The 57,671-nt window shown below is 59.6% G+C and carries 52 protein-coding genes and 1 tRNA gene (2 of these 53 cut by a window edge); 32 read left to right on the forward strand and 21 right to left on the reverse strand.

The features are described from left to right. From ADJ70_RS02225 to argS, 5 genes are all read left to right on the forward strand, one after another. Positions 1-1,116 carry the 3' portion of a Sapep family Mn(2+)-dependent dipeptidase gene (locus tag ADJ70_RS02225; protein ID WP_050343114.1) on the forward strand. Its footprint begins 312 nt before the window's first position, so only the last 1,116 of its 1,428 coding nucleotides appear in the window; the start codon falls outside the window, past its left edge; its stop codon occupies positions 1,114-1,116. A gap of 23 nt (positions 1,117-1,139) precedes the next feature. Beyond that, on the forward strand, positions 1,140-2,123 hold the full coding sequence (locus tag ADJ70_RS02230) for a radical SAM protein (protein WP_050343115.1): 984 nt from the start codon (positions 1,140-1,142) through the stop codon (positions 2,121-2,123). Continuing rightward, on the forward strand, positions 2,116-2,418 hold the full coding sequence (locus tag ADJ70_RS02235; protein ID WP_050343117.1) for a hypothetical protein: 303 nt from the start codon (positions 2,116-2,118) through the stop codon (positions 2,416-2,418). The genes ADJ70_RS02230 and ADJ70_RS02235 overlap by 8 nt, the downstream gene beginning before the upstream one ends. A gap of 168 nt (positions 2,419-2,586) precedes the next feature. Beyond that, on the forward strand, positions 2,587-4,065 hold the full coding sequence (locus tag ADJ70_RS02240; protein ID WP_050343118.1) for a nicotinate phosphoribosyltransferase: 1,479 nt from the start codon (positions 2,587-2,589) through the stop codon (positions 4,063-4,065). Positions 4,066-4,229: 164 nt separating this feature from the next. Beyond that, positions 4,230-6,074, forward strand: a complete 1,845-nt coding sequence (gene argS, locus ADJ70_RS02245) for an arginine--tRNA ligase (protein WP_050343120.1) — start codon at positions 4,230-4,232, stop codon at positions 6,072-6,074. Between the two features lie 172 nt (positions 6,075-6,246). Here argS and ADJ70_RS02250 read toward each other — a convergent pair whose 3' ends face one another. The 7 genes from ADJ70_RS02250 to ADJ70_RS02265 all read right to left on the reverse strand — a co-directional run bounded on the left by ADJ70_RS02250 (position 6,247) and on the right by ADJ70_RS02265 (position 10,709). Beyond that, the gene (locus ADJ70_RS02250; protein WP_050343122.1) at positions 6,247-6,543 is read right to left on the reverse strand and encodes a hypothetical protein; all 297 of its coding nucleotides are present in this window, start codon (positions 6,541-6,543) and stop codon (positions 6,247-6,249) included. A gap of 33 nt (positions 6,544-6,576) precedes the next feature. Further along, the gene (locus ADJ70_RS15045) at positions 6,577-7,158 is read right to left on the reverse strand and encodes a recombinase zinc beta ribbon domain-containing protein (protein ID WP_083444075.1); all 582 of its coding nucleotides are present in this window, start codon (positions 7,156-7,158) and stop codon (positions 6,577-6,579) included. A gap of 44 nt (positions 7,159-7,202) precedes the next feature. Beyond that, a complete protein-coding gene (locus ADJ70_RS15050) occupies positions 7,203-7,643 on the reverse strand; it encodes a recombinase family protein (protein WP_216597327.1) in 441 nt (146 codons plus the stop codon). Positions 7,644-7,747: 104 nt separating this feature from the next. Next, a complete protein-coding gene (locus tag ADJ70_RS02260; protein ID WP_050343124.1) occupies positions 7,748-8,539 on the reverse strand; it encodes a hypothetical protein in 792 nt (263 codons plus the stop codon). A gap of 50 nt (positions 8,540-8,589) precedes the next feature. Continuing rightward, complete coding sequence (locus ADJ70_RS14440) at positions 8,590-9,459, reverse strand: hypothetical protein (RefSeq protein ID WP_157051361.1); 870 nt, start codon at positions 9,457-9,459, stop codon at positions 8,590-8,592. Then, complete coding sequence (locus ADJ70_RS13965; RefSeq protein WP_083443746.1) at positions 9,460-10,527, reverse strand: DNA methyltransferase; 1,068 nt, start codon at positions 10,525-10,527, stop codon at positions 9,460-9,462. Further along, entirely contained in the window at positions 10,527-10,709 is a 183-nt protein-coding gene (locus ADJ70_RS02265; protein ID WP_050343126.1) for a hypothetical protein, read from the reverse strand. Before ADJ70_RS02265 ends, ADJ70_RS13965 begins: the two co-directional genes overlap by 1 nt. Before the next feature lie 123 nt (positions 10,710-10,832). On the opposite strand from ADJ70_RS02265, the gene ADJ70_RS02270 reads away from it, so the two are divergent. Both ADJ70_RS02270 and ADJ70_RS02275 read left to right on the forward strand, forming a co-directional pair. Then, positions 10,833-11,189, forward strand: coding sequence for a hypothetical protein (locus tag ADJ70_RS02270; RefSeq protein ID WP_050343128.1), 357 nt, complete (start codon positions 10,833-10,835; stop codon positions 11,187-11,189). Between the two features lie 212 nt (positions 11,190-11,401). After that, on the forward strand, positions 11,402-12,673 hold the full coding sequence (locus ADJ70_RS02275; protein ID WP_050343130.1) for an ISL3 family transposase: 1,272 nt from the start codon (positions 11,402-11,404) through the stop codon (positions 12,671-12,673). 297 nt (positions 12,674-12,970) lie between these two features. On the opposite strand, the gene ADJ70_RS02285 is transcribed toward ADJ70_RS02275, so the two are convergent. Then, the gene (locus tag ADJ70_RS02285; RefSeq protein ID WP_157051362.1) at positions 12,971-13,273 is read right to left on the reverse strand and encodes a hypothetical protein; all 303 of its coding nucleotides are present in this window, start codon (positions 13,271-13,273) and stop codon (positions 12,971-12,973) included. Between the two features lie 138 nt (positions 13,274-13,411). Here ADJ70_RS02285 and ADJ70_RS15220 point away from each other — a divergent pair, with 138 nt between their 5' ends. Next, positions 13,412-13,561: a hypothetical protein gene (locus tag ADJ70_RS15220; RefSeq protein WP_253273211.1), complete on the forward strand. Its 150-nt coding sequence runs from the start codon at positions 13,412-13,414 to the stop codon at positions 13,559-13,561. An 868-nt stretch (positions 13,562-14,429) separates the two neighbouring features. Further along, positions 14,430-14,588 carry a hypothetical protein gene (locus tag ADJ70_RS14445; protein WP_157051363.1) on the forward strand — a complete coding sequence of 53 codons (159 nt, stop codon included), beginning with the start codon at positions 14,430-14,432 and terminating at the stop codon, positions 14,586-14,588. A 268-nt stretch (positions 14,589-14,856) separates the two neighbouring features. On the opposite strand, the gene ADJ70_RS02295 is transcribed toward ADJ70_RS14445, so the two are convergent. The 3 genes from ADJ70_RS02295 to ADJ70_RS02305 all read right to left on the reverse strand — a co-directional run bounded on the left by ADJ70_RS02295 (position 14,857) and on the right by ADJ70_RS02305 (position 16,552). Continuing rightward, positions 14,857-14,932, reverse strand: a tRNA-Ala gene (locus tag ADJ70_RS02295). A gap of 243 nt (positions 14,933-15,175) precedes the next feature. Beyond that, positions 15,176-15,430: a type II toxin-antitoxin system RelB/DinJ family antitoxin gene (locus ADJ70_RS02300; protein ID WP_050343139.1), complete on the reverse strand. Its 255-nt coding sequence runs from the start codon at positions 15,428-15,430 to the stop codon at positions 15,176-15,178. 429 nt (positions 15,431-15,859) lie between these two features. Continuing rightward, positions 15,860-16,552: an HAD family phosphatase gene (locus ADJ70_RS02305; protein WP_253273212.1), complete on the reverse strand. Its 693-nt coding sequence runs from the start codon at positions 16,550-16,552 to the stop codon at positions 15,860-15,862. A 178-nt stretch (positions 16,553-16,730) separates the two neighbouring features. On the opposite strand from ADJ70_RS02305, the gene ADJ70_RS02310 reads away from it, so the two are divergent. After that, positions 16,731-18,143: a Sapep family Mn(2+)-dependent dipeptidase gene (locus ADJ70_RS02310; protein WP_050343143.1), complete on the forward strand. Its 1,413-nt coding sequence runs from the start codon at positions 16,731-16,733 to the stop codon at positions 18,141-18,143. A gap of 232 nt (positions 18,144-18,375) precedes the next feature. Here the strand turns inward: ADJ70_RS02310 and ADJ70_RS02315 are convergent, their stop codons facing one another. The 3 genes from ADJ70_RS02315 to ADJ70_RS02325 form a co-directional block, all read right to left on the reverse strand. Then, on the reverse strand, positions 18,376-21,003 hold the full coding sequence (locus ADJ70_RS02315) for a bacterial transcriptional activator domain-containing protein (protein WP_050343145.1): 2,628 nt from the start codon (positions 21,001-21,003) through the stop codon (positions 18,376-18,378). 333 nt (positions 21,004-21,336) lie between these two features. After that, a complete protein-coding gene (locus ADJ70_RS02320) occupies positions 21,337-22,773 on the reverse strand; it encodes a polysaccharide deacetylase family protein (RefSeq protein ID WP_050343147.1) in 1,437 nt (478 codons plus the stop codon). Between the two features lie 300 nt (positions 22,774-23,073). Continuing rightward, positions 23,074-24,330: a DUF1015 domain-containing protein gene (locus ADJ70_RS02325; protein WP_050343149.1), complete on the reverse strand. Its 1,257-nt coding sequence runs from the start codon at positions 24,328-24,330 to the stop codon at positions 23,074-23,076. A gap of 162 nt (positions 24,331-24,492) precedes the next feature. Between ADJ70_RS02325 and ADJ70_RS02330 the strand changes: the two genes are divergently transcribed. The 3 genes from ADJ70_RS02330 to ADJ70_RS02340 all read left to right on the forward strand — a co-directional run bounded on the left by ADJ70_RS02330 (position 24,493) and on the right by ADJ70_RS02340 (position 26,974). Then, entirely contained in the window at positions 24,493-24,717 is a 225-nt protein-coding gene (locus tag ADJ70_RS02330) for an HAD family hydrolase (RefSeq protein WP_216597300.1), read from the forward strand. A gap of 111 nt (positions 24,718-24,828) precedes the next feature. After that, entirely contained in the window at positions 24,829-25,209 is a 381-nt protein-coding gene (locus ADJ70_RS02335) for a phasin family protein (protein WP_050343153.1), read from the forward strand. Between the two features lie 10 nt (positions 25,210-25,219). Beyond that, positions 25,220-26,974 carry an AarF/ABC1/UbiB kinase family protein gene (locus ADJ70_RS02340; protein WP_253273213.1) on the forward strand — a complete coding sequence of 585 codons (1,755 nt, stop codon included), beginning with the start codon at positions 25,220-25,222 and terminating at the stop codon, positions 26,972-26,974. An 8-nt stretch (positions 26,975-26,982) separates the two neighbouring features. Here the strand turns inward: ADJ70_RS02340 and ADJ70_RS02345 are convergent, their stop codons facing one another. From ADJ70_RS02345 to ADJ70_RS02370, 6 genes are all read right to left on the reverse strand, one after another. After that, a complete protein-coding gene (locus ADJ70_RS02345) occupies positions 26,983-28,140 on the reverse strand; it encodes an RlpA-like double-psi beta-barrel domain-containing protein (protein WP_050343155.1) in 1,158 nt (385 codons plus the stop codon). A gap of 224 nt (positions 28,141-28,364) precedes the next feature. Beyond that, entirely contained in the window at positions 28,365-29,060 is a 696-nt protein-coding gene (locus ADJ70_RS02350) for a peptidylprolyl isomerase (RefSeq protein ID WP_050343160.1), read from the reverse strand. Positions 29,061-29,221: 161 nt separating this feature from the next. Then, entirely contained in the window at positions 29,222-31,186 is a 1,965-nt protein-coding gene (locus ADJ70_RS02355) for an ABC transporter ATP-binding protein (RefSeq protein WP_083443749.1), read from the reverse strand. Next, a complete protein-coding gene (locus tag ADJ70_RS02360; protein WP_083444076.1) occupies positions 31,179-33,020 on the reverse strand; it encodes an ABC transporter ATP-binding protein in 1,842 nt (613 codons plus the stop codon). The genes ADJ70_RS02355 and ADJ70_RS02360 overlap by 8 nt, the downstream gene beginning before the upstream one ends. 420 nt (positions 33,021-33,440) lie before the next feature. Beyond that, the gene (locus ADJ70_RS02365) at positions 33,441-34,661 is read right to left on the reverse strand and encodes a hypothetical protein (RefSeq protein ID WP_050343162.1); all 1,221 of its coding nucleotides are present in this window, start codon (positions 34,659-34,661) and stop codon (positions 33,441-33,443) included. Between the two features lie 201 nt (positions 34,662-34,862). Then, the gene (locus ADJ70_RS02370) at positions 34,863-36,515 is read right to left on the reverse strand and encodes a DEAD/DEAH box helicase (RefSeq protein ID WP_083443750.1); all 1,653 of its coding nucleotides are present in this window, start codon (positions 36,513-36,515) and stop codon (positions 34,863-34,865) included. Between the two features lie 194 nt (positions 36,516-36,709). Here ADJ70_RS02370 and ADJ70_RS02375 point away from each other — a divergent pair, with 194 nt between their 5' ends. From ADJ70_RS02375 to ADJ70_RS02435, 13 genes are all read left to right on the forward strand, one after another. After that, entirely contained in the window at positions 36,710-37,369 is a 660-nt protein-coding gene (locus ADJ70_RS02375) for a YveK family protein (RefSeq protein WP_050343164.1), read from the forward strand. A 5-nt stretch (positions 37,370-37,374) separates the two neighbouring features. Continuing rightward, complete coding sequence (locus tag ADJ70_RS02380) at positions 37,375-38,319, forward strand: CpsD/CapB family tyrosine-protein kinase (RefSeq protein ID WP_083443751.1); 945 nt, start codon at positions 37,375-37,377, stop codon at positions 38,317-38,319. Positions 38,320-38,334: 15 nt separating this feature from the next. Next, positions 38,335-38,982, forward strand: a complete 648-nt coding sequence (locus ADJ70_RS02385) for a tyrosine-protein phosphatase (protein ID WP_050343166.1) — start codon at positions 38,335-38,337, stop codon at positions 38,980-38,982. A 316-nt stretch (positions 38,983-39,298) separates the two neighbouring features. Continuing rightward, positions 39,299-41,377 carry an NlpC/P60 family protein gene (locus ADJ70_RS02390; RefSeq protein ID WP_050343168.1) on the forward strand — a complete coding sequence of 693 codons (2,079 nt, stop codon included), beginning with the start codon at positions 39,299-39,301 and terminating at the stop codon, positions 41,375-41,377. A 161-nt stretch (positions 41,378-41,538) separates the two neighbouring features. Then, positions 41,539-42,339, forward strand: a complete 801-nt coding sequence (locus ADJ70_RS02395) for a YebC/PmpR family DNA-binding transcriptional regulator (protein ID WP_050343170.1) — start codon at positions 41,539-41,541, stop codon at positions 42,337-42,339. A 119-nt stretch (positions 42,340-42,458) separates the two neighbouring features. Next, positions 42,459-43,469, forward strand: a complete 1,011-nt coding sequence (locus ADJ70_RS02400) for a J domain-containing protein (protein WP_050343172.1) — start codon at positions 42,459-42,461, stop codon at positions 43,467-43,469. A gap of 157 nt (positions 43,470-43,626) precedes the next feature. Beyond that, on the forward strand, positions 43,627-44,487 hold the full coding sequence (gene amaP, locus ADJ70_RS02405; RefSeq protein ID WP_050343174.1) for an alkaline shock response membrane anchor protein AmaP: 861 nt from the start codon (positions 43,627-43,629) through the stop codon (positions 44,485-44,487). A gap of 2 nt (positions 44,488-44,489) precedes the next feature. Next, a complete protein-coding gene (locus ADJ70_RS02410; RefSeq protein WP_050343176.1) occupies positions 44,490-44,858 on the forward strand; it encodes a DUF2273 domain-containing protein in 369 nt (122 codons plus the stop codon). 59 nt (positions 44,859-44,917) lie between these two features. After that, a complete protein-coding gene (locus tag ADJ70_RS02415) occupies positions 44,918-45,532 on the forward strand; it encodes an Asp23/Gls24 family envelope stress response protein (RefSeq protein ID WP_083443753.1) in 615 nt (204 codons plus the stop codon). Positions 45,533-45,537: 5 nt separating this feature from the next. Next, positions 45,538-46,914 carry a Mur ligase family protein gene (locus ADJ70_RS02420; RefSeq protein WP_050343178.1) on the forward strand — a complete coding sequence of 459 codons (1,377 nt, stop codon included), beginning with the start codon at positions 45,538-45,540 and terminating at the stop codon, positions 46,912-46,914. Further along, positions 46,911-47,672: a type 1 glutamine amidotransferase gene (locus ADJ70_RS02425; protein ID WP_083443754.1), complete on the forward strand. Its 762-nt coding sequence runs from the start codon at positions 46,911-46,913 to the stop codon at positions 47,670-47,672. Before ADJ70_RS02420 ends, ADJ70_RS02425 begins: the two co-directional genes overlap by 4 nt. A gap of 39 nt (positions 47,673-47,711) precedes the next feature. Further along, positions 47,712-48,641 (forward strand): ribokinase, encoded by a 930-nt coding sequence (locus ADJ70_RS02430; protein ID WP_050343180.1) that lies wholly within the window; start codon positions 47,712-47,714, stop codon positions 48,639-48,641. Further along, on the forward strand, positions 48,634-49,752 hold the full coding sequence (locus tag ADJ70_RS02435; RefSeq protein ID WP_050343182.1) for an acyltransferase: 1,119 nt from the start codon (positions 48,634-48,636) through the stop codon (positions 49,750-49,752). Before ADJ70_RS02430 ends, ADJ70_RS02435 begins: the two co-directional genes overlap by 8 nt. Before the next feature lie 290 nt (positions 49,753-50,042). Here the strand turns inward: ADJ70_RS02435 and ADJ70_RS02440 are convergent, their stop codons facing one another. Continuing rightward, complete coding sequence (locus ADJ70_RS02440; RefSeq protein WP_050343184.1) at positions 50,043-50,927, reverse strand: AraC family transcriptional regulator; 885 nt, start codon at positions 50,925-50,927, stop codon at positions 50,043-50,045. Between the two features lie 126 nt (positions 50,928-51,053). On the opposite strand from ADJ70_RS02440, the gene ADJ70_RS02445 reads away from it, so the two are divergent. The 6 genes from ADJ70_RS02445 to ADJ70_RS02470 form a co-directional block, all read left to right on the forward strand. Beyond that, positions 51,054-52,163, forward strand: a complete 1,110-nt coding sequence (locus ADJ70_RS02445; protein WP_050343186.1) for an ABC transporter ATP-binding protein — start codon at positions 51,054-51,056, stop codon at positions 52,161-52,163. A gap of 19 nt (positions 52,164-52,182) precedes the next feature. After that, on the forward strand, positions 52,183-53,532 hold the full coding sequence (locus ADJ70_RS02450; RefSeq protein WP_216597301.1) for an ABC transporter substrate-binding protein: 1,350 nt from the start codon (positions 52,183-52,185) through the stop codon (positions 53,530-53,532). Next, positions 53,529-54,401 carry a carbohydrate ABC transporter permease gene (locus ADJ70_RS02455; RefSeq protein ID WP_050343188.1) on the forward strand — a complete coding sequence of 291 codons (873 nt, stop codon included), beginning with the start codon at positions 53,529-53,531 and terminating at the stop codon, positions 54,399-54,401. Before ADJ70_RS02450 ends, ADJ70_RS02455 begins: the two co-directional genes overlap by 4 nt. Continuing rightward, a complete protein-coding gene (locus ADJ70_RS02460; RefSeq protein WP_050343190.1) occupies positions 54,401-55,252 on the forward strand; it encodes a carbohydrate ABC transporter permease in 852 nt (283 codons plus the stop codon). Before ADJ70_RS02455 ends, ADJ70_RS02460 begins: the two co-directional genes overlap by 1 nt. Positions 55,253-55,351: 99 nt before the next feature. Next, positions 55,352-57,571, forward strand: coding sequence for an alpha-galactosidase (locus tag ADJ70_RS02465; RefSeq protein ID WP_050343192.1), 2,220 nt, complete (start codon positions 55,352-55,354; stop codon positions 57,569-57,571). Between the two features lie 5 nt (positions 57,572-57,576). Then, positions 57,577-57,671: the beginning of a UDP-glucose--hexose-1-phosphate uridylyltransferase gene (locus ADJ70_RS02470; RefSeq protein ID WP_050343194.1), read on the forward strand. It continues 1,483 nt past the right edge of the window; the window shows 95 of its 1,578 coding nt (coding positions 1-95); it begins with the start codon at positions 57,577-57,579; its stop codon lies beyond the right edge, outside the window.

The raw sequence follows: 57,671 nt of genomic DNA on the forward strand, positions 1-57,671 counted from the left end.
GTCGAGCCTTTTGACGTGACCCGCAAGGACGCCTATCTGGTGGGGCGTGGCGTCCTCGATGACAAGGGTCCTCTCGTGCTCTCACTCTATGCCGCTCACTTCTTCGCTCGCGAGGTCGAGCGCACGGGAAGGCGGCTGCCCCTCACCCTGCGCGCGATCATCGGATCGGAGGAGGAGACGGGCATGGGGGACGTCTCCTACTACCTGGATCACTACCCCCAGCCCCGCTTCGTCTTCACACCCGACGCCGACTTCCCCCTCATCTGTGGCGAGAGGGGCATCCTGCAGGGTCACTTCAGCTCTGACCCTACCGTCGGCGTGGCGGGGAGCCGCATCGTCAGCGTGGAGGGCGGGACAGTTCCGAACGCCATCTGTGGCCTTGCGAGCGCTGTGGTGAGGGCAGAGCTAGGCGAGCTGCCTGAGTGCGGGCAGGTGGGACGTTCGGTTGAGGGGGAGGGCCTCGTGCGCCTGACGGCCAAAGGCAGGGGCGGCCATGCCTCGCTTCCCGAGGGTACCATCAACGCAATCGGCCTGCTCGTGGACTACCTGCTTGACGCGGGTCTCGTCTCGGACGTACAGAGGCCCTTCTTCGAGTTGGAGCAGCTGCTCTGCTCCTCGGGCCATGACGGGGTGGCCCTTGGCGTCCAGAGCGCCAACGACCGCTTTGGTGCCCTCAGCATCATTGGCGGTACCATTCGCTCTCAGGCAGGATGTCTGATCCAGAGCTGTGACGTTCGCTTTCCCGACTCGACGAGCGCCGACACCTTGGCCCACACCCTCACGAGGCGTGCAAAGGAGCATGACGCGAGCTTTGCGGTCGATCTTGTGAAGCCCCCCTTCTATGCCGATCCCTCCTCTCCTGAGGTTCGCTGCCTGCTCGATACCTATGATGAGTACGTGGGCGGGGTGTCCAAGCCGCTCGTGATCGGCGGGGGGACCTATGCGCGCGAGTTCGAGCGCGCCTGTGCCTTCGGTCCGCATGAGCCTGGTGAGGATGTGCCTGCTTGGGTTGGACCCGAGCACGGACCCGACGAGGCCGTCAGCGAAGAGAGCCTGAGGCGCGCCCTCAAGATCTACATCGTGTCCATTGCCCGCCTCATGCGCCTGTACGCCTAGGCGAAAAGGCGAAAGACGTCTCCATGGACCTTACGGGGCTTCCTCTTGCCCTCTACGGGCATTGCGAGCTTTGCCCCCGGCACTGCGGCGCCAATCGACTTGCGGGCGAGGTCGGAGCATGCGGAGCTGGGGCAGGGCTGCGTGCGGCACGCTCAGCCCTGCACTTCTGGGAGGAGCCCCCCATCTCGGGCGAGGCGGGATCCGGGGCAATCTTCTTCACGGGTTGTCCCCTTCGCTGTGTCTTCTGCCAGAACCATGACATCTCGCAGGGGGGATCGGGTCGTGACGTCCCGGTCGGACGCGTTGCACAGATGATGCTTGAGCTCGAGGCGCAGGGGGCCATCAACATCAACCTCGTGACACCCCTACACTTTGCGCCTCAGGTGAGGCAGGCTGTGCTTCTTTCCCGGGAGGCGGGCATGACGCTGCCCGTCGTGTGCAACACCTCGGGATACGAGACTCCTGAGGTCGTTCGTGCCATGGGTGACGTCGTGGACGTGTGGCTCACCGACTTCAAGTTCTCATCAGGTGATCTTGCGTGCAGGCTCATGCAGGCGAGGGACTACCCTGAGGTGGCCGAGGACGCGCTTGTCGAGATGCTCTCGTCTGTGCGCGAGGGAGGTGGACGCCTGCTGGGAGCTGACGGGCGCATGCTCCGTGGCGTCATCGTTCGACACCTGGTGATGCCGGGGCATGTGGACGACTCGCTGCGGGTGCTCGATCGCGTCTGGGCTCTCTGCCACAACGAGGTGGATATCTCTGTCATGAACCAGTACACTCCCAACAGGCGTTGCCTCAGGGCGGGGGGAGACCTCGCTCGTGCCGTGACGGGCGAGGAGTACGAGCGGGTGCTCGATCACGCCGATGCGCTCGGCTTCGAGCGTATGTGGTGGCAGCAGGGGGGCACCGTGTCAGAGAGCTTCGTTCCCGCCTTTGACGCGACGGGCGTCGAGGGGCCGGTGCTCTCGTCTACGAAGGATTATGGTGAGGGAGGCAGGTATGAGTGACGATGCGAGACCGCTTACGGACGAGGAGCGCGCCGAGCTTGAGAGCTTGCGTGCAGAGAAGGCGCAGCGCGAGAACACACGGCGCATCCAGGCAGAGCGCATCGAGCTCGAGCGCCTCAAGGCCGAGCAGGCAACCCATGACGAGGATGCTCGCATTCGTGCGCTCAAGGAGCGAAACGCCAAGATCATGGAGCCTGGCGATGACCTCAAGATGCCCCTTGGACAGAAGGTTGTCCTTTTCGGTGTCCTGCTCATCGCCGTGATCATCATGCTGGTGATGGCGCTTGGGCGTTGAGAGGAGCAGTCCTGTGACGGCGCGCCGCGTCAAAGAGCATCTGTGCCTTGCGCCGGGAGTTTCGTTTTTTGCTTTCGCGCCCCGTCCGGCGCGCCACGTGCTACCCTAAAGGGTACGACGACTGTCCGCAGGGGCACCGAATACGCTAAACTGAGGGGATGCGCAGCCATGGCACTGACCGACGCAACCATGTCGAGCGACGTAGCGCTCAACACGGACCTGTACGAGCTGACGATGGCGCAGGGCTTCTGGGAGTCTGGCATGCGTGAGGCAGAGGGCTGCTTCACGGTCTTCTTTCGCGAGTGTCCCTTTGAGGGGGGCTATGCCGTCGCCTGTGGCATAGGCCAAATTGCCGATCTCGTCGAGAACTTCGTGTTCGACGAGGGTTCCATCGACTATCTTGCGCGCGTCATGGCCCCTGGTGGTGGCCCCATGTTCAAGCGGGGCTTCCTCGACTATCTGCGCGACTTTCGTATGAGGGTGAGCGTCTGGGCCATCCCAGAGGGTGATCTCGCCTTTCCGCGCGAGCCCATGGTACGCGTTGAGGGGCCACTCATCGACTGCCAGCTCCTTGAGACGGCGCTTCTGAACCTCGTGAACTTCCAGACGCTTGTTGCCACCAAGACAGCGCGCGTCGTTCACGCCGCAGAGGGACACCCCGTCTCCGACTTCGGTCTCAGGCGCGCGCAGGGCCCCGATGGTGGTCTCTCGGTGGCCCGCGCCTCCTACATCGGCGGCGCAAGCTCCACCTCGAACGTTCTTGCCGGTAAGATCTATGGCATACCCGTCTTCGGCACGCATGCCCACTCCTGGGTCATGTCCTTCCCGACGGAGCTCGACGCCTTTCGCGCCTTCGCTCGGTCGAGTCCCAAGAACTGCGTCTTTCTCGTTGACACCTATGACGTGCATCAGGGCATCAGAAACGCCATAACCGTCGCCAAGGAGATGGAGGGGGCAGGAGAGCGCCTCGCAGCGATTCGCATAGACTCGGGTGACCTTGCCAAGCTCTCCAAGGAGACGCGCAGGGCCTTTGACGAGGCTGGCCTGCCGTACGTGAGGATCTCGGCCTCGAACGACCTCGACGAGTACACCATCCAGTCGCTCTTTGCGCAGGGTGCTCCCATCGACTCCTTTGGGGTAGGCACCAAGCTCGCGACCTGTGACCCGCAGCCGTCGCTTGGCGGCGTCTACAAGCTCTCTGCGACGCGAGCGAGCAAGGATAGCGATTGGGAGCCCGTGATCAAGCTTTCCGAGATGGCCTATAAGCGCACGATTCCCGGCATCCAGCACCTGAGGCGCTACCTTGATGCCTCGGGTTGTCCTGTGGGCGACATGATCGTGGACGACGCTTGTGATAGAGGCGGTACAAGCATGGTGGACGTCGTGGATGACCTCGTGAGCTATGACCTCTCGGGTCTAGAGGTGAGGGAAGTCCATGAGCAGGTCGTATGCGACGGAAGACGTAGCGGGGACGTTGAGGGCATCGAGGTCGCACGCTCTCGTTGCAGGGAGTCGCTCATGCGCCTTGACCCGGCGGTTAGGCGCTTCTTGAACCCGCAGATCTACCCAGTGGGCCTCGAGGCAGGCCTTGCCCAGGTCAGGCGCAAGCTCGCGACCAGTGAGCACGCCAACTCCCGACGCGGCTAGGGTGACGGCGGGCGCGCGGAGCATGTCGATCGTCTCAGTGGTTCATCATTTTCCTGCAGCTGACAGCGCGCAGTCTATATGCCCGCTCGCTCTCTGCTAGACTTTATAGGCTTGTGAGAATGACGCAGGTGCGTCCAGGTTTCGTTACCAGAAGGAGTTTTGCAATGCCCGAGACACTCGAGAGCCTAGTCAAGCAAGCCATCGCCGCCGCGCAGCAGGAAGGTGACCTTCCTGAATTCACAGTCACTGACTACTGCATGGAGAGGCCTGCGGATACGACGAACGGCGACTGGTCCAGCACCATCGCAATGCGCTCCGCGCGCCTCGCTCGCATGGCTCCAACCAAGATAGCCGCTACCATCGTCGCCCACATGCCTGCAAGTGATGCTATCGCGAAGTGCGAGGTCGCAGGTCCCGGCTTCATCAACTTCTATCTTAGCACCTCGGCCAACAACGAGGTCTTTCGCAGCGTCCGCGAGGCAGGTGGCGACTGGGGTAAGATCAACGTGGGCAATGGGCTCAAGCTTAACTACGAGTTCATCTCGGCCAATCCGACAGGTCCCCTGCATGTGGGCCACGGCAGGTGGGCGGCCTTGGGTGACTCTGTGTGCAACGTGCTCGAGCACACGAACTATGAGGTCACGCGCGAGTACTACATCAATGACCATGGGAGCCAGATGGACGTCTTTGGACGTTCGGTAGCGACGCGCTACCTCCAGCTCGTCGAGATCATGAGGGGCAAGGGTCTCTCGCCTGATGACGCCGTGACCCATCTGTTGCAGGATCGTGATCGCTACGTCGAGGACGAGCAAGACGAGCACCCTGAGGTTCACCCATACATGGACGCCTTCAACGACGCCTTGGGCGGTAACTCATACGGTGGTGCCTACATCATCAAGATCGCCAGGGAGTTCTACGACGAGGATGGCGATAAGTGGGTCGATGTCACCGCAGAGGAGCGCGATGACGAGTTTCGCGAGCGCGCCTATCAGGCCATGCTCAGGCGCATCAAGGCAACTTGCCATAGCGTCCGCTGTGACTTCGACGTGTGGTTCTCCGAGCGCTCACTCTACCTGAAGGACGAATCGGGTGCCTCCCAGGTCGACCGCGCCTTCAAGCGCCTTGAGGACATGGGTCACCTCTACAGGACCGATGACGGGGCGCTGTGGTTCAGGTCAACGACCTTTGGCGACGACAAGGACCGCGTACTTATCAAGAGCAACGGTGAGTACACCTACTTTGCCTCTGACGTCGCCTACCACTGGAACAAGTTCCAGCGTGATGACTTCTCGGTTGACCTGTGGGGGGCCGACCACCACGGCTACATCGCCCGCGTGACCAACGTCTGCGACGCCCTTGGCTATCCCGGGAAGTTCGAGGTCGACCTCGGCCAGTTTGTGAACCTGCTTAGGAACGGTGAGCCGGTTCGCATGTCAAAGCGCAAGGGCACGATGGTCACCTTCGACGAGCTCATTGACGAGGTGGGTGTCGATGCCACGCGCTACACGCTCATCAGCCGCTCGTCCAACCAGACGATAGACTTCGACATCGAGGCCGTGAAGCAGAAGGACAGTGCGAACCCGGTCTACTACGTGCAGTATGCGCATGCTCGCATCTGCTCTATCCTGCGCAGGGCCGCAGGCGTCTCCGAGGACGAGGCGAGCGAGCTTGGCATGGATGAGGTTGCGCGGCGTGCTGTCGGGAACAACTACGACCCCTCGCTCCTCTCTGATCCCACCGAGCTTGCACTTGCCCGCAAGATCTCTGAGTTCCCAGAGCTCATCGCAGGTTGCGCGCGTGACAGGGCGCCCTTTCGCATCACGCACTTCTGCGAGGATCTCGCAAGTGCCTATCACGGCTTCTATGCCAGCTGCCAGGTGCTTCCGAGCAAGGGGCATCCCGTGGAGGAGGCGCTCTCGAAGGCGCGTCTCGCCGCCTGCGATGCGGTGCGCATCAATTTGGCGGTCGCCCTGAGGCTCATCGGCGTCTCTGCTCCCGAGGTCATGTAGACACCTGCGCGTAGATACCTGCGCGTAGACATGCACGCGGCCCCATCGCGCCGCGTGCGATGACGGGCGCTGCGCGAACATCGGGATATGGTGCCCATACAGTGCCTGGACTGCGGAGGGACGAGCATCGGCAGATGATCTGAGCGCACGTGAAAAACAAGAGCGGCGGATGTTAGTCCGCCGCTCTGGAAGCTCTAGTGGAGCATAGGGGGAAGCAATCGAACTTGATGGCTTCCCCTTCAACAAGAGGGTCTTCCGTCTCCCCACTCAGCACCTCCATAGGAACCTCGCGGTTATCCTCCGAGTACCAAGATGTCACCATGAGTCTGTCCTCATACAGATAGATTTTGTCGACAAAATATTTCAGAACGAAATCTCTCACCTCTGGATTGTCGAAGTCTGCATGGAGGAACCTGTCGAAGTACGCTTTTATCGAGTGCTCGTTCTCGAAAAGCGACTGCCTGACCATCTCGGTCTCTATGGCGTCGTTCAGGGCGTCTTTTCATTCCTGAAGTTTGGCCATGCGCCTCTGCGTAGCCTTGTTGAATATTCCTGCCTCTATTGCCTTGACGAAGTTGGCAAGCCTTTTCTCAACGTCCCTGCGTTGCTGCTCAAGGCTGGAGAGATGCTCGGTGCTCTTGTAATTATCCTCATAATACTTTGCTGCGCCAACAGCGATGGATGCAAGATTTTCGCCATCATCCAGAAAACCTTTGAGAATGCCCGTGACGGTATCCTCTATCCACTCCTTGCGCACAGGCCTCTTCGTGCACCTCTTCGCCCTCCGCTCCTTGCAGTAGTAGTAATAATAATGCTTGGCTCCCGTCTTGCTCGTGCCGGAGACATCTTGCATGGAGTTTTCGCACTCGCCGCAGTAGAGCTTGTCCGTTAGCCAGTAGCGCAGTGTATCCTGCGCCTGTGCGCTCGCCTTTCTCCTTGAACCGTTGCGCTTGTTCTCGGCAAGCCTTCTCTGCGCCCTGTCAAATGTCTCCTCGTCCACAATCTGCGGCATACCGTCCTCAACAGTGATGCCACTGTGACGGTATTCGCCGATATAGGCTCTATTCTTGGGCAGCTTGTTCATGGTCTTGACACTGAAGAGCGCACCGCGCGTTTGTCCGAAGCCCTTTAGCGTTGAAGTCGTCGCAGATGGACTACATCGCCTCTCCGTCGGCGTACGGAAAGTTGCCTTGAGTAGAACTCAGCCATGCCCTCCATCATTGTCTCCTTGAGCACCGACTCCGGCGAGTCGTCTGGCGTAGGCTCCGCAGTGAGGCAGATACGGCAGCCCGCGTCGCGAATCCGCCGTTTCGCGTCTGCAAGCTCGAAGCGGTCACGTCCCAGCCTGTCCGTCTTCCACAGGATGACGGCGGCCGGTCTTATCGTGCCCACCTCAGAGAGCATGAGCTGGTACTGAGGGCGGTCGTTTGTCGTGCCCGACATGGCGGCGTCCCCGTACTCCTTGACGATGTTGTATCCATGAGCCTTGGCGAACGCCTGCGCCTGCTCCCTCTGCTGGTCTATCGACGCCTCGTTCTGGCTGTGGGAAGAGAAGCGATAGTAGGCGATGGCGAGGCTATTATCGTTCTGCTTGAACTTCTTTGGCTTTTCTTAGTCTTATCTGACACCTTATGATTTACCTCCTGTGTTCTTAATTTGCCGCATAACAACAACTACCCCATCAGCATCTTGATAGCTGTTTGCACGAACGGGAACATAACAGTTGCCAGCTCTGTTGAACTCTTAGCAATTGATGCCACCTTCTCCAGCTTTTCAGCAAACTTTGTCTTGTTCTTCTCTTTCGCAACCTTTTCAAGTTGACGAACAGCATCTTGGGCATCATCTTTCAGATTTTGCTCTATATCGAGGTCAAGAATTGCCTCTACAGTCGCACCTATAGTCACATCCTTTATCTCCGCTTCCGCATTCGCGGTTGCGGAGACATTGTTATTTATAACAGGTGCAAAATTTATATTCTGATTACTCTTTTCTATTTCTTCCTGAAACCACCCATTAGCGTATGTACGTCCCATATCCGTCACTGCAACTAAATATGGAGAATTATCTGACCACTTCACATCCAATAGACCGCATCGGGAGAGTTCTGCATAGTAAGTGTTTTTGTCAAAATCGGTCGCTACAAATATCGGCTCATCTTCTGATTTTCTTTTTGCCGCATCCTGCGCAGCGAGGCGGAGCATCAAGCAATCAGCTTCGTCACTTAAGGTCTTGAACCATCTTCTGGCCTTTCTTGCTTTGCTATAGTGTTCCACCCCAGCCGGAAGCATTGACTGAAACATTACGAGACTATGACCCCAGTCAGTTTGCATTTGAATCATTCCTTGGGTTTTTAGCGCAATAAATGCCTCTGAAGTCCCAAGCTCCGTGAAATTTTTTACATCTGCATTTTGGTTCATCCAAGCATAGACAAGAGCTGCTTCCTGCTCTAAATTAAGCCCGTTCATATCGTCTTCTCCTGAATAGTAATCGATTGGTTAATACAATCCATCCTTGGCTACATTTCCATAAGACGCCGCACGTGACTCAACACTTCATCCGCCCATTTTGAATCGTGCCCTGTTGCCTGCGCCAGTCTTTCGAATTTATCTCTAATGGACTTCTCATCACTATGCTCATCAAACATTTTTAAGAATCTCACCCACCAGCGTGCCCCTATGCCTGAAAGTGGCGTTTGCATTGTTGATGACACCCATTCGTTCATCAAGCCTCTAACTCGTGCAATACGTCCAAAATTTCCGCCTTTATCATCATGAACAATATCTGAATATAAGCTACCAGGCGCCGGGTATGGATGTGTGCTAGGATGCTCTACTTTCTGAGCTGAATTGCTTCTGTGTTCCCAATAGTACGTTCGCAAATCTGCTGCGTATTTTGCTTGTTCGATATAAGGCGGTTCTAAAACAGGTTTGCCAGAAATGACATTTGATAATGACCAAGGAAATACTGCTATTAAATCCCAGACTGTCATTGCGTCAGCTGAGGCTTTGAATCTGAATGATGGCATCTCTTCTTTTGCGAGAAGATACCAACCTTTCAACTCAATGCCAATCAATGGTTCTTTGCCACCTTCCCGTTCAAGACGAACATCAGGAAAGCTTTCTGCATAACGCTTAAATTCATAATCTGCCCATCGTCCATCCGCATCCCAGATTGTTCGTGTAGCATTAAGCGTCGCTACAGTTTGGTCTTCAATCGCACCACCCAACAATGTATTCATTGCAAATAAATCTGTGGCGGATAATCCCTCTATGTTAATCGGAGACGTAAAGTGCATTGGCACGGCACGCAATGCCCTCACCACACCATCACGCAATTCCGTTCTCTCATCATCTTTTGGTAATACATAGCGCGTTACATCGTCCATTTATTCACCCTCCTTAAATTCATAAACACCGTTTGATTCAAAGTAAGCATTTGCCTCATTAAGGCGTGCAGCCGCGAGTTTGTAAAATGTGTCATCTATCTCGGCAGCATATGAACGTCTGCCTAGTAAAGATGAAGCTACAGATGCCGAACACAGTCCGCCAAACGGTTCCCAAACCGTATCCCCGACATTTGATGCCGCTGCCACCTGAGTGAGCATCAAATCAAGAGGCTTTTGGTTTAAGTGCGCTGCAGATTGTTTTGTCGGCTTATATGTCCTTGGGGCGCTGCGCTCCATTGTTCCTTTTAGCCGTTCGCTATCGGCTAGCGGAGGTCTGCTCCATACATTCGTAACTCCGTTACGATGATTCCAAGTAGTCCGAAGACTATCCCAATCATGCGCAGAAATCATTGTTTTGCCATCAAGCGAAAAATATGGCCATGATGTCTTCTTGCCGTATTGCATACAATACTCAGCCATCTTTTGAACTGCATCTCCCGGCGGCCAATACCACAGCCAATCAGCTGTAAGATACTTGCGCGTCGCTGCGTTCTTAACCCCGCACGCTTCATTTGATTTGCTCAACGACAAACCACTTCGACGCCACTCTGCTCTGAGCCAGCTCTTTGCATTAAGTGTCAGGCCATCACCTGTCTCAAGATATACTGTGCGACGATATAGCGCAGCCACTTCTGTCACTACCGGCAACTGCCTGATTGTCTTACCATTCACGTTTCCGGCAATATGTGCAAGACCCTTATCCCAGACAGCTAGCTGTACATACTCCCATCCAGTTGACAGGAGCAAAGGATGCACAGTTGCCCATCCAACTTCCGTATTCCAAAACCATAGGCTTGTTGAAGGTTTTGCCGCTTTAGCCCACGCAAGCACATGAGGCTTATACCAGTCAGTCAGCCCGGCGGCATCTACTGTATCTCCTCGGAATCCGCGTACGCCATATGCGCCGTCTGAAACAATCAAATCCGGAGAGGGCCAGCGACCGTAAACTTCTGATACATTGCCTTTGTATAGGTGACTCAATTTAAGATTTGTATCTTTTTTCGCCATTACTCGTTACCTCGCTTGTAATATCCCTGCTTCTCTAAAAAGCGGCTCAATAGCTCTCTCACCACGGGGGCGTTCTTCGTATCGTTGTCCAAACAATACTGTCCCAACGCCTTGTGCAGCTCCGGCTCCACGTAGACCTGCAAGAGCCTCGTGTCCTTGGACTTTCTCGATTTCCCAACCATAGACTCCTCCTGAATTCAATTTACATAGTTACATAGTATCATGTTTACATTCCATTTCCAAGCACAAACGAGTCCTATGGACTCGCGGGAGCGCATGCACAATCAAGTCAAGGAGGATTGAACATGTACGACTACCGAGAGGCAATAAAAGAAGACATTCGCAACTACATCATCAAAAACACCGACTGGGAGGAACACACAAACAGAAATGACCTTGAGGAGCGTCTGCAAGATATGCTGTGGACAGAAGACTCCGTCACGGGCAACGCCTCAGGCTCTTACACATTCAGCCGTTCCAAAGCACAAGAATACATCCTGGACAACCTCGACCTGTTGGAAGAAGCATGTGCAGGGCTAGGAACGGATGAAGCTACCGTTGGACGCTGGCTGCTGGCCTCTGACTTCGAGAACATGGACGTCACAATCCGCTGTTATCTTCTCAGCCAGTGCATCCATGAAGTATCGGATGAATTTGATTAGGACTTCTTTGGGTCATTTTCGTGACCGTTTTTCGTCCAAATTCAGGTATAAAAATAACCATAGTGCCAGTCATCGGCATTATGGTTATTTTTTGGCTCTTCGGGGTTTTTGGTGGGTAGCACGGGCTAGGACTGACGGTCCCGAGAACCCCGAGCGGCTTCTTGGGCTACCATCCTGTGGTCATGCTGTGAGACGGACCACGGAGGTTGCCGATGCGCCGGGACGCGAGGATGCTGGCGGCGCTCTTCGAGCGCTCGATGGGGCTGGGCGAGGCCTGGGAGGTCTCCGAGACCTGGTTCGAGGAGGTCGAGGGAGGCCCCGACGAGCTCCACGTCAGGGTGGCCAGGAGGCGGGGCCACGCGGTCCCCTGCCCGGAGTGCGGCGTCCCCTGCGGCGTGCACGACGCCCGCGAGCGCACCTGGCGCCATCTCGACATCTGGCAGTCCGGGACCTACGTCCACTGCGCCGTGCCGAGGACGGACTGCCCCGAGCACGGCGCGGGGACCGTGCTCATGCCCTGGGAGGTGCGGCCGAACTCACACTTCACGGCCCTCTTCGAGGCCCAGGTGCTCGCGGCCTGCATGCGGGGCTCGACCGTCAAGGCGGTTGCCGAGGCGCTCGGCGAGGACGACCGCAGGCCCAGGGACATGCTCGGGCGCGCCGTCGCGCAGGCCAGGGGGTCTGCCGACTACTCGGGCGTCAGGCGCGTGGGCATAGACGAGACCAGCCGCTCGAGGGGCCACACCTACATATCCACCATGCTCGACCTCGACGGCAGGAGGTGCGTCGCCGTGACCGACGGAAACGACAGGGGGTCCGTGGGCCGCATGTGCGACCAGCTCGAGGCCCACGGCGGCGACAGGGCGGCGATCACCGAGGTCACCCGTGACATGTCGGGCTCCTTCTCCTCCGGCGTCTCCGAGGAGATGCCGGAGGCGACGCAGACCATCGACCGCTTCCACGTCATGCAGCTCTTCTCGAGGGCGACGGATCGCGTCAGGTGCCGTGAGCGCAGGGAGTCCGACGAGAAGCGCGAGGCGCCCGAGCGCACCAAGTACGTGTGGCCCGAGCGCGAGGAGAACCTGACGGGGCGACAGCGGGAGGTGCGCGAGAGGCTCGCACCCAACAGGAGCCACCTCAGGACGGCCCGGGCCTGCCAGATGACCGAGGCGATGCGCGACGTCTACGGCTGCGCGACGGCAGAGGAGGCGAGGCCGATGCTCGACAGGCTCCTCAGCTGGATGATGCACTCCAACGTCCCCGATATGAAGGGGGTCGCCAGGACGGTCCGGGAGAACAGGGAGGGGATCCTCGGCTACTTCGGCAGCAGGCTCACAAATGCCTACCTCGAGGGCGCAAACTCGCTCATACAGTCCATCAAGAAGGCTGCCAGGGGATTTCGCAACGTGGAGTACTTCACAACAGCGATTTTCCTCAGGCTGGGAGGCCTGTCGTTCGACGCCCTCGCTTGCGCTCAGTCCTAGCCCGTGCTACCCACCAAAAACCCCGAAGAGCCTATTTTTTTGCCACTTTTTGGTCAGCATTGTAACCAAAATTAAAACTGTATCTGGTCATCGTCATGCCTGTGTTCGTAGGCTTCAATCATTTCATCCATCCACTCTCGAACCTCATAAGCACTTTTTTGACGCTGTCTCTCTTCTTCTGGAGTGCCTGCCACGCTGTCTCGCACCGTGCATAGAAGTTCGGATACTTCCCTTTGATTCTGTCAATGACGAACTGCGCGAATATAGAGGGCGCAGAATCAACCTCCTGCGCGTTTTTCAGCAACTCATCGACTTGTTTGCCTTGTCGGCAATCAAACGCGCTCTGCGGTCGTTTTCGGCTTTCTGACGGGCATTCTCGTCCTCTCGTGCTATCAGGTCGTCGGCCCACTTCTTAGCGTTCGCGATGATTTGACCGCTGTCATATACATCAGGCGTGCCCATGGCGTTTTTGAGGGCGTATGTCACCTCAAACACCTCATGCTTCTTCCTGCCAGCATCATTGATTTCCTTCTTGGCTTGTTTCCTTTTAGGCTCAAGTTCTGCCAGCTCGTCCTCTGCGTCCGTGACTCGTCCCTGCACGTCCTCAAGGTCGCCTATCTTCTCGTTCGCTTCGTCGCTTAGCCTCTGGTAGACCGTTCTTTAAGTATATGGTGGCATTACAGACCTCCCTGCCGCATGATGGTGTCATGGCGACGACACGTTCACGGGGAGGCTGGCATGCCAAGGACACCGGAGGCCCCGGGGCTCGCGGAGGGCGGCAGGGAGGCGCCCGGGCTCGTGGCGAGGACCAGGACCGAGCAGGCGCGGCGGGCGGGCAGGGCCCGCATGCCGCTGCGGGTGCCGACGGCCGCAGCCTCGCGGAGATAGCCCGCTCGCTGGGGGCGAACGCCGACACGGTGGCGCTCTGCGTGCGGAAGTACCGCGAGGGCGGCGCGGGGGCGGCGCTCTCCGACGCGGCCCGCAGCGGCAGGCCCGCGTCGATAGGCGACGGCGACCGCGCGTGGGTGGCGGGCCTCGCGTGCCTGGGGCCGTGCGAGCTGGGGCACCCCGCCGAGACGCGGGCGCAGTCGGCGCTCGCCGCGCACGCGGGGGCCGAGGCCGCCCGCGCGGGGCACCCCGCGCTCGCGCGCGCGACGAAGTCCATGGTGTGGTCGATCCCCCGCGCGGCCGACCCGCGCCCCGACCGGGTGCGCCACTGCCGCGAGCGGCGCGACCCCGACTCCGGGGGGGGGGGACGCGCGAGGTGCTCGTCGCCTGCCAGCAGCTCTCGTTCCGCTTCGACGACGACGGCAACCTGCTGCCCTGGGAGGGCGAGGGGCCGGGGGCCCGCGTCGTGTCGTGTCGGTCGACGAGAAGCCCGGCACCCGGGCGATCGCGCCCGTCGCCCCGGACGCGGGGCCCGAGCCGGGCGTGCGGGGAGGGGCGCTGCTGGCGGGCAGCGAGCGCCGCCGGCTCGGCACGGCGTCGCCCGTCGCCGGCACAGGCCCGCGGGACGGCACGGCGGGGGGCATCGTGCGGGAGCGCCACAGGAGCCGCGAGTTCGCCGGGCTGCCGGGGGCCCTTGACGCCAGGTACCCCGAGGGGCATGCCATGAGGCTCGTGCCCGGCGACCACCCCGTACGCAGGCCGGGGGAGACCCGGGCCTGGCTCGAGGGGCATCCCGGTAGGTTCGGGATGGTGTCCGCGCCGAGGCACGGCAGCTGGCCCGACGTGACAGGGGGGCTTCTTCGGCAAGATGGCCAGGCAGGTGCTGCGCCACATCCGCGTGAGGTCGCCGGGCGAGCCGGGGGAGCGCATCGAGCCGTGCCCCGGGGAGGCCGACGCGATCCCCGTGCCCCGCAGGTGGAGGTGGGGGATCGGACCCAGCGGAGACGGCAAGGGGGATGCGGCGTGATATGAATACGCATCATATAATTCTAGAACGGTCTACTAGAATGTCGCGGACGGCGTAAGCCGTCCCGACCCACATCACTCAATCAATTCTGCGGCTCAAATAACCATTTTAAGGCACAAAAAGACCTTGGACGAGGATTTCCCCGTCCAAGGTCTTAAAGTCGCTCTACGGGTTTCCTAGAGCGTCCTCCGCAGTTAATAATCATCCACGAATCTATATACAAGCGCAAACTCATTCCTCACGAAATAAAGTTCAACGCTTCCTCTTTTGGTGGAGCATAGGGGGATCGAACCCCTGGCCTCAAGATTGCGAACCTTGCGCTCTCCCAGCTGAGCTAATGCCCCATTCGATTGCACGCACAGGGTAGTATCGCAACTCTGGCCTTTCGTGTCAATACCTTAACATGCTTCCCATGAGTTTTTTGGTCCTTACAAGCTCACGTCTATGTCCTGCCAGTCGTCGATCCAGAGGTCAGAGACAGCTCTGAGCTTGGACACATCCTGCGTGGGGTCATCCTGCGCGGGGTCGTTTCCGTTACGTCTTCACGAGCTCGTCTCGTTTCATTGCTGGTAATGACCCTTCCTCACCTATGTCTCGATGAGCTCGTGTTCTGTCGCATTGCCGTCACGCATCGACAGGTAGGTTGAATCCATCTGCTCGGTGAACTCACGCTCGGTCGGCACAGGTGTCACCACTGCAAAGGGAAAGCCGCGATGTGCGACAAATTGTCGCGCAAACACGTTGAATACCGCCGTGGGAGTAAGGCCGATGCCGGAGGACACCTCCTCCACCCGTCGTTTTAAATCTGAATCGAGCTGTATATTGAAGGTGCTGGTAGCCATGATGCCTCACCTGTCATCTCTCTTCTCCTACAAAGAAGCATTGATTACTTTCAGATTCTTCAGGGTTTGTGTGGGTTGACGCCTCGGTGAAGACGCCGACCTCGCGACGGCGCCGCTCGCGCCACCCGACGCAATCGGGCGTCGCAACAGTGTACACAAATGCCCCGAAACGACGTCGAGAGGCCGTTTTCGCCAATCTGTGTACACTCCTGCGCCCCCACGGCCGCTCGCGCGACCGGGCGGGGCCACGGGTCCCACGGCGTCGACGGCCCCATGGCCCCGTGACGCCAGGGCGCTCGGACCTGAGGCCTACGCCGCAGGGGCGGTGACGCAACCACCCACCCACGCGAACTCACGAAGCCTCTTATATAGTACATCGTATGCGGCACAGCGGAAGCGTGGTAATGCAAAGACGACGGGGGCAAAGACTCACGATGAGTCAACGTCGATGTCCTGCCAGTCGTCAAGCCAGAGGTCAGAGACAGCCCTGAGCTCGGACACGTCCTGTGTGGGGTCGTTGCTGCGTATGCCGCACGTGGCCATACCTGTCGCCTGGGCAGAGCGCACTGCCACCGTGAGGTCCTCGAAGACGATGCATTCCTCGGGCCGTACCCCCAAGCGCTGTGCCGTGTCGAGATAGACCTCCGGTCTGTCCTTGGCAAGACCAAGCTCTCCTGTATGCACGCGCACATCGAAGAGGGAGTTTACGTCCACGTGCCGCATCGCGTCGAGGACGTCCCTGTCGTTGGTGGTGGCAAGGGCGACGGGAATACCCCGCCTATGCAGGGCGCAGATGTAGTTCTCGGCTCCCGGTCTCAGTTCGACGTTGGACTCATAGAGGGTCCGACCCATCTGATTCCACTCATCACAGATCTCCTGTGTCGTTTCGGAAAGGCCAAAGCGCTCGATTGTGTATCTGGCACCCGCAGCAAAGCCAAGGGCGCTCAGGGTGCGCGAGTAGTCCTTGGGGCATTCGATGCCGCGTGAGCCTAGGAAGGCCTCGTCTACCTGTCTCCAGAGCGCGGCCGTGTCAGAGATGGTTCCGTCAAAGTCAAAGATGGCAGCCTTGAAGGCAGGGGGCCAGAGCCTGTCCGCATCGTCGTTGTCGTTATGAGCCGCCACGTCCCCCTCCATCCCTCGCTTGACCCCACTTTAGTCTAGCAGAGGGTGGTGCCTTCTGCCGAGGGCGTCTCTCATGTCGCTGGCAGGGAAGGCTGAGGGTTACTCTGGGCGGGGCGCCCTCATCTGATATCCTCGTCTGTGAGATACATAGCCGCTTCAAGCCAAAGAGAGGTTTACCATGACAGATCAGGTTCTCAAGCAGCAGGTTCATGACTACGTTGAGTCGATATGGGAAGACGCGGTGTCAGACATCGCAACGCTCGTGGCGATTCGCTCAGTCGAGGATCTGGACCATGCCGAGAAGGGCAAGCCCTATGGCCCCAAGCCCTATGAGGCGCTCTCTGAGGCCGTCAGGATCGCCTCGCGCTTGGGACTTGACGCCCACAACCTCGACGGTCACATTGGGTATGCGGACGTATCTGGTGCAAGCGACAGACAGCTTGCGATGATCGCCCACACCGACATCGTCCCGGAGGGCCCGGGCTGGACCTTCGATCCGTTCAAGCTGACGCGCAAGGACGGTTACCTCATAGGCAGGGGCGTTCTCGATGACAAGGGACCCCTCGTGCTGAGCCTGTACGCGGCGAAGTGGTTTGCTGATAGGGCCAAAGGGACGGGGGAGCAGGCGCCATACACCGTTCGCGCTATCATCGGCAGCAACGAGGAGACCGAGATGGCCGATGTTGAGTGGTATCTCGAACGCTACCCTCAGCCCGCATTCTGCTTCTCGCCCGATGCGGACTTTCCGCTTATCTGTGGCGAGAAAGGCGGCTTCTCCGCGACAATACGCTCGCGGGACATCTCGGACGTGATCGTGAGCCTTGAGGGCGGCACTGCAGGCAACGCCGTTGCCGGTGAGGCGACGGCGATCGTGCGGGCAGATGCCGACGCACTTCCCGGCACCGATCGCATTGAGGTCAAGCCAGCCTCAGACGGGCACGTCCGACTCGTCGCCCATGGCATCGGCGCGCACGCCTCGCAGCCGCAGGGCTCGATCAATGCCATCGGTCTTCTGGTTGACTACCTGCTTGATCACGACCTCTGCTCTGCGGCGGAGAGGGACTTCCTCGACCTCGAGCGACTCGTCTTTGGCTCCACCGATGGCTCTACCTTGGGTATCGCTGCCACAGACGACCTCTTTGACCCTCTGACCTGTATTGGCGGCACCATCCACACCAAGGGCGGCACCTTTGAGCAGACTATAGACGCACGCTATCCCAGCTCGATCACGGGTGAGGAGATCGCGCGCCGCGTGGGAGGGCTGGCTCGTGAGCATGGCTGCGAGCTTTCGGTCGACCTCGACATGGTGCCCTTCTCCACCGACCCGAACTCAGCTCCCATCCAGGCGCTGGTGGCAACCTATAACGAGTACGCTGGTCGCGATGCCAAGCCCTACACCATTGGTGGTGGCACCTATGCCCGCCACTTCAAGGTAGCGGGCGCCTTTGGGCCCAACGACCCCACGTATCCGATGCCCGACTGGGTGGGCAGCGAGCACTCCGCCGACGAGGGCTTCTCGGAAGAACAGTTCAAGCGTGCCCTCGAGATCTACATCGTCTCTCTCTCGCGCCTGATGGAGCTCGAACTTTAGTGAGGTTCGGGGTAGCTCAGCCCCCCACGTGAGGAAGGCCTCCCAGCAAGATCTGAGACGTGCGATCTCTCAATGCAACGCCCACGGATTTGAAGTCCATCCCGCTCAGCACTGCCGCCTGACCCTGAACGCACCGCATCGCGCGCTCACTGCTGTCGAGTTGCAGTGTGTGTGCGCGGCAACGGGCGTAGCCAGACCGCATGGAGAAGCAACGTAGACGGGCACTGCCTCGCTACGCGTCCGGCTCCGTCTCGAGCGAGCGGAGGATTCCGAACACGACATCGTCGGGATAGAGCCCTGCCAGGATGCTCACGAAGTTGCGCGCGACAGGAAAGACTTCGGCGTTGACGGAGGCCTTCATGCACGAGAGGAAGGCATCGGCTATGGGTTCGGTGGGCGCTATGGGGATGTCGGCATCGGTGAGGATTGAGATCATTTCCTCTTGGCTCATGTCCTCGCGGAAGGTCTCGGGATGTTGCATCGCGAGGGTCGCGAGCTCTGTGGCCGCCATTGGAAACGATCCCCTCAGTATGCCGAGCGAGCTTTTGTAGCATGCCTCGGCCGCAAGGATGTTGCCCTTTTGCCACTGAAAGAAGGCCATGCGATAGTAGCCGATTCCGAGCCCCTCGGGGTCGTGCGCGGTGGAGAGGAGTCTGTTCAGGCCCTCGATGGCCCCCTCGCTGTCGCCTGCCACCTCGAGGCAGTGGACGAGGTGAAGATGCGCCCTGCGATCGAGGGGGGCAAGCTCGACGGTGCGCTTGGCATGCCTGCAGGCGGCCTCGTGCCTGCCCTGCGCCTCATAGGCTGCCGAGAGCATCAGATGACACTCGAAGTAGCTGTCAGGAACGAGCATGACAGAGGTCTCGGAGGCGCCATAGAGACGATTATAGAGGGCACGGTCAACGTAGTTTCCGAAGTAGCGCCACTCGATCCCCCTGGAATCCGCAAAGAGATCGTGTCCGTCGACATCGGCAAGTGCGGCCTTCAGGGTCATGATCGCCCCTGCGGGGTCCTTTCTGTCCAATTGCTCGTGTGCTCGTTCGGCCGCCTTCGAGAGCGCATCGCCGTTGGCAAACTCCTCACCTATCGCAAACGGCTCCTCGGGGATGGTTCCGTCGATGAGACCTTGGACGCAGCGCTCAGCAGCCGAGCGAACGCTCAGGTCAGGGTCATCACCCGCAACGTCCAGGATCATGCGTACGTTCTTCTCGGTGCTACCCTCATCGCTCTTGTCAAAGACAAGCCTGCGCATGATGTCGATCGCGACGTAGTTGCGCTTGTCCGCCTCCTCGATGGCAAGATCGTAGACATGGTCACAGCCGAGGACCTCCGCCTGGACCTTTGGAATGCGCCTCGATGAGAGCGATAACGCCTCGTAGCGCCGAGGTGGGCAGAAGCGAGGCTCCTCAAGTCGGAAGGTCTGCTTGACTGGGCGTAGTATGCCGCGCTCGATGCGCATGGCAGGAACGAAGCGGTGGTAGACACGGTTGAAGTTTCCGGTGTCATCCATGTCCTTCTCGACGTCTATCTGGCTAAAGCGCCAACGATCGAAGTCAACAGAGAGGTAGCATTGGTGACGGTTAGCCGTGTCGAGCGTGGCGGCCACCCATACGTGGAGGATCTTGGATGATGAGCGAAAGGCAATCGCGGCAAGGAGGATGGCAAGACGCTGAATATAGACGGACGCAGCTCGCTTGCGCACCTCGCGTGAGCTCGGAACAATGCCGAGCCCATTTAGGGGCATGGATGAGGGAAACACCTGCTCTGGCGTAGCCGCGAACTCGATGGAGACGTTGCCGTCCGCTATGTTGACCCTAAAGTTTGCCTCGAGCCGATAGGGGAGGACGAGGGTCTCGAGTGCCGTCGCGATCTGGCGGCGTGAGGACCACTCGCTATCGGGGATGTCATCTTCGAGGGCTTTGAGAGACTTGTCCAAGGTACCTGCCTGGACGCAGATATGGTTGAGCATGAGCCAGTTGAGCTCATAGCATTCCTGCTCGCTTGCGCGAGGGTTGAGGTACTGTGTCGCAAAGCGTATCTGGTTGAGCGCGGCCTCGAGCTTGATCACGCGCAAGCGAGCGAGATAGGGGATGCTTTTTGATCCTATGCGCAGATAGAACAGGCTAGAGCGATTGAGCATCACGGCCTTGAGCGGTGGGAGTTCTACATCATCCTCAAAGAGGCCCGCCTCTGTGAGGACTCGTGCCGCGAAGCGCTCTATGCCAGAGGGGTGGACAATGTGTTGAGGAGCTTCGTCGACCGTCAGTGACAGAGAACGTTTACCCTTACCGTGGTCAGGAGTACCTCCCGCCATGCGCGTGCGAATGTCACCCACAAAGAGCTTAAGCTCGGCTATGGGGTCGTCGGTCTCGGTGATCCTGGCCGAGAGGCTGTCGAGGTCAAGTTGAGAATGCTTACTCGTCATCGCGCCCTCGTCAGTCGCGTGGTCATCATGCGTGTCGAGAGTCTTCGGGGCTTGGATCGGCTCATGTGGGGTCACACGCCCTGCCTTACCCTCGTCTGGCACGACCGAACTGTCTGCCTGCTCAGCCAGGGTGCCGGTGTCGTCCGCCTCGGCTGCGGCCTTGGTTTCGACTGCAGCCCCTGACTGGACGGCAGTCTGCACGTCCTCTTCCCGTGGGGGTATGGGCACATCACGATAGGCACTCGTCCTGAACAGCTCGAGCATGAGGATGACGACGATTTCCAAGCCTACGGTCAGTATCCAGATGAGCGCTCCCGTCCGTGCCACTCGAACGCAACTCACGAGCAGCGTCACGCCAAGCAGGAGTTCGAAGGCGAGAAGCAGCCGCCGTGAGGAGGAGGAAGCTTTTCCATGATGGCTCGTGTCCTGAAGCATGTCCCTCCGGGGCTAAAGGTTCCGTCGCACTATCCGATGTCAGTCTGTGATATCGCCCTTATACCCACTCATGGGCACGTCTCTCGACATCATCTCGATCTGGATGGCAGGGGAGAATCCTCCCGATTGTCACCAGCCTTGTCATCAGATGGCGTCCCAGGAGGTTCTACGATAGTGCCCCAGAATCTGCGGGGCACTATCGTAGAGACGTTTTCCCAGTTGGATCCCAAAACTCGGTACCCCAGAATCTGCGGGGCACTTGCCTACGGGCATCTGGTCCGCCAGGCGTCCTCCAAGGGGACCTCTGCCAAGGGACCCCTTTGCCCTTTACCCTTAGGCATCTCCGAGTTCGCTTGGCCACACGCAGTTTGCGGGTAGCTTCGCCTCGCCGGTCCTGATCTCGTTGGGAATGGCGCTGTCGGACTGCATCAGCTCACTGAGGGTCACGAAGGTATAGCCCTGGTTTTGCAGGGTCTCCAGAATCTGGGGTAGAGCCTCGAGGTCCTGGTCACGGTTGCCGCCGCCATCGTGCATGAGGATGATGGAACCCGATCCGATACCGGCCAGAGAGTTCGAGACGATCTTGTCAGCTCCCGGTCGTGACCAGTCGTGGGAGTCCTGGGTCCATAGGACAGAGAGGGACAACATGCCCTTGCTCTTGAGCCACGTCGCCTCTCTGAACGATCCATAGGGAGGACGCAGCATCGTCGTGTCAACTCCTGTGGCGTTCTTGATAGAGCTGATGCTCTGGGAGAGCTCCTTCTGTAGGGTGGCCTCATCGAGCGTAGTGAGATCTGGGTGGGTGTCGGAATGGCAGGCTACCTGGTGGCCCGCCTCGACAACCGCCTTGGCGAGATCGGGGTACTCGCGCACATTCTGGCCAATCTGGAAGAAGGTGGCCTTGACGTTGTGCTGCTTGAGGATGTCGAGGTAGCGCTGGGTGTAGACACTCGGGCCGTCGTCGAAGGTGATGGCGACTATCTTCTGGCCGCTGTCGGGCGTCGGCATATGTAGCGTGATGATGCAGTCCTGCACCTCCTGCACCGTGACGTCGCAGGTCTCGCCCGAGACAGTACCCGTGCGCTTCTCGACCTTGCCCACCTTGCCCCATTGAGAGACGTAGGCCAGAGCCCCATAGGTACCCTCCATCTTGAGCTTCGGCTGGATCTCGGTCGTCGTCGCGGTATAGTCCTCGGTGATGTCGGCGCCATTGCCCACTGTGATGTCATCATCCCTCGCGATCCCGTATGAGGTAAGCTGATCGCCAGAGAGCTCCCTGCCGTTGACGTTTGCCGAGAAGGGCTCGCCCTTTCCTTCTTTGATGACGTTGCCGCTGACCGAGACGTTGTTGCCGGGCGTCACCGCTATCTTGTGATCGGTGATGAGCGTCGCGAGACTCGTCCCCGTTCTTGCCGTGTACTTCTCGCCGTTCAAGGTTATGTCCACCGGTCGGTTAATCCACAGGTAGGTGCCCCCTGCTATGATACAGAGCACCACGATGATGGCGACAACGGCCGAGACCTTGCTGGACTTGCGCTTCCTCTTGACGTTGCCGTTGACGCCCTGGCCGTAGGTGGCACTGGGAATGTAGTAGGCTCCCGAAGGCGTCTCGTCAACGTGAGGGACATTCTTGCGCGTATGCGGACGCCCTGCCTTCCTTCCTGCTACGGCCTGCTGGTCGTCCTCATCGCTGGGGGTATCGTTGTCTGGGGTTGCGAGATGATGCGCATGGGGCTTTTCTGCATCATTCCTGTTCCTATGAGCTGCCATGGTCTGGTCCGTTCTGTTGCTGCGTCTATTGTGCTGGCACCTGTGTATCCTTCTTTCAACATACACGAAGTGAGAATATCACGCAAATATGGAATGAACAACGTCATGGGCTAAGAAACAACGATAACAATGCATCGTTGCGTATGTCTTGTGAATGCAAAAGCATATCACACTCTCGCACCGCAGAAAGAACACAAACCTTTGTCTTCTAGACCTAAGAGGCGCATCCTGAGCTACGTCCCACCAGTCATGCGAGCATTCTCCTGCAGCTCAAAATGGGCCGCAGCCGGTCACAGCGAGCTACCCCGCATCTTCTCGGATCTTGCGAATGAAGAGTCCACTTCTGAGCTTTGGCTCGAACCATGTGGACTTGGGCGGCATGAGGCGTCCCGCATCGGAGACGGCCATGAGTTCGTCGATTGAGGTGGGAAAGAGCGAGAAGGCGACGCCGTGTGTGCCGGCTAGTTCTTCGAGACGCCCTGTCCCCTCGATGTCACCGATGAAGCGGATGCGCTCGCTCGTGCGAGGGTCATCGATGCCAAGGATCGGCCCAAGGATACGATCCTGCAGGATCTGGGCATCCAGTCTCGAAACGGGGTCATCCGGCAGGGATGACCCGTCGACAAACTCAAGATCGCGCCAGCTTCCGTCAAGGTAGAGGGCAAACTGTCTGCGTCCTCTCGGAATGGCGGCGCTCACTGAGGGTGCGCCCACCACAAATCCGGCGGCAGCGATCGCAGTGAGGAGTTCTGCGGGCGTATGCCCCGCAAGATCACTCACGACGCGATTGTATGCGAGGAGCCTAAGTTGGCCTGCGGGAAAGAGCACCGCCAAGAAGAGGTCGCTCAAGGCCTCACCCCTCTTGTACCCCGCGCGTTTTTGTGCGCGCATCATCAGTCCCAGCTTGGCTGCGCTTGCGGCGCGGTGATGGCCATCTGCAATGTAGGCATGCTCGATTGAGGAGAACGCCTTCCTGATGGCCTCAACGCTCGTCGCGCAAGCTATCCTCCAGACTGTCTGTCTCACACCTCCGTCGTCCGTGAAATCATAGAGGGGCGCAGTCTCGCTTGCCTTTCTGATCAGTCTGTCCAGCGTGGGATCGTCTGGATAGGCGAGGAGGATGGGGCCAGTTTGGGCTCCTGTCGCCTTGATGTGCTCGATGCGGTCCGTCTCTTTGGCGGCCGTCGTACTCTCGTGACGCCTGATGGTGCCGTCCTCGTACTCGTCTATCGAGCAGGCGCACACAACGCCCGTCTGGGTGTGTCCGTTCTGCTCGAGGCGGTAGAGGTAGTAGCAAGGTGACGTGTCTTCGACAAGGGTGCCGTCCTCTATGCGTAGGCGCAGGATCTGAGCGGCCTTTGCATAGACTTCGGGCGCGTACATGTCGTGATGGGGCGCAAAGGCCGTCTCGGGACGGTCTATCGCAAGGAAGCTGCCGGGATGTGCCCTCACGTAGGTGGCTGCTTGGTCTCTGTCAAACACGTCGTAGGGCAGGCTCGCGAACGTAGCGACCCTGTCGGGTGTGGGACGATAGCAGGAGATGGGCTCCGTACGCATGGTCTTCTCCGAATCCTCTTGGTTAAGCCAAGGCGTCGCGCAAGCGAGGGACGTGCTATGCTGCGACACACATGACGGTACCAACATAGCACGGCAGTGATGCCCTCGAGCGAAACACTAAACAGAGTTTCTCGTTTGGTTACTGAGCGCGGACAGTGTTGCGTGAGTGTTGCTGGTGAGGTGGGCATGGGCGTCGAGGACGCGGTCATGGTGGGCGATCGACGCTATGATGTCGAGGCGGCACGCACCTGCAACGTGCCCTGTGTGGGTGTGGAGCTTGGCCACACGGCGAAGTCGGGCGAGCTTGAGTGCGCCACGGCGAGCGTGATCGTCTCGACTGTGGATGAGCTGCCGGACGTCCTGTTGGGTGGGGCAGCCAAGAATTGATGGTGTCTGGCACTAACTGGCGTCTTTGGCTTGCCGATGGGTGGGTACAAATGAGATAGTCTTGGATGGCTGCCCGCGCATGCGGGCCGAGGACTCACGAAAGGGGACCATATGAGTGGCTTCGACGATTTGGGCGATGGGGTCCGAAAGATCTTTCTAGCTGGCGTCGGTGCGGTTGCGCTGGGTGCCGAGAAGTCTCAGGAGGTCGTGAGCGACCTTGTCAAGAAGGGCGAGCTGACCGTTGAGCAGGGTAAGACGGTTAACGAGGAGCTCAGGCAGAAGTTCCGTGACGCTACGGATGACGCCTCGCAGGCTATGCTCACGGCAAAGCTCAAGGCCATGAGTAGTGAGGAGCGTGCCGCTTGGGTCTCTAACGTCCAGAACATCGCCTCGAAGCTCGATGCCGAGACCGTAGAGGTCGAAGTCGAGAGTGATGACGAGGCTAAGGATGGCGCGGCCAAGGACGCTGAGGGTGACGGCGAGGACAAGTAGGTAGCGCCTCGTGTCCGACGTGTCCGGGGGCATAACCGAACAAGAGGGTAAGAGGGACGCTCCGCGTGACTGGTACGTGGAGATGGATCCTGACCATGCCGATACGTGGGAGGAGACGATCGGACTCTTTGGAGGGAAGTCGTCTCCTGCCACGAGGTACCAGATCACGCGGGCGAGCAAGATGGCTCGCCTCCGAGAGGTATTGGCGATAGCGAGCCGCTATGACATCTTTCATGGTCTTACGCCGGAGTCCTTTCGCCATCTTCTCGAGGAGCTTGGTCCTACCTTCGTGAAGGCGGGGCAGATTCTCTCCATGCGTTCCGAGATTCTGCCCCAGAGCTTCTGCGAGGAGCTCGCCAAACTCCGCACGAGCGTGGAGCCAATGGACCGTGATCTGCTGCTCGAGACGCTGCGGGGGGAATACGATAGGCCCATCGAGGAGATCTTCGATGCCATCGATGACGTGCCCTTGGGCTCGGCCTCGGTTGCACAGGTACACAAGGCTCGTCTGGTTGGCGGGGAGCTTGTCGCCATTAAGGTGCAGCGCCCTCATGTGCAAGAGATCATGGCCCAAGACATCTCGATCATGAGCTCCTTGGCCAAGCGCGCCTCCCGCCTCATGGGAGACGAGCAGTTTCTTGACCTTCAGTCAGTGGTAGACGAGCTCTGGCAGTCCTTTCTGGAGGAGACGGACTTCTTGGTCGAGGTCCGCAGCTTGACAGAGTTCAGGCACAACAACGCAGACTGCAAGTTCGTGGATTGCCCCATGCCCTATCCCAAACTCTGCACCGAGCACGTCGTTGTCATGAACTACGTGGATGGTATCCCCATCGGTGACAACGATCGTCTTGTACGTGAGGGCTATGACCTTGAGGAGATAGGCACCAAGCTTGTAGACAACTTCGCCCAACAGATACTGGATGATGGTTTCTTCCACGCCGACCCTCATCCGGGTAATCTTCAGATTCAGGGCGGCAGGATAATGTACCTCGACTTCGGCATCGTAGGACGCCTCTCCGCGCACGATCGCGGCGCTATCCAGGAGATGGCCTTCGCCGTCGCCGATCGTGACTCAGCCCGTCTCAAGGACGGCCTTCTCAGCTTTTCGACCGGGACTACGAGTGATATCGATCATCCCCATCTTTTGGCGGATCTCGACCAGCTTGTCAATGAGTTTGGCCTGACCGATCTCTCCGAGTTCGACATGGGTGCCTTCTTGAACGCGATCATTGCGATGGCGAGAAAGAATGGGATCGAACTTCCTGGTGCGATGACCATGCTCGTTCGGTCGCTCGTCACGCTTGAGGGCGTCGCCTACAAGCTGTTGCCCGACATCTCGGTGATCGAGGTGATTCAAGCGCATATCAAGGCTCACCGAGACCCGAAAAAGCTCGTCGAGGACGAGTTGAGACAGCTCGCACGTGGCTCAGTCAAAGCGGGAAGAAGCGTAGTCGACACCCTTTCTCAGGCGTCCCTCGCGATGGACATGCTCACGCGCGGGCAGATGCGTATGAACCTCGACCTACCCGGCACGACCGATCCGATGAGCGACATTGCTCATGCGGCTGACCGCCTGACCATGGGCATCATCGTCGCTGGCCTCTTCATAGGCTCGTCGGTCATCTACTATGCCCGCATTCAGCCAGTCATCTTTGGCATTCCGATCATTGGCTTCATCGGTTACCTCGTGGCACTGGCGCTCGGACTTTGGATCGTGTATCAGATCTTGCGGGAGGAGCACCGTCGTCACAAACGGAGGCCCTGAGTCGCAAGCTACCCAACGATGCGATACCCAACCCTTCCGACTCCATCGAATCCGAGGGCATTCGCCACGGCGGGCTGCAGGTCAATCTGACGGTTGCCCACATAGGGACCGCGATCGTTGACGACGGCGCGAGCCGTCCTGCCATTGTAGATGATCTCGATGACCGTGCCTAAGGGCATGGTCTTCATCGCGACGCCCATGGAGGTTGGCGTGACCCTCCCGCCCGAGGCAGTGGCACTGTACATGAGCCCGTCACCTATGCCGTAGGTGGATGCGAGGACATAGGTGTACGAAGCGGTCGTTCTCGATGGCGTGTCAGAGGAGCTCGAGTTATCGGAAGACCCACGTGAGGAGTCACCTTTGGGGCTGGATTTTTTGGGGTTCGAATCGTCGGAGTTGCTGGAGTTGTTGGGACTGGGTTTGCTTGGGCTCGGTGATCCTCCCGAATCGGCATTGCCCTCTTTGTTGGGCTTGTTTGTGGGGTTGCTGACAGGAGCTGGACTCGGACTCGGGTTCTTGGCCTCACTCTGCGCAACTGCCTCGGTTGTTGCATCTGATGTGTTGCCGGCGGCGACTTGTGCCTCATAGGCGGCCTGTGCCGCAGCGGCATCCTCACGGGCCTTCTGCTTGGCGGCCTCACTCGTGCTCTGCGCGTCGTCGTATGTCCGCTTCGCCTCCTTTGCGTCCTGCTCGGCCTGCTTCTTCTGACCCTCGAGCGTGGCCTTGGCGGACGTGAGCTCACCTTCCATGGAGTTGAGCTGGGCGATCTCGTCTGCTTGGGAGTTCGCAATCGTGTCGAGGTACGTAACCTGCTCTATGAACTCGTTTACGCTGTTGGAGTCGAGTATGAGGCCAATCAAGTTAGGAGAACTCTCTTGGAACCTGTATTGCATACGCATGGCGACAGCAGCCTTCTCTCGCTGCTCGGGAAGCTTCGCCTCGATCTCGTCGATATGCGACTGGTTCTCCTCTATCTGCTTGTTGATGCCGTCAACCTTATCCTGAGCTATCTGATAATTCTGACCTGCCTCGATCGCCTTGTTCTGAAGATCTTCGAGGCTGGGGGTCTCTGCAAGCGCTCTTATCGGTGGGCAGGTGAGCGCACCCGCGATGAGTGCGGCGACTGTTGCCTTTGCTGCGATTCCTGGTATTGTGTGCTGTCTCATCTCTCTCCCGCTGTCCGTGTTCGTATCTAGAATCACCTTATCGTACGTTAAGTGACCTCTCAGACGTAAGCCAAAATGGAACGTTGCGATAAAAACTCTTAAGATATTGACATTTCGAGAGCACTTTATAAGATTTGTAAGGCTTTTTCGTATACCTCAGAAATGGTGAGGCAATCGAGACACGGCTCCGATGACTCCGACGGCCCTACCTAGTATCACCGCAGCTAGTCTACCATGCGGATGGCAACTATCCTTGGCTGGTCTGCGGGGGCAACGCTACCGTTGTCATCACGCGTGGGCGTGTCATTGGCGATGCCGTCGACTACGTCCATGCCATCACGCACCTTGCCAAACGCAGCGTAGTTGCCGTCAAGTGAGCTTTGATCCTCCTGCATGATGAAGAACTGTGAGCTTGCAGAGTCGTTCTGGGCGGAGCGGGCCATGCTGATGACGCCGCGCTTGTGCTGGATGGCGTTCGTAACGCCATTAGAGCCGAACTCTCCCTTGATGGTGCGCTCCGATCCTCCCGTGCCGTCCCCCTTTGGGTCACCGCCTTGGATCATGAAACCTTTGATGACGCGATGGAAGGTGAGCCCATCATAGAACCCCCTGCTTGCGAGGTCGGCGAAGTTACTCACCGTGATAGGGGTGTTGGTGGCGTTGAGCTCGAGCGTGATGATACCGCGGTTCTCGACCTCTATGGTTGCGTGGTGGTATCCGCTGGCATAGCCGTTGTCCAGCGGAGAGGTGAGCGTACCGCCAGATCTTTCGCCTGAGCCTGTCTCGTCCTCTTCTTGACGGGACCCAGAGCCATCCTGAGCTGTCGTGTCGCTCTGGGTGGTGCAACCGTCGAGTGCCAGTAGCGTACCTGTCGCGAGGACCCAAGACAAGAGCCTACGTCTGTCCATCACTGTGGTCATGTGAATCCTTCCGAGCTCTCTTTGTATCAGGATGGCCGGGTAAGATGGGACATCCTGTCCGGCCGTGGTCGCTGGCTTATATCTTTTGTACCCTACAAGGGTCTCCTGTCATCCGCTCGCGCCTCGATCGAGGCACCCCTGACCGCTGAACTGCCCTTGCGCTACTCCAGCTCGAAGGCGCCCGTGTAGAGCTGGTAGTAGGTGCCCTTCTGCGTAATGAGGTCATCGTGCGTGCCACGTTCGATGATGCGACCGTGATCGAGCACGATGATCACGTCTGAGTTGCGCACGGTCGAGAGGCGGTGCGCGATCACGAAGGTGGTGCGCCCCTTCATCAGGGCATCCATGCCGCGCTGCACGATCTGCTCGGTACGCGTGTCGATGGAGCTCGTGGCCTCGTCCAGGATCATGACGGGCGGGTCGGCCACGGCCGCTCGGGCAATTGAGATGAGCTGACGCTGGCCCTGCGAGAGCTGGCTACCGTTGTCGGTGAGTCGGGTCGCGTAGCCCTCGGGCAGGCGCTCGATGAAGTTATCCGCCCCCGCAAGGCGCGCGGCGGCGATGCACTCCTCGTCGGTGGCGTCCAGACGACCGTAGCGGATGTTGTCCATGACGCTGCCCGTAAAGAGGTTGACGTCCTGGAGCACGACACCAAGCGAATGACGCAGGTCCGCCTTCCTGATCTTGTTGATGTTGATGCCATCGTAGCGGATCTTACCGTCATCAATATCGTAGAAGCGGTTGATGAGGTTTGTGATCGTGGTCTTGCCTGCACCAGTGGCACCGACGAAGGCGACCTTCTGACCTGGCAGGGCATAGAGGGACAGGTCATGCAGCACCACATGGTCGGGGTTGTAGCCAAAGCTGACCTGCGTGAGGACGACCTCGCCCTGAAGCGGCACGTAGCTGGTGGCTCCCTTGTCGCGATGGGGATGCTTCCAGGCCCAGGAGTCGGTGCGCTCGTCGGTCTCGACGAGCTTGCCGTTGTCATCCCTCTTGGTGCGCACGAGAGTTACGTAGCCGCCGTCGGCCTCGCCTTCCTCACCCATGAGCGCAAAGATGCGCTCGGCGCCTGCCAGACCCATGACCACGAAATTGATCTGCTGCGACACCTGGCCGATCGATCCGGCGAAGCGCTTCGTGAGGTTGAGGAAGGGTACCACGATGTCGATGGAGAGGGCCATGCCGCCAAAGCCGAGGTTGGGAACACCGAGGGTGAGGAAGGTGCCGCCCGCAAGGGCCACCAGCACGTAGGCGAGGTTGCCGAGGTTCATGAGGATGGGCCCGAGGGTGTTGCCATAGATGTTGGCGCTCTTCGAGGCCTGGAAGAGCTCCTCGTTCACCGCATCGAAGCCTGCCTGCATCTCGCGTTCGTGGGTGAAGACCTTGACGACCTTCTGGCCATTCATGCACTCCTCGGCAAAGCCCTCTGTGCCGGCAAGTTTGACCTGCTGGTCGAGGAAGAAGCGGGCGGATCTGCCGCCCATGACGCGCACGAGCCAGCCCATGAGGAAGACTATGAGGAGTACGACCATCGCGAGGGGCAGAGAATACCACAGCATGATGAAGAGCGTCGCAACCATTTGCAGGAACATAGAGAGTAGGTTGGGCAGGGCCTGGCTGATGAGCTGGCGCAGCGTGTCGACGTCGTTGGTGTAGTGTGACATGATGTCACCGTGCTTGGTGGTGTCAAAGTAGCGAATGGGCAGGTCCTCCATGTGGTCGAACATTTGGTTGCGAACCTTCATGAGGGTGCCCTGCGTCACGACGGCCGCTACCTGACCTTGGACGACTTGCGCGGCGATGGCGACCGCATAGACGCAGATGAGCGTCGACACGATGGGCATAATCTGCTGCGCCGCCGCGTCCCAGTCGCCAGTCTGCCAATGCTCGTTGACGATGCGTAGTGCCTGCTGCATGAACACGGAGGGCAGTGAGGTCAGGATGGCGTCCGCGAGGATGCACGCCACTATGATGACAAAATGCACGGGGTAGTAGGAGAAGACCAGTCTGATGGTCTGGCCGAGCACTCCCATGGGGTCTTGGGGACCCCGTCTCTCGTCGGGCGTGGTCTCGCCAGGCTCATCGGAGCTTCGGGCCACCTTGGTCTTGTCATCGCTACTCATCGGCCTCATCCTCCCTTCCCGTAACGGGCGCGTTGGTCGGGCCCTCCTCGCTCGTAGCCGTCACGGACGTTTCTTTATCATCCAGCGCACCCATCCTCATGTCGTGCGACTGCTTGTTTTGCGTGGTGTAGGTCTCACGGTAGATGTCGCTGTCGCGCAGGAGCTCCTCGTGTGTGCCGATGGCACATATCTTGCCGCCGTCCATGACCACGATACGATCCGCGTCCTCCACCGAACTCGTGCGCTGGGCGATGATGATCTTGGTGGTCTGGGGTATGAAACTTTTGAAGCTTGCGCGGATGAGCTTGTCGGTCTTGGTGTCGACGGCACTCGTGGAGTCATCGAGGATGAGCACCTTAGGTCTCCTGAGCAGGGCCCGGGCGATGCAGAGCCGTTGCTTCTGACCGCCCGAGACGTTGGTGCCTCCCTGCTCGATGTAGGTGTCGTACCCGTTGGGCATGCGCTGGATGAACTCATCGGCCTGGGCAAGCTTGCAGGCCTCGATGAGCTCCTCGTCGCTCGCATCGGCGTTGCCCCAGCGCAGGTTCTCCTTGATGGTGCCCGAGAAGAGGACGTTTCGCTGCAGGACGACGGAAACCTGGTTGCGCAGGGTGTCGAGGTCGTACCCGCGTACGTCATAGCCACCGACTCTCACGGTGCCCTCGGTTACGTCGTAGAGGCGGCTGATGAGCTGGATGAGCGTTGACTTGGAGGAACCCGTGCCGCCGATGATGCCGATGACCTCGCCGCTCCGTATGTGCAGGTCGATGTCCTTGAGCGCCATGCGCTCGGCCTTCTCGGAGTACTCGAAGCTCACGTGGTCAAAGTCGATGGAACCATCGATGACGGTGTAGCGTGGGTTGCGTGGGTTCTTGAGGTCGGGGACCTCCAGCAGCACCTCACAGATGCGCCGGGCGCTCTCCTCAGACATGGTGACCATGACGAATATCATCGAGAACATCATAAGGCTCATGAGCATCGAGACACCATAGGTGATCAGGGCCGACATCTGGCCTACGTTCATGGCGAGACCGCGCGTGGTGACGATGGCCTGGGAGCCAAAGAAGATGACGGAGGTGTAGATGACGTCGATGGAGAGGGTCATCAAGGGCAGAATGAGCGCGAGGATGCGCTCTACGTGCACGAAGTCATGGTAGAGGGAGCCCGAGGCTTCCTCGAACTTCTCCTTCTCGTAGTTCTCGCGAGCAAATGACTTCACGACACGGATGCCAGAGACGTTCTCCTCGACAGAATCATTGAGCCGGTCATACTTGCGAAAGATGCGTCGAAACATAGGCATGACCTTGATGGCGATACCAAAGATGGCGGCACCTAAGGCAACAGACACGATCACGTATACGATGGCCATCAGGCCTCCTGTGATGAAGGCCATGACGATGGAGAAGATGATCATGAGCGGGGCGCGAATGGCCGTGCGGATGATCATCATGTACGAGAGCTGCACGTTGTTTGTGTCGGTGGTGAGGCGTGTCACGAGCGAGCTTGTGGAGAAGCGGTCGATGTTCGAGAACGAGAAGCGTTGAACCGCAGCAAAGATGTCGTGACGAAGGTTGCGCGCGAAGCCCGTCGCCGCAATGGAGCAGGCCACGCCTGCGCCCGCGCCGCAGGCGAGCGATACTATGGCGAGTGCGATCAGGATGAGGCTGTAGAGACCGACCTCGTCCATGCCGGCACCACGTTGGAGCTTGTCGATGAGCTGTGCCGTGATGAAGGGGATGATGCATTCGATGACCACCTCGCCGATGACGAGCACGGGCGCAAGCAGCGAGTCTCTCTTGAACTCACGGATGCTCTTGCCGAGCGTCGTGGCGATCTGGCCGTAGCTGAGCCTTTCTCCAGAGCCGTCGGCCTTCGTTCCCGCACCTGTGCTGGCGTCGCGTGCCGACTCTGACCTCTTCCTGCTCACCCGTGCTCCTCCCTTTGCGCATCCGCCTCGTCTCCTCAGGTCTTGAGCGCTGCGCTCGAGAAGGCTCACGGATTGCTTGTGCCTTACCTCATTCGGATAGTTGGGATTCGTATGCCCAGAGGGCACCAGCCCGACACGATTGCAGCCGTGTCTGGACCTCCGCCCCAGCGGCACGCCACCATCCGTCCTCATGCAGACACAATTACAGCTATAGCTCACTGATGCTACGAACCAGACGCCACGCTGTCAAGCCGTTTTGGGACATTATGCTACGCTACCTCGCTGCCTTCACGCCTCCTGTTTGTCCTGGATGGCGCTGACGACTCCCTAGTCCTTCTGCCAGAGCTTGGCATCGTTGACGAGAAGCGCAAGGTAGGGTTGGGCGTCCGAGCTCAAGCTGCCGTCGCCTGTTACGTTGCCCGTGGCTTTGCCATCAACTAGGAAGAGCGCGAAGCTATCATCGAAGCGGAAGGTTCGCAGTCCTTGCGGGTCTAGGGATGTCAGCTCGGCGGTGATGGCGGCCTCGCTCTTTACGCTGCCACCCTCGTTGTCGAGCGTCATCTTGAGCGTTTGCATGGCCTGTGCAATCTTGAGTTTCCTGCCGTCGGTGACGTCGAAGGTCAGTCCCTCGAGCGCCCTGTAGGTCGTGAGGATATCTACATCAAGTTTGGGGCAACTGAAATCTTCCTTGTTGCTCAGTGGCCTGTGGTCCCCTGTCTGTGCGGCTGCCATCGCGTTGGTCCACATCTCAGAGAAACTCGACCCTTTGGGCTTCTTGACAAGCACGAGCAGGTCACCCTCCTTGGTCTTGACCGTACAGGCGCAGTCATCAGAGCTCGAGTAGTAGAGAGGCGTCACCTGGGCGAGCAGGTCCCGTCGCTGGTCATCCGGGGCATCTTCCGTCCCAAAGTAGCTGACGTTGGCCTCAGGGTCCTCTCCAAATCCGCCCTTCTCGGGGGAGAGGGCAAAGGGGTGCTCGAAACTGAACGTATGGTACAGCATTGCATAGAAGAGCAGCATGTTCTCGTTTGTGGATTGCCAGTTGAGCTTGTCGAGGATGTCGCTCTTCTGGTTGAACTTCTGTGCGATGGCCTCCTCTATCTGCCTGCGCGCCTCAGCGTTCATGGGGCCCGCATAGCTGTACCAGAGCGCGTCCGAGAGCTTTGTTGTCTCGAAGGTGCCCGCGTTGAGCGCGTCGGCAAGCGAGCGTCCCTCTGCCGGAGCGTCTGCGGTCGGCTCGAGGGCCTGTCCCGCGTTGGTGGTGTTACGCATCTGGTCCCAGCAGATCTGCAGGGGTGCACACCAGGCATTGTTCCCTGAGACGTCAGCCTTGTAGGAGGCGACGAGCTCGATGTTGCTATCGGCGGACTTGGCAGGATTCTTCTCAGGCGTGTTGGGGTTCGCTGCATCGGCATCGCTCGTCTTCGCCTGGCGGGATTCTGAGGGCTTCTGCATGCTGTTGAGGTAGACCCCCACCGCCAGGATCACCACCACCGCAACGAGGGCCATGGCCAGTCTCGTCTTGCCCGTACCCTGAAGCTTGCTCATGTATACCCCTCTCATCGCCTGCCTTTTAGCTTTTGGGAGCCACGCCTCCCTCAGTTCGGGTCATATCGCCTAGCATGATAGCCGATCGGGCGTCGCCTTGCGTGTGGTGGGCGGGCTCGTTGGCATCCTCATAAGCAAGCGGACGCGCGCTATCCCGCCACCGCGACGCGGCCAGGCCACGGGCGGCTCAGTGCTGGTAGGTCAATCACTGTCTCGAGTGCTCAGGTGCCCTCCCCGGTCACCAGGGCGACGTCTGCCGCGCGGCGCAGGAATCGACGTTGGCTTGTTGCCGGGACCGTACTCGTTGTCCGACGCGCCAAGACGGGCCCCTCCGCCTTTTGTGGCGGCCTTTCTGCGGTCCCTGCCACGTCCCTTCTTCTTTCCCTTGGACTTCTTGCGAGTTGGCTCGTCACGTTCCCAGGCTGCGTCCGCCGCTACAGTCTGCCTATCGTCAGCGGGTGTGGGGGAGGCACTCGTGTGCCCTTCTGACGGCTTGGGTCCTTGGGCCTTGGCACCGCTGTCGCTTGCCCTGCGTGTTGCCTCGCGTTTCTCGGCCATCCTCTTGCGCGCCTTCTTGCCGGGGAGCCTCTCATGGGGGTCGCGCCTTGGGTCCATGAAGTTTCGCTCCCACTCTGGGCCCGCGTCGAGTTCCTCGATGCGTGGAAACTCGGGTATCACGCGGCCCATGAGTGCCTCGGCGTCCCGAAGATCGAGGTAGTCCTCTTCCGTCACAAACGTGAGGGCCCAGCCCGTCTGGCCCGCGCGTCCCGTGCGTCCGATGCGGTGGATGTAGTCCTCGGCATCGCCAGGGACGTCGAAGTTCACGACGTAGGCGACCTCGGGAATGTCGATGCCTCGTGATAGCACGTCGGTTGCCACGAGTATGTCGATCTCACCGGTGCGAAAGCCGAGGAGTGCTCGCTCGCGCTGGTTTTGGCTGCGGTTTCCATGGATGGGAGCACATGAGAACCCTGCCTTTCGCAAGCGTCGGCAGATGCCATCGGCACGGTGCTTGCCTCGACAGAACACGATGACACGCTCGGCGCCCTCATGGTTCAGCAGTTCGACGAGGGCCCTGCTCTTAGCCTTGGGGGTGATGGCTACGGCGTACTGCTCGACTGCCTCGGCCGCAGTTCCTCTGGGCGCGATCTCAACGAGCGCAGGATCGTGCACGAGCGAGCGGGTGTCTGTAAGTACGTCCCTGCTGAGTGTCGCCGAGAAGAGCAGTGTCTGGCGGCTTTCGGGCGTGGCTGCGACAATCCTCCTCACGTCAGGGAGAAAGCCCATGTCTAGCATGCGATCTGCCTCATCGAGCACGAGCACCTGCACGTGGTCGAGGCTCGCCTCGCCCTGGGCCATGAGGTCGAGGAGGCGCCCGGGCGTCGCGACGAGAAGGTCGCAACCTCGATTGAGGGCCTCGCGCTGCCCCTCGTAGCTCACGCCGCCCACGAGCACCACGGTGCTGTGATGTGTGTAGGCACAGATGTCCTGCGCGGCGTCATCGATTTGCTGGGCGAGCTCGCGGGTAGGGGTTACCACGAGCATCGAGGGACCTCGCCCTGTGCGGTCGTGTCCCAGACGGTCGAGTGCCGGCAAAAGGAAGGCCGCAGTCTTTCCTGTGCCCGTCTGTGCGGATGCCATGACGTCTCGGCCTGCCAAGATGAGGGGGATGGACCACGCTTGGATGGGGGTTGGCGTCCCATAGCCCATGTCTCTCACCGCAGCGAGCGTTGCAGGGCCTAGTCCAAGCCGACCAAAACCCGTCGGATCATCAGGAAGCTCGGAGTCTGCGCTCGCACCTCGCGTGTCTGTGTCGGCGTCGCTCGTCTTGTGAGAATGATATGACTCTGCCATGTGTGCTCCAATTCACCACTACCAATACGCCAGTGTGAGCCATGCATCCGTGGAGAGGACACGTAGGCTGTGTGCCTCAAATGAATTTCGATCCTTTACGACGGTATCTGCGAGAGTGTTTACATGGTAATCTAACCACTGCTGACAGTATACGTGTCGTGCGCTCCGCCGTCACTAACGCTTCTGGAGGATATATGACGCTGTTCGAGCTTTTTGGGCTCTTACGCAAGCATCTGGGATTTGTCATCGCGGTGTCGATTGCATGCACCGCTGTGACTGCGGTCGTGTGCTACTTCCTACCCAATAAATACACGGCCACCACTACTATGTACGTGCTGTCGAAGTCGAACGGTGACACCGCAAGCAACGTGGCGACACAGTCAGACCTCAGTGCGGGGCAGATGCTCACCAATGACGTCGCCGCCATCGTCAAGTCCGATCGCGTCAAGAAGGACGTGGCCTCCCAGCTTGGACTCGAGTCACTCGCAGACTACAAGCTCAACGTGACCAGTTCGACCACGACTCGCGTCATTACGCTCTCCGTTACGGGCACGGACCCGAGTGGCTCCGCCGCTGTGGCGAACGCCTTTGTGCGCGACGTCTCACTGGTGGCGCAGGATGTCATGGGCGTCGAGTCCGTGAACGTCATCGATTCGGCTGTTGCCCCCGAGGAACCCTCTGGTCCCAATAGGATTCTCTACACCCTTGTCGGTTTGGTGGGTGGTCTCTTGCTGGCAATCATGATCGTTTCCCTTGGAGACGCAATGGACACCCGCGTCAAGGACTCGGTCGATGTCGAGAAGCTGCTCGGCGTGCCCGTTATCGGCCACTTCCCTTCCCTAGAGAGGATGTAGTAGATATGGCACTATTTAGCTCTAAAAAGGATCCGAGCGAAGTTGCCCAGTCCGTTGTCAACGCCGCAAAGACGCTCCTCGCAAACATTCGCTTCATGAGCGTCGATAACCCCATTCGCACCATCGCGCTCACCTCGAGCGTTCCCAACGAGGGTAAGACCTTCATCTCGTGCAACCTCGCAAGTGCCATCGCGACGTCAAACAAGACCGTGCTCATCGTGGAGTGTGACATGCGTCGTCGCAGTGTGGCCAATGCGCTGGGCGTTCACGCACAGTACGGTCTCTACACGGTCCTAAGTGGTCAAAAGGAACTCGGACAGGCGGCCGTGCGTACGCAGACCCCCAACTTGCACTTTCTGGATGCTGAGCCCCATATACCGAATCCGTCGGACATCATCGGCTCTAGGCACTTTGGCAGGTTGCTTAATCTCATGCACAATACCTATGACTACGTCATCTTCGACACGCCTCCCGTTGGGGCCTTCGTCGACGCTGCCGTCCTTGGTGCGCAAATAGATGCGGTGTTCATGGTGGTGAGGGAGAATTACGTCAGTCGCAGCGAGCTTTTGGAGGCTGCGGAGCAGCTGAGGCACTCCAACTGCAACCTTGCGGGCGTGGTCATGAACCACTGCGAGCATCGCAGCTCCGAGCACTACTATGATTACTACAAAAGTGGTCACATGGATCGGATGGCGCCGTCGCTGATGTCAAGCTCTAGAGTTGGCACCGATCAAGCGTCAGGCTCTGCGGTTGCCGCGTCCTCTGCGTCTGCGGCAGTTCCGTCGCGCCCGGATCGCCCAAGGAGCGCTCCGACAGAGTCGGAGGTATTTCATCGTCTTGCCCCTGGCGCTGGGACGGAGGCCGATGTAAGTCGCCACGCCCGCGTCGAGCAACCAAAGGCTCCTCAGGTCGATCCGCCCTCGCGTCATGCCCGCGTCCTTGACGCATGAGGAGGATGGCCCTCGGTGCGTGACATTCATTGCCACATCCTTCCCGGTGTGGACGATGGGGCATCTACCCTCGAGGACTCCCTCGCAATGCTCAGGGCGGCGAAGGCCGTCGGCATTACGTCCATTACCTGCACGCCGCACTGTCGCGATCCGTACTTTGACTTCGAGGCCATGTGGAATGCCTTTTACGAACTCGAAGAGGCTGCTGAGGGTTTTCCCCTGACCATGGGTTTTGAGGTCAATTATCGAAAACTCATGGAGTTGGGACTCGACTGGGCAGAGGCCCTGCACACCGATGGGAGTCAGGATCTCTTGCTGGAGCTCTCCGTTGGTGCGAGTCCCAGCGGCTTTGGTGATTACGAGCGTACGATCTTCGAGCTGCAGGGTATGGGCTACCAGGTTATCATCGCTCATCCCGAGCGCTATATCGCCATTCAAAGGGACATCACGCTTGCCGAGGACCTCGTTCGCATGGGGTGCGAGCTGCAGGCATCGACGGACTTCATAGCGGGAGGTAGACTCGGTGCCGAGAAGCGTCCCGCAAAGCGTATGCTGAAGGCTGGTCTCTATAGCTATCTGGCCAGCGATGCTCACGTACCCAAGCACTACAGGTACTTTCGTAAGGCACACAAAAGGTACGGTCACCTGCTAAGGGAGCGCTGATTCGGCGCTCGGTCGCTTGGCGGGGAGTCTTGTGTGCTACGATAGGCGCGTTTTTGCCTCATCGGCGTCTATGGTTCTGGAGGTTATTCTGATGGCTGGACATGAGGGTAGAAGAGGTTTGCGTATTTCTTCTGCCGCACGGGTTGTGGGACTGGGACTTTCGGTGGCACTGAGTCTTGGGGGCATTGTCGCCCTTCCATGTGTGGCTCGTGCCGAAACCGTCCCTCCTGCAGAAGAGAGAGTCGTCTCGGCCCATGACGGTGTCGCTACGGCGACGGGCGAGAAGACTGCGCAGGCGACTGAACGGGCATCGTCTATGGGCCACGCCGATGCAACGGGTCAGGCTGACGACGCTGGTCTTGACCCTGTCCGCAGGAAGGGTCCCGGCGGTTCTGGTGGTGCTGCCTCTGCTGGGGCAAGTGCCAAGGGCGAGGGCAGCGACGGCTCAGCGGCGACGTCCGCTACGAGTACGGACGAGCCTGCGGCACATGGCGCGCGCGCAACGGACGCAGCCAGGGACAAGCCGGTGACATCCGCCACGAGAACAGGCGAGCCCGCGGCGGCCTGTGCCACGTCCGCCACCGACGAGCCTGAGCACACCGACACGAAGCCATCCGCCGGAATGGTGGGTGAGGGGGTCGCCACCCATGCAGCGAGCCCGGCTTCGGGCGTTGAGCCTGCCTCTGGCGCCACGACCACGACCCCATCAACGCAGGCGCCCTCATCTGCCACAAAGCCCCTGCCCTCGACAAAACCCAAACCTGCAACGGATGACACGTCTACTGCTCCGACTACCTATGCCAATGTGTATCGACTCTTCAACCAGTGGACCACCGAGCATCTCTACACAAGGGACCTCCACGAGGCACAGGGCCTCATGAGGCTTGGCTGGAGCTGGGAGGGCGTCTCTTGGGTTACGCCGTCCGCAGGTACCTCAGTGTATCGCCTTTACAACAAGTGGTCTGGCGACCACCTCTACACCACCAAGAGGTCAGAGTATGACGGACTGGTCAAGAGGGGCTGGACCGGTGAGGACGTTCAGTTCTACGGCGAGGCCCCTAAAAACGGCGTCTCCATCTACCGGCTGTTCAACAAGTACGTGACAACGGGCACCCACTTGCTCACGAGTTCGACGTCTGAGGTCAAGGCCTGCGTGGGGAACGGTTGGCGCGACGAGGGCACCGCATGGTACGCCGCCAAGCACGACCCCTTCTCCATTGCCGGTTTCTGGGTAGAGTGCGTTGACGGCAGGCGTCTTTGGGTTGACGCTACGTGTGCGCTCGCGAGTGGTAGGATCGTCGATCCTACGACATCGAGGGATAGGGGGGCTGGCAGGTACGCTTATGCCCGGCGTGACGGAGCCGTGGTGACGGAGCTTGCTGATGCCGGAAACGGCTGGTCGTACCTTGCGGACTCGCTGGGGGGACTCGTGCACCGAGCGGGCTCTGGCTGGGTCGTCACCAAGGACTGGCCTCGCTCCGACGCGCGTCTCCAGCGCTACTACACCAAGGACATGGGGGGATACAGTCTCGTGCGCCGTGGCGTCTTCTCTGCCAAGGATGACCTCGGCGAGCTGGCGTCCTACCTTGGTCGCACTGATACGGGCTACGTGCTGCGTGGGATCCTCTCCGCAGGTGGCGATTGGTCCTACCTTGCCGATGATGACGGTAGGCTCGTGCACCGAGCGGGCTCTGGCTGGGTCGTCACCAAGGACTGGCCCTACTCAGACGGACAGCTCCAGCGTTACTGGACCGAAGATAAGGGTGCCTATAGCCTGGTGAGAAACGGTCTCTTCTCGACGGGAGGCAAACGCTACTACGGACGTTACGACACGGGATACGTGGTCCGTGGTACCTATGTCATCAGTCGCTACTATGGTCTTGACACCAGCGGCGCTGGCAATGACTGGAAGGATGACACCGTTGCGATCGCTGATAATGACGGCGTCCTCCTTACGCGCGAGCAAGTTGGCCAAAGACTTCTGGCCTCCGCGAGAAGCCAGGTTGGTTGTGACTACACCACTGATGACAGTGCGTACTATCCTGGACGGGCCTTCAACTGCTCAGGCCTCAGCTGGTGGGTCTTCAACGATGCGCTTGGGGTCAACCTCTCACACAACCAAGGGTACTACTCCTACTATGCGCGCCAGACCAACAAAGAGGACAGTCAGGTCTATGGTGTCTTGAAACGTAATGGCTGGAAGACGGCCATACGTTCCCTACAGATAGGTGACCTCGTGTTCTTCTCGCCGATCGGCAAGAGGCTGCATACCGGCCACGTGGGGATCTACGTTGGTGATGGTACGATGATCGATGCCAACACCACCGGCGTCAAATATCGTCGGGTCCTCAAGAAGAGTTATGTCGGTGGTGGCTTCCCGATCACGCTCGTCTAGCTCGGGATCTTTCCATTGGGGTTGTACCCTTTCGCAGATGACTGGTGGCTGTGTGCCACACGTGGCACCCGCGCTTCTGGAGATGCGCGGGTGCCCTTGTGCCAAGAGCCCCGCTTTGTGTATCATCTCTACGCTACACCGTTGTCAGAAGGAGAATCTGTATGTCCGGACACTCTAAGTGGGCTACCACTAAGCATAAGAAGGCTGCGATTGACGCTAAGCGCTCCGCGCTCTTCTCCAAGCATTCGCGTAACATCACTGTTGCCGCCCGCAACGGAGGGGACCCCAACCCGGACAACAACGCCTCGCTTGCCGCAGCTGTCGCCCGCGCACGTATGGTCTCGATGCCTAACGCCAAGATCCAAGCGGCCATCGACAAGGCCTTTGGCACCGGCGCTGATGCCGTCGTCTACAAGGAGGTCACCTATGAGGGCTATGGCCCGGCCGGCGTGGCCCTCTACGTCGAGTGTCTGACCGACAACCTCAACCGTACGGCTGCCGACGTTCGCTCTGCCTTCACCCATGCAGGTGGTAACCTCGGCACCTCTGGTTCTGTCTCCTTCCAGTTCATGCGCAAAGGTGCCCTCGCCGTCGACAAGGTTATCCGTAGCGATGACAAGAAGGTCCCCGACAGGGACAACGCGGTCGATGAGGATGAGTTCATGATGGCCGTCGCCGAGGCGGAGGGGGATGACTACGAGGACAATGGCGAGCAGTGGATCGTCTACACTGCCTACGACAGGATGCAGGACGTCCAGAAGGCCCTCGAGGCGCAGGGCATAGAGGTCAAGGGCTCCGAGCTCACGATGGTCCCGACGACGCCGACCGAGCTCGAGCTTCCCGATGCCAGGAAGGTCCAACGTCTGGTTGACCGCCTCGAGGAGCTCGATGACGTCCAAAGCGTCTACAGCACCATGAGTGTCTCTGACGAGGTTGCCGAACAGCTCGCAGACGAGGAGTAGCCCGGTCTCGGCGACCTGGCCCACTATCGCGTGCGATCGTATAGCTTGTTTGCGCAGGTGTGCCTTCGACGCGGCGGTGGCCGTCTTGGTCGCCGTCCTCATGGGGAGAGGCCTCAGGTATGAGACAGGACATGACGCGTTCAGAGGCGGAGAGGGCACTTGGCCTTCCCGAGCGCTATGGCATGGCCGACGTCAGGCGTGCTTTCAAAGGACGTGCCCAGAGATACCATCCTGATAACGCTCGCAGGAACGGCTTCTCCGAGACGTTCGCTCAGCAGAAGATGACTGAGGTTAACAAGGCCTATGCGCTCCTGAAACATCTCTTCGATGACGGAAGTGTCAAGACGCTTCGTCGCGACTCCAGCGGAGGGACCTATGGCAAGCACAGCGCGGGCGTCCATCATGCTCCGGCGGCTCGATCTAGGTCCGCCGTACGCACGCAAGTGGATGACTCGCTCTTCTGGGACGAGGACGGCAATCCCAGGAGTACCACTGCCGAGAACGAGGCTAACGCCGCCGCCGACGCATCCGGTCACACGTTGCGTCGCTTTCTTCTGGGTCCTGTGTTTTTGAGGCTCGTCTTCATTGCTGTTCTCGCCCTCATGTGGTGGCGGACCTTTCCTTTCGTCGGGGAAAACGCCGTTCATTTCGACATGGGTGCCCAGGTCCCTTTGAGGAACCTCGTCCCCGTGCTCATCGCCGTCGTATATCCGAGTTACTTCTTGCTCTATGAGGTCATTACCGGAAACATCTCGGGAGTGTTTCGCGAGCTCATCAACGGCGTCGTTTCGATCATCACACGGACGCACATTGAGGTGCGCAAAAAGGGCAGCTACCGATCGAGTCTCTCGAGCCTGCTGAGAGACCAAATCTACAGTGTGCTTGAGCTCCCGCTTGCCGTTTGGCTATTTACGAGGGGAAGTGACCTGCCTAGCTCCATCGAACAGACCGTCTCGTTCGCGCTCGGGGCGATTGTCACCCTTGACGCGCTCATAGGTTTTTTTGGCTCGGGCGCCGCGCAGGGTCTCTCGCGCTGGTTGTCCGGTATCGTGGAGCGGCGCTATGTGACCATGCGCATGAACTTGCTCAAGCGCTGCGGGCAGTGGGCGAGCGACAGATACGCTTCCTAGCAGCCGTGTTAACGGTACTGTTCGCGCTGGCAGCGAGGTCTACCAAAGACTTTGCCAAAGATCAAGAGTGCACGTTCCCCAGTCTGCGAGTCTGCGCTATGCTGTAGGGTGTTTTGGCAGTCCGTAGCATCACCATCGCCGTTGGGAGGTGTGACACATGGGTGTTTTCAAGCGCATCTGCTTGCTGGTGTTTGGCTTGGCAGGCCTCCTGTCCCTGGTGGCGTTGGCGCTTCCCTGGTGGGGTCCGTGGACCGAGGAGGCTCGGGCGCTTCTCGGTGTGTACTGGTACTACGCGACACTCGAGTGCTTGATCTGCGTTACGGCGTTCGGGCTTTTGATCTGTCTCGCCAGAGCCCTGTTCACGCGTAATCGCAAGGTCATCGTCGTTGCCAAGGTCAGAGGTGGCACCATCACGATCACACGCGATGCGATTGCCGCGCAGGTGGTGCACATGATAGAGGAGGGGCGGGATTTTCGTGCGCGTCGCGTGCGTGTCAGGGCTAAGAGGCATGGGCACGTGCGTGTCGCGTGCAGGGTCCAGCCACTGCACGCCATACGTGTCGTGAGCGAAGGTAAGACCCTGCATGACAGGATTGTCGTAGGTCTCAAGGATGTCTGTGGTGATCACGTCGACAGGGTGCAGGTCGAGTTCATCGATGCGGGGACGGATGGTTCGCCCTTAGAGGATGATGGTATTGAAGCCGGCGGGGCGAGTGTGGTCGAGGGTGCCGCAGAGGAGAGTGTCGAGGATAGGGTGGCAGACATCGCCCCGCCATCGACTCTTTGGGATGGGGCCGTCATCGAGACGACCCGAACGGGCGATGGCGCTGAGGTCGATGTTCCCAGCAATGCCGCTCGAGAAGAGGGGGTAGATCCACGTGCGATCGACGACTCCTCAGAGATCAGGCTGCCCATGCCCAGACAGCCACGAGATGGCGACGGCAGAACGGTTGACCCAGATGACAGAGACGCTGCAGCTGGGACGGGCGGCGGTTCTCGTGTACGGGAAGAGGAGTAGCCATGGCGGACGGCAGCAGGCCAAAGATGAACGTCGAGGAACCCATCCGTGACGAGCTGGCGCCAGGGCTTACCCATACGGGGGAGGAAACCAAGGAAGAGTCCATGAGCTCTCCTGAACCTCCAAAGCCACACGATAGCCGGCATCGCGTCTTCGTGGCCTGGCTGCGCGAACGCGTGACCGGACACGAGAACGCCACTATCGGAGGTATCTGCGGGCTTGTCATAGCCCTCCTCGTCTTCTCCATAGGCGTCTTGCGCGCGCTCTTTGTCGTCCTATGCGTAGGCATCGGTGTCGTAATCGGGCAGGCCTTCGACGGCAATCCCAAAGTCATCAGGGCCGTGCGCCGTATCTTCTCGGATAACCGCTAACGAACTGTCCTGCCATCTCAAAAACGAGAATCTCCACCTTCAGAAAGGGGACGAGGTATATGACTGACACAAGCAGTGCGCACGGGGTGAAGCCGGCAGAGGGTGAGGATGCCGCAGGCGATGTCAAGCTCACCGAAGGTGGCCTCCCGGGTGAGGGGGGGCTTGTGGCGCCCACAGCTGAGGATGACCCTGCTGCAGAACTCGCGATGTCCAAGGACAATGGCGCTGGAGACGATGAGGACCTCGACTCGGAGGACTCCCTCACCTTCTCTAACGGCGTCATCGAGAAGATCGTTGCCATCGCGATGCGTGACGTTCCCGGTGTCATCGGCATGAAGGGCAGTTGGCTCAATCGCGTGCAGGACGTGCTCGGTGCGAGCGACGCGCGCAAGGGTGTCACGGTGGAGGTGACGCCAGAGGCTGCGGTGCGGGTCAACATCAGCGTCCTCATCAAGTACGGCTCCTATGCCCCGCAGGTCTTCGAGGACGTCAAGAAGGCCGTTATCAGGGAGGTCACGGGCATGACGGGACTCTCCATCGCGGGTGTCAACCTGAGGATCGAGGACGTGCTCACGCCCGAGGAGTATGCGCCGGACAAACAGCGTGACGCCTTGCCCGAGGCGCAGGGCAACAAGGGCACGCGGAAGACGGGCGCATCCGAGGCGGGGGACTAGGGCCTATGGGTCTTAGGTCGAGCGTAGCCATCGCCTCGGGGCGCCTGGCGCACTGGGGGCTCTCGGGCGTGCTTCGCCGCAACGCCTCGCAGCTGCCGGGCAGGATTGCCTTGGCCATCGACCCCGGTCTTCTGGAGGAGCTCGCACGCAAGCTACGTTGGGGCTCCATCGTCATCTGCGGCACCAACGGCAAGACGACCACCACCAACATCACCGCCGACGCCCTCGAGGCGAGCGGCAGATCTGTTCTGTGCAACCGGGTGGGTGCCAACATGGCGCCGGGCGTCGTGTCGGCGCTTTTACCCGGACACTCTGCGGACGTGGCGGTCATCGAGGCCGACGAGCTCTCGACCATTCGCATCCTACCCGGCCTGAGGCCGCGCTACCTCGTGCTTTTGAACCTCTTTCGCGACCAGCTTGATCGTGCGGGCGAGATCGACCATGTCCAAGATGTCATCGTCGAGGCGCTTGCCGCGTCGCCGCAGACGACGCTTCTGGTCAATGGCGACGATCCGCTCTCGGTCGCGATAGCGCGCCGTGCCGAGAGGGACAGCAAGACCAAGGTACTCTCCTTTGGCGTCGCCGAGGCACTCGATGCGCCTGCGGGCCGAGTTCCTGAAGCCCGCTTCTGTCCGGAGTGTGGGGCCGAGCTCTCCTACGACTACCGAAGCTATGCCCAGCTCGGTGCCTTTCGCTGTTCCAGCTGTGACTTCGCGCGTCCTGCACTCGACGTTTCGGCTTGTGAGGTTGAGGTGGGGCTTAAGGGTGTCTCCTTCTGCCTGCGCATCGCGTCCCCGTACGCGGGCGGGCCGGTGCCTGGGATCTCCGCCTGCAGGCTGCGTGCCTCCTTCGGGGGCACGTACATGGTCTACAACCTCCTTGCAGCCGCTGCAGCCTCCCTGCTTGCGGGTGCGACGATGGATGACTTTCAGGGTGCGCTCGATGACTATCACCCACAAAACGGTCGACTGCAGCACTTCGTGGTCTCGGGCCGTGAGGTGATCCTCAACCTTGCCAAGAACCCCACGGGACTCAACCAGAACCTGAGCTTGCTTGCCAAGGACACGCGCAGGAAGGTGGTCTATGTCCTTGTGAACGACAACGCCAACGACGGGACGGACGTCTCGTGGATCTGGGACGTGGACTTCGAGCGGCTGCGTACTAACGAGGTCGTCCGTATCTTCGCGGGTGGCACTCGTGCCAATGATGTACAGGTTCGTTTCAAGTATGCTGGCCTGTCCTGCGCCTGTGCGGACAGCGTCTCTGAGGTCGTCGGCAGGCTGGGTGACATCCCGGTCGAATGCCCCCTCTATGTGCTCGCCAACTACTCGGCACTCTTTCCCGCGAAGGCTGAGCTCGAGAGGCTGGGGGAAACCCGATGAGCGGTATGGCCGCAGGCGCCCGTAGCCTCACAATCGCCCACTTCTATCCCGAGCTCCTGAATCTCTACGGTGACTCGGGAAACATGCTTGTGCTCAAAAGTCGCCTTGCCTGGCGGGGCCTTGGTTGTACGATCAGGGAGCTGGGCGTGAGCGAGCGAGTGAGCCTAGCAGACGTCGATATTGCCTTCATAGGGGGTGGAACCGATCGCGAGCAGCGGATAGCCTGTGAAAGGCTCCTAGCCGAGCGCAGGGAACTTGCCTCCTTCGTCAAGGATGGCGGCGTGCTCATGGCGGTCTGCGGTGGCTACCAGCTCCTAGGCGACCATTACCGTCTTGGGGACGAGAAGGTCCAAGGGCTCTCGCTCGTCGAGCTCCATAGTGACCGGGCCGAGCCGCGTCTCATCGGTAACGTCGCCGTGCGAAGTCGCATCAGCGCATCGCCCATCGTCGGCTATGAGAACCATGGTGGCCGCACTCACCTGGGTCCTGGCGTCGAGCCTTTGGGCGAGCTGCTCTTCGGCTTTGGCAACGACGGGAAGACGGGTAAGGAGGGCTGTCTCTACAAGAATGTGGTCGGTACCTATGTGCACGGACCGCTCCTGCCCAAGAATCCGAATGTCGCCGATTATCTCTTGGGTAGAGCACTTGAGCGCAGGTATGGTAAAGGAGAGCTCGAGCCGCTCGATGATGACGAGGAGCTTGCGGCAAACAAGGTCATGTACGACAGGATGATGGCGGGTACGGTGCCGGAGCGCTAGGCCTCCGGCGACGTCCATAAGAGAAGGGGAGTGCACCTCATGAAGAAGATCATCGTCTTTGGCGGACTCAACATGGATATGTCCATCGAGAGCAGCAGGATCCCCAGTGCGGGCGAATCGGTCGTGGGAAGGGGCTTCCTAGCGACCCCAGGAGGTAAGGGGGGCAACCAGGCGGTGGCCGCCGCCCGCATGGGTGCCGATACCTTCATGGTGGGCAAGGTGGGAAACGATCACAACGGTCGCAAGATCACCTCCGAGCTCACCAACCATGGCGTCTCGGTCATGAGCGTGAGCCTTACGGCGCGTGCCGCGACAGGCGTTGCCCTCATCGTACGCTCGCAAAGCGAGTATTTCTCCATCGTTGACCCTGGCGCGAACCAGAAGATGTCGTACGAGGAGGTGCGCTCAGCCATCCATGGACTCGGGCAGCACAAGAACATCTTCCTGATGTCGCTTGGCGTGGACTTTGATGTCGCGATGCAGGCGCTTGCCTGTGCCAAGAGGAACCGCCTCTTCACCATGCTTAACGCATCGGGACGCCATGAGCTTCCTGACGAGGCATATCAGGGACTTGACCTGCTCATTATCAACAGGACGGACTGTGCGTACCTGAGTGGCATCCAGCCTGTGGACGACGAGGCCTGCGAGAGGGCGCTCAGGCTCTTTGCCGACAAGGGTGTGAAAGACACGGTCATCCTGCTCAAGGAGAGGGGATCTGCGACGCTGGTGGACGGCAGCTACCTGAGGGTACCTGGCTATGAGGTTGACGTCGTCGATGCCTCCTGTGGTGGCGACACCTACGTGGGCGAGCTTGCCGCCCGCCTCTCCGAGGGTGGCAGCCTTGCCGAGAGCATGGTCTATGCGTCGGCCGCTGCAGCCCTCTCGCTCACGAAGGTGGGCGCCCAGGAGTCCATTCCCAGTTGGAGCGAGGTCCAGAGCTTTGTGGAGGACCACAGAACGCGTGCGTAGGAGCACCACGGGGTCCGATACGCTGGTGGCTGCGGAGGCCGAGGCGTCCGCAGCCGATGCAGCCACTGCGGGTATCGTCTGGTATCTACAGTGGCTGCGGGCGCTGGGCGCCGTAGCCATCGTCCTTTTACATGCGGTGCGCTCGGTCGAGCTGGCAGACGAGCTCGAGGCTACGGTGCCCGCACTCGTGCGTGCGGAGACGCTCGGGGTGGCCATTCTATCGCGCTGGGCGGTGCCGGTCTTCCTGATGATGAGCGGCGCCCTCATGCTCGACCCTGCCAGGGAGATGCCCCCGCGTAAGCTCGCACGTCACATCTGGCGCATCGTCTTCGTGCTGGCCACCTTCGGCTTTGCGTTTTGCGTCATGGAGGTCGCCTACGATGCCAAGATGGTCGATGCTAGGGTGCTTGTCGTAGCTTTCGCCAATCTTTTGAGGGGACACTCCTGGGATCACCTCTGGTACCTCTACGCCACCCTTGGCCTCTATGTGCTGACGCCCTTCCTGCGCTGGGCGGTGCGCCGCCTTTCCTGGCGCTCTCTCTGCGTTGCGTGTGTCGCACTGTGGCTCCTCTGCTGCGGCACCCCCACGCTTGTGGTACTGGGGTGTGAAGAGGGTCCGGTGCAGGTCGTTGCCACCGGTTGCGGCTGGGCGTTTCCGCTGCCGTATTACCTGGCGGGTTATCTGCTGCACCATAGCGGGGGGCGCATCCTAAGACGTTGGCCCGCATGGGTGGCGGTGGGTGCGCTGGCCGCCAGCTTGGGTGTGTTGGCCATGTGGGTGGACATTGGTGAGCTCGTCCTTCCCGAGTATGCCCTCGTGCTGCCCTTTGGCGCTGGCGTCTTTGTGCTTGCTCGAAGGTTCTTGGACTCGCGGCAGGTCGGTGCCCCGTGGATATGCGTGCTTGCCGACTATAGCCTGGGTATCTATGTGATCCATCCGCTCTTCGCCCATCTGCTCATCGATTTGGGCCCCGTCGCGGGCGTGGCAGCATGCTTTGGGAGCATGGGGATCCTCTTGCTGCAGCTCGCCATCGTCACCCTCGGCATCTTCGGCTCCATGGGCGTCGTCCGCTGCGTGCGCAGGGTTCCGGGCTTTGCGAAAAAGATCTGAGCGTCACGCTCTTCGCGCAAGGCGGCACCCCGCACTGCTCGGCGGCGCCACGACATGCACGGCGGCACCCCGCACTGCTCGGTCGCGTTGTGAGTGAATCACTCACAACGTCGCCACGAAGTGAGTGGTTTTTCTCGTCAAACGAGCCGTGCAGCGATACCAGCGAATAGAATATGTGCAGGTCAGAGGCTTATTGAAGGAATTCTCGAAGTGAGTGATCCACTCACTTCAGCTCTACAAAGTGAGTGGATCACTCACTTCGCAAAGAGGGTCGGCCGTCTGACCTCTGGCTACTGGAACATGATCGGGATCTCCCGCTCAGGAAGTGTTCCCGCAAGACCACGCCTGCGCCACTCCCGGGGTGACATGCCGTGGTAGCTCTTAAAGGCGCGTGAGAAGTGCAGCTGGTTGGCATAGCCTACGGCCCTACCTACCTGTGCGATCGGTAGGGACGTGAGCTTGAGTAACTCCGCCGCCTGGCTCATGCGGCATTCCATCAAAAGCTGCTGGGGCGAGCGACCTACCACCTTCTTGAAGAGCGAACCCAGATAGCTTCGACTGAGGCCGACGCCTGCGGCAACCTCCTCTATCGTGATGCCGTCCTGATAGCCCTCCTCGATGAGGCGGATCGCTTCCCGGACATAGCGATCCTCGAGCCTCTCCTCTCCACTGGCAGTCGGTCTTTCCATCGATCTCATGAATGAGTCAAAGAAGAGGCAGACATGACCCATGACGCTCAGAGGACTCTCATCTCTGTGGTCCACAATGTAGAGCATCTCCTGCATCATGCGGTCTCGCTGCTCTTGGGAGGTGGGCCGGTAGCGGGGGTTGTCCTCGCTAAGTCCCAGCGCCTCAAGCCGCTCGCGCATTCGGGGGCCATCAAACTCGATCCAGATGTACTGCCACGGGAACGACCAGTCCGCCTGGTAGGTGTTCACCTGCTCGGGAAAGATCATGAAGCCCTCTCCCGCCCCCAGCTCGATGCAACTGACCTTTGTGTCTCGCCTCGTGTAGTCGAGTCGCCCCTTACCCAGGATAACGTAGTGAAAGAGGTAGTGACTGCGCCTGGCAGGACCAAACGCATATCCTGGCCCACAGACCTCACGCCCGTACTGGTAGGGTGTGATGTCAATGAACCCACCACCCTTGAATACCGAAGAGACGAGATCGGCCATCTAGCTCCCATGCGTTGGATCGAGCATTTATCCATATTTATATAGCAATATGCCATTCAAGTCGTCCTCCACACTATGTACATTTTACTCAACAGGCCACTGCGTGGGGATGAAAGGGGAGAGACGATGGCGGGTCTTACGCTGGAACACATTGGCAAGAGGTATCCCAACGGCTATGAGGCGGTGAAGGACTTCAACCTTGACATCGCCGACAAGGAGTTTGTCATCTTCGTTGGTCCCTCGGGCTGCGGTAAGTCCACGACGCTGCGCATGGTTGCGGGTCTCGAGACCATTAGCTCAGGCACACTCAGGATCGATGGTGCGACCATGAACGACGTAGAGCCCAAGGATCGCGACATTGCGATGGTCTTTCAGAACTATGCGCTCTACCCGCACATGAGCGTGTATGACAACATGGCGTTCGCGCTCAAGATGCAGAGGGCTCCCAAAGACGAGATCGACAGGAAGGTACGCGAGGCGGCCAAGATACTTGACCTCGACCTGCTCCTTACGAGAAAGCCTCGTGCGCTCTCGGGAGGCCAGCGTCAGCGCGTCGCCATGGGCCGCGCCATCGTGCGCAACCCAAAGGTATTCCTCATGGACGAGCCGCTCTCGAACTTGGACGCCAAGCTTCGCGTCCAGATGCGCGCCGAGATCTCCAAGCTCCACGATCGCTTGGGTGCGACGATCATCTATGTCACGCACGACCAGACCGAGGCGATGACGCTCGGTACGCGCATCGTTGTCATGAAGGACGGCGAGATACAACAGGTTGACACCCCACGGCGCCTCTACGAGCGGCCCTGCAACCTCTTTGTGGCTGGCTTCATCGGATCCCCGCAGATGAACTTCATAGACGCCAGGGTGAGCATGGAGCCCAGAGGCGCCTGCCTTTCCTTTGGTAGGCACGCAGTGCTGCTCGATGGCAAGAAGGCCAAGGCGGTCGAGCCCTACGACGGCAAGGTGGTCGAGCTTGGCGTGCGTCCCGAGGATGTGCATGAGCTTGGTGCTCCTGCGGAGGGCAAGCGCCTGAGCGAGCCCTTTGATGCCAAGGTGGATGTATATGAGCTGCTCGGGTCGGTGGTCATGCTCCACTGTGACTCAGACGGCTCCTCGATTTCTGCCAGCGTGTCCCCTGAAACGACCGCTCGCACGGGCTCGAAGATCCAGCTCGCCTTCGACCTGGACAAGGTTCATCTATTCGACAAGGACAGCGAGCAGGCCATAGCTCACTGATGCAGAAGGGAGTGAGGGCATGAGTATGACACGAACCAAGCGGAGTATGGCGCACACGTTGCCAGGCCTCCCGTGTTCCCGCCGATCATTTCTTGGCTTGTCCGCGAGCGTCGTTGCGGCGATGGGGTGTGGTCTTTCTGGCTGCGGCAGGCCAACTGACGCGCACGGAGTCTCTCAGATAGAGGTCGTCACGTACAAGCCCGAGGCGGTCAAGATATTTGACGCCTTGGAGGAGCGCTTCAATTCCTCTCACGATGATATCAAGGTGAGCATCAGCTGTCCCAATGATGCGACAACGGTCCTCAAGACCCGCTTCATTCGAGGGAACTATCCCGACATCATCGCGATCGGTGGGGACATCACTTACTCGGACTTCGTGGAGGCAGGTGTGCTTCGGGACCTCTCTGACTACCCGAGGTTTAAGGAGGTGAAGCAGTCGTACACTGACATCTTGGAGACCTTGGAGTACGTGCCCACAAGGGGTAGCTTCGGCGTTCCCTACATGTCGAACGCGGCCGGCATTCTCTATAACCGCGCGATGTTCAAGGAGCGAGGGTGGGACGTCCCCGGGAGCTGGAGCGCGCTCATGGCGCTCTGCGAGCAGATCAGGGGCGAGGGGGTCCTGCCGTTCTACCTAGGCCTCAAGGACACCTGGACCTGCCTCGCACCGTGGAACGCCTTGGCGGTCGAGCTCGCGCCCACTGACCTCTACCAGCAGGTGAACGAGGGAAGGGCACGCTTCTCTGAGTACTACCGCGACCCTGCGGAGAAGCTCCTGAAGATCGTCAGCTACGCGCAGGAGGGTCCGGTCGCCTATGGTTACAACAATGCCTGCACCGCATTCGCGAAGGGCGAGTCGGCGATGTACCCCATCGGATCCTACGCGATCCCACAGATTCTCTCGGTGAATCCCGATCTTGACATAGACTCGTTCGTGATGCCGGGCTCTGACGACCCCAGCCAGCTCGTCCTCAACTCTGGCGTTGACCTGCAGCTCTGCGTTACGACCGCCTGCGAGGACGTCGAGGGCGCCTACAAGGTCCTCGACTTTCTCACCGATGCCCCAAACATCCAGACGTACATAGACGACCAGATCGCCGTACCCTGCCTCAATGGAGACTTCAGACTCTCGGGTATGCTCGACGGTATGAGGGGCTACATCGATGGGGCACGGGTCGCAGATTACCAAGACCATCACTATCCCAGCGAAATGTCGGTCGACGCGATGATCCAGGCCTTCGTCATCGACGGCGACGTGGACGCCTTCCTCTCGAAGTTTGATACCGACTGGAAGCGCTATAACCGAGACGTCATCCGCAAGGTTCAAGAATACGAGCAGACCCACGGAAAGGGAGGTGCTGACCAATGAGCGACACGACAGGAAAGCTCAAGGGGGCCAGTGACAGGAGAAGGATGTTTCTGCTGGTCTTGATCCCCGTGCTCATCCTCTTCTTCACCTTCAACACGCTGCCCCTCATCAAGGGCCTCATCTACAGCTTCACGAATTACAAGGGCTATGGGTCCTTTGACTGGGTGGGACTCAGGAACTACGCCGACCTCTTCTCAGATTTGCGCGTGGGCAACTCCTACCTCTTCACCTTCAAGTTGGCGATCGTCGCAACCATCGTCACGAACGTGATCAGTCTCATGATGGCTCTCGCGCTCAGCAGCAGGATCCGCTTCAAGAGTGCGCTGCGCGGACTCTACTTCATCCCCAACATCCTAGGCGCCCTCGTTGTCGGCTACATCTTCAACTACTTCTTCACCTACATCGTCCCCGTGCTTACCAACACGACGAGCCTGCTCGCAAGCAAGGAGTGGGCCTGGACGGCAATCGTGGTGGTGTGCGCCTGGCAGTCCATCGCGATGACGACGCTCATCTACATCTCGGGTCTACAGACGGTGCCCGAGGACGTCTACGAGGCCGGCTCGCTCGATGGGGCCACGGGATGGAGGAGATTTCGCCACCTCACCTTCCCGCTCATCCTTCCCTTCTTCACGATCAATCTCGTGCTCTCTATGAAGAACTTCCTGATGGTGTTCGACCAGATCGTCTCCCTGACGAGCGGAGGTCCCGCGCAGAGTACCGAGTCCATCTCGTACCTCATCTACAAGAACGGCATGAGCGGTGGGCAGTTTGGCTTCCAGAGCGCAAATGCGGTCATCTTCTTCATCGTGATCGTCACGATATCGGTCCTGCAGATGCGCTTCCTTACTAACAGAGAGGAGCAACTGTGATGTCTGTCAAGACAACGAAGACTCACGAGCGCTACAACTGGCCTGTCACCATCTTGCTCATCATCGGCCTTATTACGGTGCTCTTTCCGCTCTACCTGACAATCGTCATAGCCTTCAAGCAGCCGAGCGAGATGTCCAACACCCTTGAGAGCATACTCTGCCTGCCTAGGACCTGGGACTTCTCGAACTTCGCCGAGGCCATCGAGGTCACCGACTTCTGGAATTCCCTTGGGGCGAGTGTCCTTGTCACCGCTGCCACGATGGGGCTCGCCATCATCGTCCACTCGCTTGCAGGGTACGTGATCGGGCGTGCCATGCAGTCGCACAAGGGCTTCAAGCTTTCCTACTACTACATCGTGAGCGGTATGTTCGTGCCCTTCGCCATCCTGATGATGCCTCTCATCAAGCAGACGGCCGAGATGCACCTCGACAACATTGTGGGTGTCATCCTGCTCTACACCGTGTTCTACATGCCTATGAATGTGCTCTTGTACACGGGGTACCTCAAGAACATTCCGGTTGCCCTCGAGGAGGCCGCGCGCGTGGACGGGGCCTCCACCTGGACCACGTACTGGAGGATCATCTTTCCGCTTATGATGCCCATGCACGCGACGGTGGCGGTCCTCACGGCACTGGGTACCTGGAACGACGTCATGACCCCGCTCGTCATCATGTCCGGCTCGGGCATCAATACCCTGCCCTTGGCCCAGCTTACCTTCCAGACGCAGTTTGGCACCAACTACAACCTCGCCTTCGCGTCCTACCTGCTGGCACTTCTCCCGATGCTGGTCTTCTATCTGTTCGCACAGAAGCAGATCATCAACGGCGTGGTGAGCGGTGCGGTCAAGTGATGGGCGTCAAGGTGGCGCCTGGTCCTCTTGGCGCCGCCTTGACGTGTGGTTTGAGGCGGTTGTCCCAGGCACCGCCCAGTAAGAGATGGAGCAAGGCGAATGCCTATCCTGTATGACGAGAAGAGCAACACCCTTACGATCGTGACCGATCACACGAGCTACCAGATGCAGGTGGATGCCAAGGGCTACCTCCTACACCTGTACTATGGCACGAGGAGCGCGGGGTGCATGGATTACCTGCTCACCTATGCCGATCGCGGTGGCTCGGCAAACCCTCCCGCCGCCCTGGGCGACAGGACCTACTCGCTCGATGCGTTGCCGCAGGAGTTTCCCTTCCAAGGTGCCGGTGACTGCAGGAGTCCGCTTCTGCGCGTGAGGGACGCGAGCGGTGCCTTTGGCTGTGACTTGCGCTTCTCGTCGTTTCGGATACGAGACGGGAAGTACTCGCTCCCAGGGTTGCCTGCAGCCTACGACGAGGAGGGTGACGGCGCCCAGACCCTCTCCGTGATCCTTCAGGATCCGCGCCTCGGCCTTGAGGTCGAGCTGCTCTATGGCGTGCTTCCCAGGCTTGACGTCATCTGTCGATCGGCCATCGTGAGAAACGAGGGGAAAGGGGCGCTTCTCGTGGACAAGCTCGAGAGCGCCTGCCTCGACTTCGTGCACGGCGAGCTCGACCTCATCTGCTTCTATGGTCGTCATGCCATGGAGCGCATCCCCTCGCGGCAGCGCGTGGAGCCGGGCTCTCGACTCATCGGGAGTCGGCGCGGCATCTCGTCACACCAGTATAACCCCCTGCTCGTGCTCGCCGATCGGATGACGGACGAGAGGGCGGGACGCTGCTGGTCCTTGCAGCTCGTCTACAGTGGCGCCTTCAAGGCTGAGGTCGAGCGGGACCAGTATGACCAGATCCGTGCGCAGATGGGCCTTGGTGAGGAGGCCTTCAGTTACCCCTTGGACCCAGGTGAGTCCATCGTTGCCCCTGAGGTCATCATGAGCTTCTCGGCCGAGGGGCTCGCTCGCCTGTCACAGCAGCTCCATGAGGTCATCCGCACCCGCGTGTGCAGGGGATATTGGCGTGACCGCGAGCGACCCGTGCTCCTCAACAGCTGGGAGGCCTTCTACATGGACTTCACGGGTGAGGACATCGTGGGCATGGCACGCCAGGCTGCCGATCTGGGGATAGACCTGCTCGTCCTCGATGACGGGTGGTTCTCTGATAGAAACGACGACACCAAGGCGCTCGGTGACTGGTGGGTGAACGAGGAGAAGCTCGGTTGTGACCTCGGTGAGCTCATCAGGCGTGTGAACGATCTCGGTGTGAGCTTTGGCATCTGGATGGAACCCGAGATGGTGAGCGAGAAGAGCGAGCTCTTTCGTGCGCACCCCGATTGGGCGCTTGCCATCCCGGGCAAGCACCCGGTCCTCGGTCGAGACCAGCTCGTGCTTGACCTCTCTCGTACCGAGGTCGTTGATGCCCTGTTCGAGCAGATATGCAGCCTTCTTGACCAGGGTAACATCGAATACCTGAAATGGGATTACAACCGCAGCATCATCGACGTGTACTCTCACGGAGCCCGTGACCAGGGAGCCGTGCCCTATCGGTACATGTTGGGCCTCTATGGGCTGCTGGAGCGCGTCATCGCCCGCTACCCCACGCTGCTCATAGAAGGCTGCGCGGGCGGTGGCGGTCGCTTTGACGCGGGCATGCTGTACTACACCCCCCAGATCTGGTGCAGCGACAACACCGACGCGGTCGATCGCCTCACTATCCAGTACGGCAGCTCGTTTGGCTACCCCAGCTCCGCCGTCGGGGCGCACGTATCCGCCTGTCCCAACCACATGAATGGGCGTGTCACTCCACTGGCCACGAGAGCCTGCGTCGCCATGGCCGGTACCTTCGGCTATGAATTGGATCCGAAGCGGCTCTCAAAGAAGGAGTTGGATACGATTCGTGGGCAGGTGCAAGACTTCAGAAAGCTGTCTCATCTGGTGCGCGAGGGCCGCTACTGGCGCCTAGGGGATCCGCAGCGTGACGCTGTCGTGGGCTGGGAGTACGTCTCGGCCGATGGAGACGAGGCGCTTGTATGCGCGGTTGTGCTGAGGGTCGAGGCCAACGAGGGCATGCGCTACCTGGTGCCCTGTGGCCTTACCCCAGGTGCGACGTATGTCGAGCGAGCAAGCGGGCGGTATTACCCGGCAGACGCCCTCATGGACATGGGGATGCCACTGTCAGGGGCCAGAAGCCTGTATGATAGTGTACAGGTCCATTTGTTGCGTTGTGATGGCGTCGCTGACATAAAAGAGGGAACGAGGAGGTAAGGCCCATGAGTACCTACAAACCGACGTCAAGCTTCTCACGCAGCTGGTTCTCGAGCCCCGAGGAGGCGGTGGGCGCCTTGGTGAGCTATGGGGTCGACAA

It is taken from the genome of Olsenella sp. oral taxon 807 (assembly GCF_001189515.2).
GTDB lineage: Bacteria > Actinomycetota > Coriobacteriia > Coriobacteriales > Atopobiaceae > Olsenella_F.

Excerpts from the sequence above, each read along its gene's own strand:
- ADJ70_RS02395 (WP_050343170.1), top strand. The coding sequence starts at position 41,539 with ATGTCCGGACACTCTAAGTGGGCTACCACTAAGCATAAGAAGGCTGCG.
- ADJ70_RS15220 (WP_253273211.1), top strand. The coding sequence starts at position 13,412 with ATGCCAAGGACACCGGAGGCCCCGGGGCTCGCGGAGGGCGGCAGGGAG.
- ADJ70_RS02270 (WP_050343128.1), top strand. The coding sequence starts at position 10,833 with ATGTACGACTACCGAGAGGCAATAAAAGAAGACATTCGCAACTACATC.
- ADJ70_RS02275 (WP_050343130.1), top strand. The coding sequence starts at position 11,402 with ATGCGCCGGGACGCGAGGATGCTGGCGGCGCTCTTCGAGCGCTCGATG.
- ADJ70_RS02325 (WP_050343149.1), bottom strand. The coding sequence starts at position 24,330 with ATGCGTACGGAGCCCATCTCCTGCTATCGTCCCACACCCGACAGGGTC.
- ADJ70_RS02230 (WP_050343115.1), top strand. The coding sequence starts at position 1,140 with ATGGACCTTACGGGGCTTCCTCTTGCCCTCTACGGGCATTGCGAGCTT.
- ADJ70_RS02345 (WP_050343155.1), bottom strand. The coding sequence starts at position 28,140 with ATGAGACAGCACACAATACCAGGAATCGCAGCAAAGGCAACAGTCGCC.
- ADJ70_RS02240 (WP_050343118.1), top strand. The coding sequence starts at position 2,587 with ATGGCACTGACCGACGCAACCATGTCGAGCGACGTAGCGCTCAACACG.
- ADJ70_RS02350 (WP_050343160.1), bottom strand. The coding sequence starts at position 29,060 with ATGACCACAGTGATGGACAGACGTAGGCTCTTGTCTTGGGTCCTCGCG.
- argS (WP_050343120.1), top strand. The coding sequence starts at position 4,230 with ATGCCCGAGACACTCGAGAGCCTAGTCAAGCAAGCCATCGCCGCCGCG.
- ADJ70_RS02400 (WP_050343172.1), top strand. The coding sequence starts at position 42,459 with ATGAGACAGGACATGACGCGTTCAGAGGCGGAGAGGGCACTTGGCCTT.
- ADJ70_RS02415 (WP_083443753.1), top strand. The coding sequence starts at position 44,918 with ATGACTGACACAAGCAGTGCGCACGGGGTGAAGCCGGCAGAGGGTGAG.
- ADJ70_RS02320 (WP_050343147.1), bottom strand. The coding sequence starts at position 22,773 with ATGGCAGCTCATAGGAACAGGAATGATGCAGAAAAGCCCCATGCGCAT.
- ADJ70_RS02460 (WP_050343190.1), top strand. The coding sequence starts at position 54,401 with ATGTCTGTCAAGACAACGAAGACTCACGAGCGCTACAACTGGCCTGTC.
- ADJ70_RS02430 (WP_050343180.1), top strand. The coding sequence starts at position 47,712 with ATGAAGAAGATCATCGTCTTTGGCGGACTCAACATGGATATGTCCATC.
- ADJ70_RS02440 (WP_050343184.1), bottom strand. The coding sequence starts at position 50,927 with ATGGCCGATCTCGTCTCTTCGGTATTCAAGGGTGGTGGGTTCATTGAC.
- ADJ70_RS02465 (WP_050343192.1), top strand. The coding sequence starts at position 55,352 with ATGCCTATCCTGTATGACGAGAAGAGCAACACCCTTACGATCGTGACC.
- ADJ70_RS15045 (WP_083444075.1), bottom strand. The coding sequence starts at position 7,158 with ATGAACAAGCTGCCCAAGAATAGAGCCTATATCGGCGAATACCGTCAC.
- ADJ70_RS14445 (WP_157051363.1), top strand. The coding sequence starts at position 14,430 with ATGGCCAGGCAGGTGCTGCGCCACATCCGCGTGAGGTCGCCGGGCGAG.
- ADJ70_RS02380 (WP_083443751.1), top strand. The coding sequence starts at position 37,375 with ATGGCACTATTTAGCTCTAAAAAGGATCCGAGCGAAGTTGCCCAGTCC.
- ADJ70_RS02420 (WP_050343178.1), top strand. The coding sequence starts at position 45,538 with ATGGGTCTTAGGTCGAGCGTAGCCATCGCCTCGGGGCGCCTGGCGCAC.
- ADJ70_RS02300 (WP_050343139.1), bottom strand. The coding sequence starts at position 15,430 with ATGGCTACCAGCACCTTCAATATACAGCTCGATTCAGATTTAAAACGA.
- ADJ70_RS02310 (WP_050343143.1), top strand. The coding sequence starts at position 16,731 with ATGACAGATCAGGTTCTCAAGCAGCAGGTTCATGACTACGTTGAGTCG.
- ADJ70_RS02445 (WP_050343186.1), top strand. The coding sequence starts at position 51,054 with ATGGCGGGTCTTACGCTGGAACACATTGGCAAGAGGTATCCCAACGGC.
- ADJ70_RS02390 (WP_050343168.1), top strand. The coding sequence starts at position 39,299 with ATGGGCCACGCCGATGCAACGGGTCAGGCTGACGACGCTGGTCTTGAC.
- ADJ70_RS02425 (WP_083443754.1), top strand. The coding sequence starts at position 46,911 with ATGAGCGGTATGGCCGCAGGCGCCCGTAGCCTCACAATCGCCCACTTC.
- ADJ70_RS02235 (WP_050343117.1), top strand. The coding sequence starts at position 2,116 with ATGAGTGACGATGCGAGACCGCTTACGGACGAGGAGCGCGCCGAGCTT.
- ADJ70_RS02455 (WP_050343188.1), top strand. The coding sequence starts at position 53,529 with ATGAGCGACACGACAGGAAAGCTCAAGGGGGCCAGTGACAGGAGAAGG.
- ADJ70_RS14440 (WP_157051361.1), bottom strand. The coding sequence starts at position 9,459 with ATGGACGATGTAACGCGCTATGTATTACCAAAAGATGATGAGAGAACG.
- ADJ70_RS02355 (WP_083443749.1), bottom strand. The coding sequence starts at position 31,186 with ATGAGTAGCGATGACAAGACCAAGGTGGCCCGAAGCTCCGATGAGCCT.
- amaP (WP_050343174.1), top strand. The coding sequence starts at position 43,627 with ATGGGTGTTTTCAAGCGCATCTGCTTGCTGGTGTTTGGCTTGGCAGGC.
- ADJ70_RS02375 (WP_050343164.1), top strand. The coding sequence starts at position 36,710 with ATGACGCTGTTCGAGCTTTTTGGGCTCTTACGCAAGCATCTGGGATTT.
- ADJ70_RS02335 (WP_050343153.1), top strand. The coding sequence starts at position 24,829 with ATGAGTGGCTTCGACGATTTGGGCGATGGGGTCCGAAAGATCTTTCTA.
- ADJ70_RS02250 (WP_050343122.1), bottom strand. The coding sequence starts at position 6,543 with ATGGTCAGGCAGTCGCTTTTCGAGAACGAGCACTCGATAAAAGCGTAC.
- ADJ70_RS02410 (WP_050343176.1), top strand. The coding sequence starts at position 44,490 with ATGGCGGACGGCAGCAGGCCAAAGATGAACGTCGAGGAACCCATCCGT.
- ADJ70_RS02365 (WP_050343162.1), bottom strand. The coding sequence starts at position 34,661 with ATGAGCAAGCTTCAGGGTACGGGCAAGACGAGACTGGCCATGGCCCTC.
- ADJ70_RS02265 (WP_050343126.1), bottom strand. The coding sequence starts at position 10,709 with ATGGTTGGGAAATCGAGAAAGTCCAAGGACACGAGGCTCTTGCAGGTC.
- ADJ70_RS13965 (WP_083443746.1), bottom strand. The coding sequence starts at position 10,527 with ATGGCGAAAAAAGATACAAATCTTAAATTGAGTCACCTATACAAAGGC.
- ADJ70_RS02260 (WP_050343124.1), bottom strand. The coding sequence starts at position 8,539 with ATGAACGGGCTTAATTTAGAGCAGGAAGCAGCTCTTGTCTATGCTTGG.
- ADJ70_RS02370 (WP_083443750.1), bottom strand. The coding sequence starts at position 36,515 with ATGGCAGAGTCATATCATTCTCACAAGACGAGCGACGCCGACACAGAC.
- ADJ70_RS02315 (WP_050343145.1), bottom strand. The coding sequence starts at position 21,003 with ATGCTTCAGGACACGAGCCATCATGGAAAAGCTTCCTCCTCCTCACGG.
- ADJ70_RS02450 (WP_216597301.1), top strand. The coding sequence starts at position 52,183 with ATGAGTATGACACGAACCAAGCGGAGTATGGCGCACACGTTGCCAGGC.